Raw genomic sequence first — 57,671 nt, 5'->3', positions numbered from 1 at the left:
GACCGATCGGCTTGCCCCGGCAGAGTGGCAGCACTTGTTCGATCGCTGGCAGGAATGGCTCACCGCGTTAGAGGGCGATCGCTTCTACCCCGGCTGGCGAACCGACGGCTACACGGTGATGGGGTGGGGGATGGTGAAACCGGAAAAGTCGGTTCAAGCCTTACTCAGCCGTTACTATACCGACCAGCTTAACCAGCAAGACTTTGCCCAACTGCGGCATCAAATTAGCCAGCGGTTGAATAACCTGCTGAAAAAGCTGCACACCAAAGCCACCGACTTTCAGAACCGCTTGCAGATGTCTGCGGATGCCGATCAGGATCGCGAGAAGGCCGATTTGTTGATGGCACATTTGCATCACTGGCAGCCAGGGATGAAGTCGATCACGCTGGCTGACTTTACCACAGAGCAACCCGTCGTCATTCCCCTGAATCCAGAGAAAAATGCGGTGCAAAATGCTCAGGCTTTCTATAAACGGCATCAAAAACTGAAGCGATCGCGCAATGCCCTGGAGCCGCTGCTAGCAGACGTACAGGCCGAATTGGTCTATTTAGAACAGGTGGAGGTGGCGATCGCCCATCTGGATCAGTATCGCCATCCAGATGACCTGGAATCTTTAACGGAAATTCGTGACGAGTTAATTCAGCAAGGCTACCTGGACGATCCCGATCAGCGCTACCGGGACACCAATTCCAGCCAAACCGCCAACTTTTTGCGACATCGAACGCCCAACGGCTTTGAAGTCTGGATTGGACGAAACAATCGCCAAAATGACCTATTAACGTTTCGCGTTGCTGGCGATTATGACCTCTGGTTCCATACGCAAGAAATTCCAGGCAGCCATGTATTACTGCGACTCGACCCAGGTGCCGCGCTGGAAGAAGCCGATCTTCAGGCAACGGCTGATCTGGCAGCTTATTACAGCCGCGCCCGTCAGAGCGACCAGGTACCTGTGGTTTACACCGCGCCAAAGCAGGTCTTTAAGCCGAAGGGTGCCAAGCCTGGAGTGGCGATCTATAAACAGGAGCGGATTGTGTGGGGACAACCCCAGCGTGGCAAGCAATACATTGAACAAACGGTTGCCCAATCTTGATGCATTTTGCAGGTTCAAATCGGCTGGTTATCGGCTGGTTTAAACGGTATTTAAACAGCGTTGGTTTAAACAGTAATAGAGGCAATCTATACAGGAAAATCCGTGTAGATGGCTACACCGATTTCAACCCGAATAGATTGCCTCTATTTAGCAATAAAACCCCAAACCGTTATGGGATGGGAGAGAACAGAAAGTCAGGGAAAAAGCGATTGAATTCAATCAAAACCCCTGCCGTAACAAACATCCAGGCTGCTGCTAAAACAGGAGCAGTAGAAAGATATTTCAGCAAATATTGCAGTTGCATGTGAAACGCTCCGAGCGTAAAGAAATCGACCTGTGATGAACCATTGGGGCAGTTTTGACGCGATCGCAGTGACTTACAAGGAGAAGCAACCAGGACTTCAACAAAACGCACCCCGCTGATTGGCATTAAGGCTTGAGATGTTAAAACCTCAAAGCATCGTTAGCGAGGAGAGACTGGAATCTCTTCTTCTTTTGCGGTTAGATCACCACTGGTAAGTTCTCCAAGAGCCGCCAAAGGCCAGAGGAAGCCAGATAGCATTAAGCTAAGCGCCCTGGGAACATCAATGATGATTTCATTCATCTCAGGATTTTTCTCCTTACGAACCGCCCGAATGTAGGAACGGCCCACCCAACCAATCCAACCTGCGATATACAGGAAAAGAAGGCTGGGAACGATGAATTCGCCAGCGTGACCCAACCGACCATCCACAACCAGGTGTGGCAGACCCTCAGGCCCACAAACCAGATTTGAATTTGCGTATTTCTCGAATCGCTGCTTGGCAGCAGCAGTACGGGCATTAGCCGCACGCTGTTGGAAAGCAGGAGATGCATTACAAGGGGTCAAGCCGCCCACCTCTGCCGAAGCAGGTTGAGCAAAACCAAACCAGAGACAAAAAACTAATGCCAAAGCAAACAATCGTCGCATGGAATTGTTTCCCTTTATTACAAAAAACAAAGGATTTTGTACAAAATATTAAGTTGTTTGTACAAGCACTGTTGAACTTCAGAGCAATCATACTCCTAGAGGTATGCCGCGTAAAGTTAAGCTTTTAAAAGAAGTTTATAAACTCCGTTATTTGCCCGATTATTTGCTCGATCGTGTCTTCTTCAATTCGTCGGCAAATTCACTTTATAATTGAAGTTTTGTAACATTTAATTGAATTATTGAGCCATCATTTCTGGCTGTTTTAGCTCACCTTAGTCACTCACTGGCAATCTAATGGCTACGATTTTAGCGATCGAAACAAGTTGTGATGAAACTGCCGTGGCGATTGTGCGCGATCGCCAGATTTTGAGCAGCATTGTCTCTTCGCAGATTGCGGTGCATCAACCCTATGGCGGTGTCGTGCCTGAGGTGGCCTCGCGCCAGCATGTGGAACTGGTTAATGTGGCGATCGCAGAAGCCTTGCAACAGGCCAACCGGACATGGGCTGAGATTGACGGTATAGCTGCCACATCGGCACCGGGGTTAGTAGGAGCGTTGCTGGTAGGGCTGACCGCCGCTAAAACCCTGGCGATGCTCTACAACAAGCCGTTTTTGGGTGTTCACCATCTAGAAGGGCATATCTATGCCTCGTACCTCAGCAGTCCAGACTTGCAGCCACCGTTTCTCTGTTTGCTGGTGTCTGGAGGCCACACCAGCCTGATTTACGTTAAAGCGTGTGGACACTACGAAACCCTGGGGCAAACCCGTGATGATGCAGCAGGAGAAGCGTTTGACAAAGTCGCTCGGCTGCTGAAATTGGGATATCCAGGTGGCCCAGTGATTGACCGTCTGGCCGCAGACGGCAATCCTCGCGCCTTTCCGCTACCCGAAGGGCAAATTTCCCTGCCCGAAGGCGGCTACCATCGGTATGACTCCAGCTTCAGTGGCTTAAAAACAGCAGTGTTGCGGCTCACCCAAACATTACAACAGCAACAGGACTCGCTGCCCGTTAACGACCTGGCCGCGAGTTTTCAGGACACTGTGGCGCGGGCGCTAACGAAGCGATCGATCGCCTGCGCTTTAGATTTTGGACTGGAGACGATCGCCGTTGGCGGTGGCGTTGCCGCCAACAGCGGGTTGAGGCACCATTTGCAGGCGGCAGCAGAACGCCACAACCTGCGAGTATTATTTCCACCGCTCCAGTTCTGTACCGATAATGCCGCAATGATTGCCTGTGCAGCGGCTGAGCATTTGAACCTTGGGCATACGTCGCCGTTGACCCTGGGCGTTCAATCACGAATGTCGCTCGAAGCGGTGATGCAGCTTTATCAGGTGTAACGGCGGATACCTGAAGTTGTCCCTGGCTCCTTAGCTGGTGGGTGACTCGACACCGTGCTTCGCCAAAATCGTTTTTACTTCATCAGCAACGGCATCGGGCTGCTCAACCATCGATAGATGACCGCAGTTCGGAATTTCGACAACATTGTCACCGCAACAGCGAAAGAGCCGATGAAAGCTGGCTAAATGATGCACATACTTCGGTTCCATAATCGTATCGTTTTCTCCAGCAATGAAGTAGACAGGCTGCTTCAGCTTGGACACGATTTGTGGCAGATGATGCACTTCTGCTTCGGTGGTGGAATCCATCAAGGTTCCCAGAGCGGCATCAGGATGGGCAGCAACCCAGTCCAGCACGCGCTGCTTACCCCAGCGACGCGCGATCGGACGAGCCACATTCATGCGGGTCATAGGTAAATCAATCAGGGGAAGCAGACGAAGCCACTGAGGCCGCAATTTAACTAACTGTTGCCCGGCAGCACGAAACCGCTCAAATTCTTCTTTCAGGTAAATTCCGCCGCCAGAGTTGATGCAAACCACACCCTTTACCGACTCTGGAAACTGACTGGCCGCCCACAGCGCAATGCTGCCGCCCAGGGAATGACCCACCAACCAGGCGCTAGAAATATTGAGCTGTTTTAGTAGAATGCCTAGATCTTTAGCGTAAGCCGATGGTGAATAACTGGATACCGGACACTCTGTAACCGTAACCTCCGCAAACTCGACTCGCTCGGTCGCCATTTCCCGGGTGGAATACGAACGGTTGGCAACGGCAAACGTCTTGATGTGGTGTTGCGGCTGTGACCCCCCAAACCCTCGCAGGTCGTAAGATAAGCACTGATATTCGGTTGACAGCCGCTGAATGATAGGCTGCCAGTATTCACGGCTCAAAAGCCAACCGTGAACAAACACCAGAACGATGTCAGAGCGAGTGGGAGCAGTTAGCTCGTAAGCGTGCGGAACTCCCAGAACATCAACGGTCTTGACCATACCTCTATGGTATCCTGAAGTGCCTCAAAAACGATTGAATGTATACGAGTAGCTGATTACGGCAAGGTTTTGGATTGGAGCCGGAGCAGGTGCGAATGCGTTTTTTGGGCGAGTGGGAGCAAGCTATCAGCTTTTTTAGAGTTTGAATATAATCCTGGTGAGCAACGATGAATCCAGAATCCGCCATCCAAAATTCAGTTGTCGCGATCGCCAGAACCAGACGAGGGGTGAGACCCCTCAGGTACAACCCTGATGATTAGTATGGTATGGGTTTCAAAACAAGGAATCAACTTCAGTTTGATCATCATCGGTTGATTTCCGTTGCTTAAGCTCTGCATGGGTCGCCATTTAGAGCTATTCACACATTTGTAAATTCAATAGTGATAGGTATGAAGTGTTGGCATAACCGCCCTGGCAAAGCATCGGTTCTTTGGACTGGCGGCAAAACTCTCGGCAATGCGGTTTTAGGGTGGGTCTTCCTATCCTCAGCCGTTGCTCCAGCCTGGGCAGCTCCACCCCGATCGCCCGATCAAAATGTCACCTGTGAAGTGTTGGTGATTGGGGGTGGTTTGGCCGGAGCAGCGACAGCGTATGAGTCACTGTTGGCAGGGCGAACCGTTTGTTTGACTGAAATTACCGACTGGGTGGGCGGCCAAATTTCTGCCCAGGGAACCTCTGCTCTGGATGAACGGCAAACACAGCGATCGCTGTTGTTTTATTCCAGAGGCTACCTGGAACTGCGGGATCGCATTCGCCGCTTCTACAGACGGCTCAATCCGGGCGACTGTTGGGTAAGCGAATCGTGCTTTCTACCCCGTGATGCAGCAGACATTCTTCAGGAAATGCTGGAAGATGCAGCCGATCGCGGCAATGGGGAACTGCGGTGGTTTCCCTCCACCGTGGTCAAGGAATTAGAGATTCAGGATGCTCAAATTCGCAGCGTCACTGCAATTCAGCACCGTCCAGCAGCGGGTGCGCCGCCGCTCAACACCACACCATTGTCGCAAAACATCGAAGACTGGTACACCTACGACGATTCCAGCAACTTCGAGAAAGACATCATCCGGTTTGTGCCGTTGCCAACCAATGACGACACACCCAGACCAGCCGATTGGTACGTGGTCGAGGCCACCGAGACGGGCGAGATTATTGCCTTAGCCGATGTGCCCTATCGCCTGGGAATTGATCCCGTTTCGTATGTAGAACCGTCTGCCTCCAGCCCCACGAACGATACCTACTGCACCCAGGGCTACACCTACACCTTTGCGATGCAGGCGACCGAGGAATCGCAAGAGCATGTTGCACCTGCTTTTTACGATCGCTACCAGCCCTACTACAGTTTTGAATTACCGCGATTCGACTTCGATAGTGTCTTTACCTATCGCCGAATTTACGCCGAAGATCCGCAGCCCCAGGGAACAGGCAGAAGCTACCCAGACTATGAATGGACTCCCGGCGACATCTCCATGCAAAACTGGACGTGGGGCAACGATTACCGCCCGGGTACCCCGCTCGACAACCTGATTTACAACCGCGAACAGCTTCAGCAAGCCGGACAGCTAGACGCAGGAGGCTGGATGGGCGGTTTGCGAACAGAGAGCTTGGCAAGTGCCGAAGAACTCTCGATCGGCTATTTCCACTGGCTGGTTGCTGGCACCACCGACTCGCAGCTAGGCGATGGCGTTAAAGAACCCAACCCCAACCACCGTTATCTGTCGGGGCTAGACTCGCCAATGGGCACGGTTCACGGCCTGTCAAAGTATCCTTACATGCGCGAAGGGCGACGGTTGATTGGGCGGGAGAGTTATGCCTTCCCGCAGGGGTTCAGCATTTGGGAAATTGATATTTCTCGCCGCGATTATCAGGATGAGTACTATCAAGAAGCGCTGCCGCCTCAGATGTATCGCAGCCTGCGGACAGCACTGGCTGGTTTAGAAACTGCGTCGGCTATTCGCAGCAACCAACCGCCCAACGAAATTGCCCGCCGCACCCGGTCTACCATCTACCCGGATACGGTCGGCATTGGTCACTATGCGATCGACTTCCATCCCTGTATGGTGCTGAGTCCACCAGAACTGGAAGGGAATTATGAACGACCGGGCGAACGGCGAGGTGCCGGACAAGCCTACCCATTCCAAATTCCGCTGCGGTCGATGATTCCGCAACAGGTCGATAACCTGCTGGTGGCTGGGAAGAGTATTGCCACCAGCCATATCGCCGCCGCCGCTTATCGCGTCCATTCCTTTGAGTGGTCATCGGGGGCGGCAGCAGGAACAACGGTTGATTTTGCTTTAGACCAGAACGTTTTGCCCTATCAACTGGTTGACCAACTGCCCCAACGCGAACCCCAACTTGAAGCGCTCCAGCGGCGTTTGGAGCAAAACAACAACCCGATCGCGTTTCCCAATACCTCTATCTTCAACGAAGACTGGCAGGGTTGGCAGTAGGCGGCAATAGCGCGGCAACGTCGGTGGTATAACTTGCGTTCACCCTGCTTTGGGAAAGCGGTTTGGGTTGAATGGTAAGCGGGGTAAACAGTGAAGCGGGAGCAGTGGTGTAACCATAACCATGCTCCCCTCACACACGCAGAAACGTATAACCAACCTGCACAACTGGGTGATCAATCGTTAGACTGATGGAATAGAATAACAAACAATATACTTTTATTAAGTTCTTTTTGTGGTGACGGTGCTTATGACGATGCTTATCTCAGCAGCCCCTTCCGCAACTTCTGCTGCGCCTGCGGTCACGCCGGCGCGTTCCAGCCAAACGGTTCGCAGTCGTTATCCCAACTTTAAGGTGATTGTGTTGAATGACGATTTCAACACCTTTCAACATGTAGCAGAGTGCCTAATGAAGTACGTTCCCATGATGACCAGCGATCTTGCCTGGGAACTCACCCATCAGATTCACAATGAAGGGCAGGCGATCGTCTGGACTGGGCCACAAGAACAGGCTGAGCTATATCATCAGCAGCTCAGCCGTGCCGGTTTAACCATGGCTCCGATCGAAGCCGCTTAGTTGTGAGCTAATTCTATGAGTTCTTCTGCCAATGGCAGGCTGGTGTGGAATCATTCAACCCATCTTCCCGGCTTAATTCCGATTTTAGAGAAGCTTATCCAGCAGGCGGGAATTCAAACGGTGACACCAGCGGTCATTGGTCGAGCTAAGTCGAATGCTCCGACGCTCAAGCTCAAGATCTCCGTTCCGGTTCGCGGTGGGTTTAAGCTCATCGCCCGTAAAGGAAAATCGTTTCAAGAAGTGTTTATCATCACCAGCCTGACACAGCCGGAACTGGAGGGGGCGATCGCTCATCTTCTTCAGTCCTGATTGGCTAGTTCAATTCGGCCAGTTCAATCTTTCACAGCTTTGAAATAGCTGGCAGGACGGTCTGAAGAAGCTGTATCTGTAACCATGTGGGCGATCGCACATTGCCTGGAACCCACCATCCTGATAGACCGTCTCATCGTTGTAAGGCTAGTTGAAAAGTGCCTCATCGTTCTGTAGATTGAAGCGCTATTCTGCCTATTCTCTAATGGTATTGTCAGAGAGATCTAAGGCGCAGTGAATGAACGTCTTGTAATGCCGTAGACCTATGCTGACCAGCTCTAGCCGTGTAGAGATTTCGGTGGTGATTCCTCTACACAACGAGGAACCAAACATTGACTATTTGTTTGAACGGCTTGTTCAGGCTCTCACGTCGCTTGATTTGTCATACGAAATTATTTGCATCAACGATGGTAGCCGCGATCGCACGTTAGATAAGCTCATCGCCCATCATCACCGCAATGCCGCGATCAAAGTCATCAGTCTGTCTCGTAATTTTGGCAAAGAAATTGCCATGACCGCAGGGCTAGATCATGCGATCGGCAACGCGGCAGTGTTGATTGATGCGGATTTGCAAGACCCTCCCGAATTGATTGGCGAACTGGTTGCCAAGTGGCGAGAAGGCTATGACATGGTGTATGCTACGCGGCGATCGCGTCAGGATGAAAGTTGGCTAAAGCGGCTGACAGCAGAAGGGTTTTACAGCGTGATTGGCCGCATCAGCCAGATTCCGATTCCAGCCAATACGGGCGATTTTCGGTTGCTCGATCGGCGGGTGATTGAGGCACTTAAACAACTGCCAGAACGAACCCGGTTCATGAAGGGGCTGTTTTCGTGGGTAGGCTTTAAGCAAACGTCAGTCATGTTCGATCGGCCTCAACGTCACAAGGGTGAAACAAGCTGGAACTATTGGAAACTCTGGAACTTTGCGCTAGATGGCATTACGTCTTTTAGCCTGTTGCCGCTGAAGATCTGGAGCTATGTGGGCGGGGTGCTGTCTTTTTTAGCCTTTCTCTATGCGTCATTTCTGGTGATTCGCACGCTGGTATCAGGAGTAGACGTACCTGGCTATGCCTCGATTATGGTAGCCATCTTGTTTTTAGGCGGCATCCAGTTGGTGACGCTCGGTTTCCTGGGCGAGTATCTTGGCCGAGTTTACGAAGAAGTGAAGGGGCGTCCGCTATATCTGGTGCGAGAAACCTATGGGGTCGCCTCTGATCGGTCTACCCCGGCTGGAACCTCTCACCCCATGTCAGAAACACCCATTCGCTAAGGACACACTATGAAACGGGGCATTCTCTTCCTGACGCTGGCCTGTATTGCAGCCACGATTCCAGCCCTGCATCTTTTAGGAGGAATTGACCCCGAACAGCTACAAATCCTGCTGCGACGTGCGGGTGTTTGGGCACCCATTATTTACGTGGTGGTTTATGTTATTGCCACGGCGTTAGTTTTGCCGTCAACGGTGCTGAACCTAACCGGAGGAGCTATTTTTGGGCCGTGGCTTGGCACCCTGTGGACGAGCGTAGCGGCAGTTGTGGCTGCGATCGTCACGTTTACCTTTACTCGTACCTTTGGGCGGCACTGGGTGTCCCAAAAATTAGCGGGGCGATGGCAAGCAATGGATGCCGAAATTCAGCAGGGTGGAGTATTTTACATCTTTGCGGTGCGGCTGCTGCCGATTATTCCCTATGGCATTGTCAACTTTACAGCAGGGCTAACCTCGGTTCGGCTGCGCGATTACCTGATTGGCACCATTTTGGGAACGGTTCCAGGCGTGTTGCCGTTTGTTTTACTGGGCAGTTCGGGGCTAACGGTGCTGCAAACAGGAGATGTAATCCCGCTAATGGCGGCTCTGGGCTTAATTGGCACCCTAGTTGGGGGCGCAACCTGGTATCGTCGTCGCCGAGCTGACCCACGACGGGCACTACACCAGCAGGAGCAGGCAGCCAACCCCATAGAGCCAGAGCAAAAATAGCTTTGGTTAATTTAGCTGGACTGACGTTGATAAATCCGAAATTGCAGGACGCGATCGCGATCATCCGGGTCGATGGCTGCCCCCTCCGGATAAAAATCACTCAGCGTTGCCGTTTGTTGATAGGTCTGAATCAGATTTTGCAACCCCAAATGGAGGGCTTTAGGGCCAGCTTGATTGAAAGAGCCATAAAAGGTGGGGGAGCCATCAAATTGATCGGCAATGTGAATATCCCCTTTGCCTGTGTCAATAATCCACTGGGGCGGAGTTGCCGTTAGCACCGCCATCACCTGCTGGGCATCTGCCAGGGTTAGCGCATCGGCGTTGGTGATATCCAACCGGGTAGGATTGTTGCACTCCAACAGGGTATAAAGCACGGATGCCGAACCATAGATAAAGCACGAGTCTCCTGGCGCGATCGTTTGCCTTAATACCGACAAACCTATCCTCTTTTCCTGGTTCACTTTAATGCCCTGGGTCATGGGATGAGCCAGTGGGTAGCGATTTAACGCCTGCCCAAACGATTGCTGCACAACCTGGCTGGACAAGACGCTAACCGTGGCGGCTAAGAAGGTGAGGGCGATCGCCCTTTTCCAGCGGCTCGACAGTTTAGTAGACATCAGCATCAGCAGCATGGCTAACGCGACGAGCAGGTCAGTATGCACATAGAATCGCCCCGGCCAGGAAAGCTGCATCGCCCACACCGTTCCCAGAACAGGAGCAATACTTAAGGGCAACGCCGGGTGGGATATTCCTAACAACCGCTCGCTTCGAGCCGGAAACAAACAGCCCAGCAGTAGCAGCAGGCTAAAGAAAGTTCGGGGTAGATCGTAGAGAAATAGATGAAAGCCAGTGTTGGTGAACTGACCACTGACAAACTCATCCGCGATGATGCCGAAGATGAGCAGACCGGGCACCGCGGCAATTCCCAGTTGCTCCAACCGCCTGTTGGGAACGTCATGCTTTTGTGAAACCCTCAGTAGCCCCAGGATGCCTGTAGAGAGAACCAGAGGAATAATGACAAACCTCAGCGTTTCTTGCATCACGCCAGACAGGGTGCTGGAAGGGGTAACAGCAACTCCGCCCGAAAAGGTATCAATTAAGCTGGAAAGCGTACTAACGTTTTTGCGTTCAGAGGCGGCGGTAAATAGCTCGTAAACGGCCATTGGTAGCGCCTGGTTTGCCGCTAATACTGTAACCAAACCGCCGATTCCGACCACAATTCCCAGGGTAAGGGGAAGCAACACCTTCAACCCATCTTTTGGCGACCGAATGAGATGCGCTGCCAAAACGCCTAGAACGACCGCAATGCATAGAATGCCGTTGCTTTGGCGCGATCCCAGAATTAAGGCGAGAGATAAACCAGCGATCGCCAGATACAGAAACGACGCATTGCGACGGGTTGCCGTTGAACCCAGAATCATCAGAGGAATGGAGAGCGCTGCAAGAAACTCGGCCCAATTGGTGTTGCCGCCGCCGCCTAACAACGGAGTATTAATAGCCAGCCCGGCACAAATAACCACAGCAATGAACCGGGTCGTGAACAGCCTGAACGCTCCATAGAACGCCAGCAGCGTTCCTAGTTTGACCAACAGGCGAAGCAGCAGACTCGAGCCATAGGTTTGCCCCAGGAGGTTCTGCACGATCGCCTCAATGCCAATCCCAATAAACCCGGTTTGATAGGAAAAATCGCGATACGGAAATTCTCCGTTTGCCATGCGATTGGCAAAGTGAAAAATCTGGCTGTTATCTGTCCAGTTCATGCCGTATAACGTCCACGGAAAGCTGGAGAAAACAGCTACAACCAGCAACACAATGAAACTATAGAACTCGTTCAGCCGATTGGATACCTTAGCACGATCGCTCATCCCTGCTTTCCTTACTTAACGGGTTCTATGGGGCACGTTGACGTTGAATTCAGTCCTGTTGAGACGGTGGGAGTATCCTAAAAAGTCCCTATGATACTCACTAGCTGAAATAATGATTGATTTTTGAGGGGGGATTGAAGACCATCAATAACGGCTAAAGAAATGCCTTGATTTCTATAGACTTACTGCAACTGCTACCCTAAATCAGAACAGAAAGGAGCGCTATTCATGTCACTGGAGCGATCGACACGTGTGGAATACGACAGTATGGGAGCGGTTGAAGTTCCAGGCGATCGCTACTGGGGCGCACAAACCCAGCGTTCTCTCACTTACTTCGCCATTGGTGATGATGTCATGCCACGCGAACTCATCCGGGCGATCGGCATCCTCAAACAAGCGGCAGCCGTGGTCAATCAAGCCCTGGGCAAACTGGCTTCAGATAAAGCAGCGCTAATTACCCAGGCGGCAGATGATGTAATTGCGGGTACCCTGGATGACCACTTTCCCCTGCGAATTTGGCAAACCGGAAGCGGCACCCAAACTAACATGAACGCCAATGAGGTAATTGCTAATCGGGCGATCGAACTGGCAGGAGGTAGCCTGGGCAGCAAAACCCCAATCCATCCCAACGATCATGTCAACCTGTCGCAGTCCTCTAACGATACATTTCCCACCGCCATGCACATTGCCGCTGTAGAACGGCTGACGCATCACCTGCTGCCAGCGCTACAAACGTTGCGAGAGGCACTGGCCGCTAAAGCCAATGAGTTTCAAGATATTGTCAAAATTGGGCGGACTCATTTGATGGATGCAGTGCCGCTAACCCTGGGGCAAGAGTTTTCTGGCTACGTGGCACAGATCGATCACAATTTGGAGCGCATTCAAGCCAGCCTGCCCCATCTGTATGAACTGGCGATCGGCGGTACAGCCGTTGGAACGGGGCTAAACACCCATCCCGACTTTGCCGAACAGGTCGCCGCTGAAATCGCCAGGGTCACTGGATTGCCGTTCGTTTCTGCCCCCAACAAATTTGCGGCACTGGCCGCCCACGATGCGATCGTCATGACCAGTGGTGCGCTTAAAACCCTGGCTAGTTCGCTCATGAAAATTGCAAACGACTTGCGCTGGTTGGGTTCGGGGCCTCGGTGCGGGTTGGGTGAGTTGGTGTTACCTGCCAATGAACCCGGTTCGTCGATCATGCCGGGGAAGGTGAATCCAACCCAGTGCGAAGCCATGACAATGGTGTGTGTGCAGGTGATGGGTAATGATGCGGCGATCGCCATTGCAGGCAGCCAGGGCAACTTTGAGCTGAATGTGTTCAAACCTGTGATGATCTACAACTTGCTGCACTCCATTCGGTTGCTAGCAGATGCGTGTCAGTCATTTACACAACACCTGGTTGTGGGAATTCAGCCCAATCACAACCAGATCCACCACTTCCTCACCAACTCACTGATGTTGGTAACGGCATTGAACCCTCACATTGGCTACGACCGGGCAGCAGCGGTCGCTAAGAAAGCGTATAAAGAGTGTAAAACGCTGCGCGATGCCTGTGTGGAACTGGGATTTTTGAGCGCAGACGAGTTCGATCGCCTCGTGCGACCAGAAGACATGATTCACCCATGACCAATAGCATCGGCCAGTGGCCTCAAATACTGTTCATGCTGGAAGCTCGTTTTCAAAAGGAGCGATCGTCTTCCTTCTTCCGATAAATCGTGCCGTCGGGCAGGGTCGTATTCTCCAAAATGGCACCGCTGAAGTTTGCCCCTGCAACCTCAGCCCCGCTGAGATTGGCTCCGCTTAAATTTGCACCAATTAAGCTGGAATTCCGTAGATCGGCGCGAATGAGGCTGGCTCCGCTCAGGTTTGCACCTGTCAAGTCGGTATTTTGCAAATTGGCCCGAATCAAGCTGGCTCCGCTAAAGTTAGAACCCACCAGGTCGGCGTTGCTCAGGTCGGCTCCGGTTATCTTTGCTTCGCTGGCATCGGCGTTAATTAAATTGGCATCGCTTAAGTTGGCGTTGCTTAAGTCGGCCTTTTGCGATCGCACCTCGCTTAAGTCGGCGTTGCTCAGGTCGGCTTCGCTGAGATTGGCCTTCAGCAACAGGGCATTACTCAAATCGGAATGGGCGAGGGTTGATTCGCTAAAATCTGAACGAATCAAATCACCGCTATGAAAGTCGGTATGGCTCAGATCCGTGTTGCTAAAATCGTGACCCCGCATATCTAACCCGCCAAAGTCGGCTCCGCTAAAATCGGGTCGAATGTGGGGGTTCTCCGCCCTCCATTGATTCCACAAGTAGAGGTCTTCCCGAAATCGTGCAAGCTGTTGCTCATTCGCCATATCGCTGTCTCCTGCCAGTAAGATCATTCAAACCTTTGTGAACGGGCGATCGCACCAAACGAAGTGCCGTTACCCATGCTCACCAGAAAATGCAAAGGCGTTGGGCTGGTACCTAATTACCTGTTTACCTGATTTACCTACAAGAATTGTAAAGTAACGCAAGCAACGTCCCATGAATCAAACGGTAGATGTATTGGTGGTTGGTGCCGGACACAACGGCTTAGTAGCTGCCATCTTGCTGGCTCGGCAGGGGCTTCGAGTTCTGGTAGTTGAGGCCGATGCAGCCATAGGCGGAGCGGCAAAGACGGAACGACCGTTTGCCAGAGCGCCCGAACTGTCGGTTTCAACGGGGGCCTATCTCCTGGGGCTGATGCCGCCCGAATTGTTGCACACGCTAGAGATCGACTTGCCCCTGATTCGCCGCGATCCCCATTATTTTTTACCCACAACCGATCGCCGCTATTTGCTGTTTGGTTCCGATCGACAGGCAATGCAGCAGCAGTTCACCGAGTTTTTTAGCGAAGCCGATTGGCACGCCGATCAGGCGCTGCAAACGGAACTGGATCACCTGCGAGCCGATATCGCTCCAAGCTGGCTAGAATCACCGCTGTCGATTGAAGACACGGCAGAACGTTACGTCCGTCCTGAGCTGCGATCGACCTTCATTGCCTTGTGTCGCGGTTCCGTTGGCGATTATCTCAACCGCTTTGACTTCCGCAGCGACCTGCTCAAAGCCATGTACGCCGTTACCGATGGTTGCACAGGACTGTATGGCACCTGGAACACACCGGGCAGCGGCATGAATTTCTTGATTCATAACATGTGTCGTTTACCCAACAGCGACGGTACCTGGATGATGGTGCGCGGCGGCATGGGCACCGTGACGCAACAACTGGCGATCGCCGCGCAAAAAGCAGGTGCCGAGATTCTTACCCGGTGCAAGGTGGCGCAGATTCAGGTGCATCAAGCAACGGCCAGGGGAGCTGTGCTAACAGACGGGCGCGAGATCCAAGCTACCGCCGTGGTTGTGAATGCTGACCCCTTTCGGATGCGATCGCTGCTGGATGCAGACGCGCTACCCGCAGACTACACCGATCGCTTGAATCGGTACCAGCGAGACGGCTCTAGCTTCAAAGTCAACTTATGCCTGAACGGATTGCCCCAGTTTCGCTGTTTGCCCGAAGCCAAAGGACAGCACGGTAGCACCATTCACCTCTTGCCCGATGAGGCAGACGTCATCGAACAACTACAAGCCGCATTTAGCGCGGTTGAACAGGGGCATCTGCCCGACTTTCCCATGATTGAGTGGTACATTCACACCACCCTCGATCCCTCATTGCGTGACCCAGCCGGACACCACAGTTCTGCCCTGTTTGTGCAATGGGTGCCCTACGAGATTCACGGCTCAAGCTGGCAGGCCGAGGAGCAAGCCTATGTGGCGCACCTGTTGTCCATTTGCGATCGCTTCGCTCCCGGCACCTCTGACCTGGTTGAAGACGTTTTTGCCCTCCATCCCCAAACGATCGAGCAACACTTTGGCATCACGCGCGGCCACATTCACCACGTCGATAACTCCTTTGGGTTTGGCGATCGCCTCCCCTATGCCACCCCGATCGCCGGACTGTACTCTGCCAGTTCCGCCTGCCACCCCGCAGGCTCCGTCATTGGTGCTGCCGGTCATAACGCGGCTCAGTGCATTCTTAAGGATTTAGCCGCTTCGCTACACTAGAAAGTCTAAAAACGCTTTGAACTCAACTCATTTTTTCTGCCCACAACACACGATAGATTCTATGGCTGACGGGTCGCCTCTTCTCCAGGTTGAAGATGTCTACGCAGGGTATGTGCAAGATTTAGACATTTTGCAGGGAATCCATTTCAAAATTTATCCGGGGGAACTGGTGGCCGTCATTGGGCCAAACGGAGCCGGAAAATCAACCCTGGCAAAGACGATTTTTGGATTACTGACGCCCCATCGCGGCAAAATCGTGTTCAACGACAAGAACATTGTCGGTTTAAAGTCGAACCAAATTGTGAAGCGAGGCATGTGCTACGTGCCGCAAATTGCCAACGTGTTCCCCTCGCTGACCGTAGATGAAAATTTGGAGATGGGAGCCTTTACCCGCAACGACTCGCTGCGATCGCTGAAGCACGAAATCTTTGCCACCTTTCCCATCCTGGCAGAACGGCGACGGCAGCGGGCGGGCACCCTTTCCGGGGGAGAACGGCAACAGTTGGCAATGGGGCGTGCCCTGATGCTTAAACCCAGTTTGCTGCTGCTCGATGAACCGTCTGCTGCTCTTTCGCCATTGTTGGTAAACAGCGTGTTTGAACGGGTTCAGCAAATTAACCAGACCGGAACCGCGATCGTTCTGGTTGAACAAAATGCCCGAAAAGCTCTGGCAATGGCCGATCGCGGCTATGTTCTCGATGCCGGGCGCGATCGCTTCGAGGGGCGCGGTGCCGACTTGCTTAACGATCCCAAAGTTGGTGAACTCTATTTGGGCGCAGGTCGGGTTCGCTAAGCCGCTCAATTCTCAGGAAATCTATCCTCTTCTCGTCTTAAAATAGAATTTCTGTCTCAGCCACTACTGCAATTTTTCTTGAGTCGCGGTGCTTCATCTCAGTTCCCAACACCTACAGGCGATCGCCACCCACGCCGAGCGCACCTACCCTGAAGAGTGCTGCGGGTTGCTGCTGGGTCGGCTAGAACGGCAACGTGAATCTATCCCAGACGATACCAGAACGCTGGTTGAAGTGTGGGCAACCGAAAACGCCTGGACTGCCGAGGTATCAGAAGCGATGAAAGACATTACCGCTCAGACGATAGAGCTAGGTTCTACAAAAATGAGTCGGTTTTGGATTGATCCCAGCGACCTGTTGAGGGGGCAACGGTATGCACGCGATCGCCAACTCGATATCATTGGAATCTATCACTCTCATCCCGACCACCCTGCTGTGCCATCCGAATGCGATCGATCGCTGGCGTGGCCGCAATACTCCTACATCATTGTGTCGGTGCAGCAGGGCAGCGCTCAAGACCTTCGATGCTGGAGTTTAGACGACAGGCATCAGTTCCAGCCTGAGGAGCTTTTAACCGTTACCCCGTCCCCACGATCGCTTTAACACCCTACGTCCCTACTTGCTATTGCCATGCTAAATCCCAATCTGGATGAAATCCAGCTCAGCCGAGAAGAATACGAACGCTATTCCCGTCACCTCATCTTGCCGGAAGTTGGTTTAGAGGGGCAAAAGCGCCTGAAGGCGGCCAGTGTCCTGTGTATCGGCACGGGTGGGTTAGGATCACCTCTGTTGCTGTATCTTGCCGCCGCCGGAGTGGGGCGAATCGGCATCGTTGATTTTGACGTGGTGGATAACTCCAACCTCCAGCGACAGGTCATTCATGGCACCTCCTGGGTAGGCAAACCCAAGATTGCTTCCGCCAAAGACCGCATTTTAGAAATTAATCCCAACTGTCAGGTTGACCTATACGAAACGCGGCTGTCGTCCGAGAACGCGCTGGATATTGTTGCCCCCTATGATGTGGTGGTGGATGGCACCGATAACTTCCCCACTCGCTATCTGGTCAACGATGCCTGTGTGCTGTTGAATAAGCCCAACGTCTACGGCTCTATCTTCCGGTTTGAAGGACAGGCAACTGTCTTTAACTACGAAGGTGGCCCCAATTACCGCGACCTCTATCCCGAACCCCCGCCGCCCGGCCTGGTTCCCTCCTGTGCCGAAGGGGGCGTGCTGGGCATTTTGCCCGGTATTATTGGCGTCATTCAAGCCACTGAAACCGTTAAAATTATTCTCGGTACGGGCAAAACCCTCAACGGTCGTCTATTGCTTTACAATGCCTTAGATATGACGTTCCGGGAGCTAAAGTTGCGTCCCAACCCGGTGCGACCCGTCATCGAAAAGCTGGTAGACTACGAAGAATTTTGTGGTATTCCTCAAGCCAAAGCTCAGGAGGCTAAACAGCAGATGGATATTCCCGAAATGTCTGTTCAAGAACTCAAGCAACTGCTCGATAGCGGTGCAGATGATTTTGTGCTGCTGGATGTGCGTAACCCACACGAATACGACATCGCTAAGATTCCTGGCTCGGTGCTGGTGCCGTTGCCCGACATTGAAAATGGAGATGGCGTGTCTAAGGTGAGGGAACTGATGAACGGTCATCGCCTTATTGCCCACTGCAAAATGGGTGGGCGGTCTGCCAAGGCGCTAGCCATTCTCAAAGAAGCGGGAGTGGAAGGTACCAATGTCAAGGGCGGCATCACGGCCTGGAGTCGTGAAGTCGATGCCTCTGTCCCTGAATATTAAGGTTGATGGTGCGGTTTAGGGAGGCAATGCCTCCCTAATTTTTTGGGCATGTGTTGATATTTCGAGGTTAATGTTGGTCTAATGACTTCTCTGCAAGCCCTGATTTTTGATGTGGATGGAACGCTGGCGGATACCGAGCGAGACGGACATCGGGTCGCGTTCAATCGTGCCTTTGCCGACGCTGGGTTGGATTGGGACTGGTCGCCTGAGGTGTATGGTGAACTGCTCAGCGTTACGGGTGGCAAAGAGCGCATCCGTTATTTCATCACTCAGTACCATCCAGAGGGTGTGCCTTCAGGTGATTTGCAGGACTGGATTGCTGGCCTGCACGCGTCTAAGACGAAATACTATACGCAACTGTTATCCGATGGCCACATTCCCTTACGTCCCGGTGTAAGGCGGTTGATTCAGGAAGCCAGAGAGCAGGGAATGAGGCTGGCGATCGCCACCACTACTACCCCCGACAACGTATTTGCACTATTGGAAGCGGCACTGGCTCCCGGTAGCCCTGATTGGTTTGAGGTCATTGCGGCTGGAGACATCGTTCCTGCCAAGAAACCTGCTCCAGATATCTTTCACTATGCCTTGAAGCGGTTGGAACTGGAACCGCAGGAGTGTCTGGTGTTTGAGGATTCTGGACACGGCGTAGATGCTTCGCATCAAGCGGGTTTGCCTACGGTAGTGACGGTGAACAGCTACACCCACAACCAGGATTTTTCTGGAGCGGCTCTGATTCTTAACCACCTGGGCGAACCCGACCAACCGTTTGAGGTGATGGCCGGAGAGGCTGGACAGGCAACCTACTTTGATCTGGCGCTGGCCAAAGAGCTGCACCAGAGAGCGATCGCCACACCTTAAGGTCGCTGCCTGGAATGAGATCGGGCGGCGGCTAACAGCGGTTTACCATCTGTTGAATTGCGGTTCGGATACCCTGCGCCACGTTGAGAAATGCGTCGTCGCGATCGCCCCATTTCGTAATCGGCAGGGCATTTTTGGGCAACGCTTGCAGCTTCCCAAACGGAGCATCAGCCCAATCGCACGGCTTTAGAATAATGGGGATCACTCGTGCGTCTCTGGCCTCATGGCGTTCCATTGCCCGCAGCATCTCTTTGTCGTAGCAGTAATCAGAGGCTAGAAAGTTAGCGCTGACCAACAGCAAAATGATGTGAGCCGAGTTGAGATTAGCGAAGATTTCTGCGGCCCATTCCTGTCCGGCGCTGATTTCGCGATCGTGCCACGCCGAGATAATGCCCTGCCGCTTCAGCATCGATAGGTGGGTTGCCAGTTCGTCGCGCAACTCTTCATCTTTATGCGAGTACGAAAAAAAGACTTCGATCGCCTGTATGGGTGGTGTCGGTTCAGCAGCGATGGGAATCAGTGGCATCTGGGGGATCGGCTCAACAACCGTGCTGTCCACTGTCATAAACTGCTGCATCAGCAGCATAGCCGCTTGCACCTCCTCCGGGCTGCTGGCTTTCACCTTCATCTTTCTGCCGTTGGCTTCGATCTCCATTTCAAAGGAACTGCGAACGGGGCGATCGCCCAAAAACCCAAACAAGGATCTGGCATTCGCTGGCTTCACCTCAGCCGACACCATCCCTGCCAGAAAGCCACCGAACGCCTTGTTGCCCTCTGGTGGATGGGGATCAAGAACGCGATCGACGGATTCAACGTCCTCCAGTTCACACAACTGGTTGAACAGCCATTGAGCCTCCTCATCCCGTTCCTCAGCATCTATATCAGGATCGGTGAAAGCAACCGTCACTTTAACGTGATTTACGTCCGCCATCCCCATACATTCAACCGCACAAAATCTAGTGAGCTATTGGGCAATGTTCATTTATATCAGGCTTCACCCTTGCCGTTACTGAGCAGCAGCAAATCTTCAGGGTTGCTTTCAAAGCATAGCAGCATGGTCATTTGACGCGATCGACTTTCACTCAAATGGGTTAACTTTATCCGGAACTCAACAGCCGCACTCGTAAGAGTCAATACCCTTCCTTCATGATCCTTCATTGGTAGTTCCTCAGACGCAACGGGCAACCTGAACATGAGTATTCTCTGTAACAGAAGAAAGCAATGGCAGAACTTCTCCTTCCCGCGGCTGCACGGTCGGTTAACCAGCCTTCTGAGGCATTAATGAGGTTAGACGACGGTCAACCGCCTGAGGTTGAGGCGATGCATCAAGCTGTCCTCCAACTGCCAGAGGGCTTTTGGCACACCAAAAGACAGCAAGGATTCGCCTTTCCAACAGCAGACGTGGTTGCAGCCATACAACGACTGGTGGATGTCGTGAACGACCTGCGATCGCCTGACAGCGGCTGGGGAGATGGCGTGCCGCAAACGCCCGAAGCGCTTATTCCTTATGTCACCGAAGAAGCATACGATGCGCTCGAAGCGTTGCAGCGTCAGTTTGACACGCTGACCCCAGAAACCTCCCCCTCGAACGCAGACCAGACGAAGCCAGAGTACATGTTGCTCAGCCAACTATCACCCTGGTTGCTGTGGTGTGTTGCCCGCAGCGCGTTTGAGGTGATGCAACTGCTAGAAGGAGTCGCAGCGAAACGGAGTGAACCAGGCAAAGGCTGGCAAGATGGCATGTTGCGGTTGGTGGCTTACTTCACCCTGGAAGCTCCTGATCGTCCCTATTTGCTCGACCTTACTAACTATCAGGCTCCAGAGAATTTACTACGATCGACCGACCTGATTCAATCGGATGACTGCACGCTGTGTCAGGCAAACGCTACTGTGTCAGCGCTACTACAGCAGTTGCTGCCCCAAATTCAGGCAACCACCCCGGCACTTCAGCCGTTTATGGAGGGCATTGCTGTCAATGTTTTAGCACCTCAGCAAGACTGGCAATCGAGTGTGTTAACGCTGCACCTTGGCTTTGAATTTGTAGTAACGAAGACCGATCGCCCGCTTGTCTTAGAAGAAGGCGACGATCGCCACCCCGCAGATGCGATCGTTGATATTGAAGCAACGGCAGCAACGGTTTCGGAACGCCAGGGAACCACCCTCTTAACCCAGTTCACCAATGCAGATTGGCTCAAGCAATACACCGGACTGGTGATTCAACAGCAGCTAGAAACGGTTATTCCGCAGCTACCTGCCATTGCAGCGATCGCCACAACCCGAGAAAATGCAGCCATTCCCCTGCTAATCGCCCAACTGGTAGAAGATGCCTGTGCCCTGGACGACCATCTACAGAACTCGCTCACTCTAGCCAGCCGAAACTTTCCGAAACGCGAGTCAACGTTGGATGACTTAATGCTGCGGCTGTTGTGGTGTTTTAGCCGCAGCACCTATGAGGTCATGCAATTGATGAGCGGTATCCCTGTTAAACTGTTGCAGGCTGAATCGCACTGGCAAACCGGGCTATTGCGGCTGTCTATCAGCCTTAAGGTGCAAACGCCCGAAGCCGACTGGCATCTAGATTTAGTCACCGGGCAATCTCCAGAACCCAGTCCGTTTCCGTTAAAGCCCAGTGCCATTGTGCAATCAGACGATCATCGCTGGTGTCAGCAACTCATCACCGTTGAGAACCTGCACACCCGGTTACTTCAGCACACCAGCAGCGTTTCCAACGAAATTCAATTGCTACTGGATGGAGCCGAGGTCGATCTCCTGGAAGGCGACCAGCAATGGCAACCTGGTGTAATTCGATTGAAGGCCGATTTTGAATTTGTGCCGATGAATTTCAGTTATTTTTGATACCAAATTAGCTCCATTTCTCATCTTTTTTTGCACAAAGACCTACTGAAAATTGATGCGGCAAATCTCTTTTTAGGTCGCAGCGGTAGTCTTGCAACCACTAGAGCCATAAATAAGTAATAGGATAGATGTCAAACGCTTTTTACTTTTAAGAAAGCGGTAATTTAGTCACTTAATCGGTTAAAACTGACGGTTTTAAGCGGATTTGCCTGGCTCGCCATTGAAGCAGCTAACGATTTGATTACGATTATTTCACCCATTTCCTTTAGAAAAATCTGAAGAATCGACTCATTTAGAAGTAGCGGTCGTTCATACAAACTTTAAAGCAGCTATTCATTGAAAGCAGGCGATCGCCCTTCTACCTTAAGAATGATGATGGTCTACAAACGGCCTCCTACGATGAAATCAACAAACCGTTTGGATGTGGTGAAAGACGTTATGCAATCCATTGGTCGAGCTGTTACTGAATCGAACGATCGCCCCAGTGACCCCAGAAACAGAGAGGTCGTTTATCCTGCTCATGATCCGCAGAATAGCAACCTGGCGACTCCCATCAATTCCTCGAAATTGGTAAAAACCTATCTCAGCAGTCTGTCTGCCTACCGTGAAGGGTTAACTCCCTTGCGTAGAGGGCTAGAAGTAGGGGTGCTTTTGGGTTACATCCTGTTGGGGCCATTTGCGAAGCTCAACCCACTGCGTGATACTGCAAACGCTAACCTAATTGGTCTACTTTCAACCTTCGGCATGATCATCATTGCTACAGGCTCGATTGTGCTATATGCAGCTAGCAATCCACCAAAACCCATCAAAACCATCTCAACACCGCCGCCGCCAGAAGAGCTTAAGTCTCCTGCCGGCTGGAACCAGTATGCCATTGGCTTTTTATTTGGGGGAGCAGCCGGGGCGGTTATCGCATTCGCGCTGATCAATGTGTTGCCTCGATTCCTCTAACATCGACCAGTAACGATCGCCCGCATCGGGTCAGCGTTTGACCCCCTAATTGCTCTGTTTCAAGAACCTCATCCTCCTGCTCTTTTCGAAAACAGCGAGGGGAGGTTCCCTTTTGTTTTTGAAGATTACATAAATCAATGGTGAATTGACCTGAAAGAAAGCTCAAACCTCCGCAAATTGGTCTGGAATCGAAGGCATATTGAGTGTAAGCTCTTATGTGGGTTGGTAAATCTCTCTCAGCGCAGTCTTTATTATCCTTGGGTTCACCCTGTTGTAGGATGACGATCGCTCACTCAAAACGCCAGATTAGAAGAAGGCTGCATACAAGAACAGACTGTTCTTATCCACGAACTGATACGGCGTAAGATTACTGAGTTCGTTCTGAGAGAAAAACTAGTCGCCAACCACTTGGGTAGAAACACCGTGGAGAAGCACTATTGATAGGCATAACCTTGCAGATAGCCAAGTTAAGCAGATAAGCCCAGCAGATAAGCCAAAGACCAGAGAGTAGCTCATTTCACTGCAAACCTGCGGATCTTGAGTTTTTAGCCAGACCAGCCTTAACGCCCAAGCTACTCAGCCCTTTCCTTCCAGAAAACCTTGCTGCAATAACCTCACGATTGAGGAGAATCAAATGAGAGATTTCGTTTTAGACGCACCCAGTTCCAATCGCTACACCTACTTTGTGGCTCATTACGGCAAAGACTTCTACAAGCAAACCGCTGTACTGCACGTTAAGCACGACTTTGGCGACTCGATTCAAACCCTCCACGTTTTAATTCGAGAGCGGATTAACGAAGTGCTAGGCGAACAAACTCCGTCTTGCTATCACATCCTGGCATTGGCAGCACCAGAAGCAATTCCTGTTTAGGTATGACAGCCATTTAGCGTTAACGATCTCTAGCTAACAGCATCCGATCGCTTTCACGCTCCGTAATTAAATCATTCAGTGATGTGTAAAGACAGGCCGTTGGCCTGTCTTTCGCTTTTTCAGACGGAGTTTGCTGGGGCAGGAAGGACAAAAAAGCGCTTTGCAGCGTTGGGATATACGGAAAAGTTGGGGGAAGGGGTGCAAAGTTCCCCTGAACACGACAGAATTGTGTATACCTCTCGCGTTGCCCCAGTCTGAAGATGATAAACAGGTTTAGGATTGGCACCAAAATTGGTGCCAGCTTTGCATTAGGAGTTGCTATCTTTGCCGGAATTGGCTTGCTCTCGTATCAGAGCGCTATCCGCCTGATGGAAGCCTCGCGGCGCGTAACCCATACGTACCTGGTTTTGAGCGACCTCGAAAACCTGTTATCGACCATCAAAGATGCCGAAACTGGACAGCGAGGGTACATCATCACAGGAGAAGAAGAGTATTTAGTGCCATATCGGCAAGCGCAAGAGCAGCTTCAGCAAAAAGTAGCAGACCTGCGGAACCTGACGACTGACAACGATTTTCAACAGCAGCGCCTTGATGAGCTGGAATTATTGATTAACCGCAGAGTCGCTGTGCTAGAAGAAGTGCTGGCGCTCCGCCGTACCCAGGGGTTAGAAACGGCAGCGCAGGCTGTACGAACGGACAGGGGAAGAAGTTTGATGGATCAAATTCGAGCCACGGTGGCTCGAATGGATGAGGAGGAACGCCGACTGTTGCAGTTGCGAGCGCTGGAGTCAAGGCGTGCCACTCGGCAGATGCTCTACAGCATTTTGCTAAGCGCCCCACTCTATTCCATCCTGCTGGCCTTGATTGGGTTTGCGTTGGCGCGACATATTTCTAAACCGCTGAAAAAGATTTCGGATGCCGCAGAGAGGCTAGGGGAAGGCGATTTATCGATTAGTTTACCCAGCAGCGATCGCCGTGACGAAATTGGGGTATTGACCCATACCTTCAACGACATGGTTGCCAGCCTGCGCGACACCAACCAGCACAATGAGGAACAAACCTGGCTCAAGTCTAATTTGGCTGAGTTTACGCAAATGCTCCAGGGACGGCGGGATTTGGTGACAATATCGCGTCTAATTTTGTCGGATCTGGCCTCTTTAATTGGGGCACAGCAGGGCTTGTTTTACTTGCTGGAAGACGACGACGAGCATCAGCCTGTTTTAAAACTCTTAAGCAGCTATGCCCATCAAGAACGAAAACACCTATCGAACCAGTTCCGGTTGGGGGAAGGGTTAGTGGGGCAGTGTGCCCTGGAACAGCAGCGAATTTTGCTCACCGACGTGCCAGGTGACTACATCCGCATTAGTTCTGGTTTGGGGGAGATATCGCCCCTCAATATTATTGTGTTGCCCGTTTCGTTTGAAAACCAGGTAACGGCAGTCATTGAACTGGCATCGTTGCAACGATTTCGTGAGATTCATCTCACCTTTCTGGATGAAGTGAGTGGAGCGATCGGTGTGGTGCTGAATGCGATCGTGGCTAATCGACGCAACGAAGAACTGCTAGAGTACTCGCAAACTCTGACGACAGAACTGCAAGAAAGCAATCGTCTTTTAGAAGAACAGGCGCGATCGTTACAAGAATCAGAAGCGCTGCTCAAGCAACAGCAGGAAGAATTGCAGCAGTCAAACGAGGAGTTGCAGCAACTCAATGAAGAACTAGAAGAGAAAGCAGAATTGCTCTCGGTACAAAATCAAGAAGTCGAGCGCAAAAACAACGAGATTGAACAGGCCAGACGATCGGTTGAGGAAAAAGCAGAGCAGCTTGCCCTCACGTCTAAGTACAAATCGGAGTTCCTGGCGAACATGTCCCACGAGTTGCGGACACCGCTGAACAGTTTGCTGATTTTGGCACGGCTGTTGGGGGATAACCCAGATGGCAACCTCAGCGGTAAGCAGGTGGAATATATTCGCACGATTTATTCGGCTGGAACCGACCTGCTAGAGCTGATCAATGACATTCTAGACCTGGCAAAAATTGAGTCTGGCACAATGTCAGTGGAGATTGAGCCGCTTCAGCTTACCGATCTAAAGAACTATGTTGAAAGCAACTTTGAACAACTGGCTCAAACCCAAAACCTGACCTTTCGGGTAGAGCTAGCCGAGAACCTGCCCGACACCATTTCAACGGATGCCCGACGGCTGCAACAGGTGTTGAAAAACTTGCTGTCCAATGCGTTCAAATTTACTGATGAAGGTAGCATCACGCTCAGGATGGCTCCGGCTAATGGCTCATTTGTCAACGGCACATCCGACAATGGCGCTTCATCAGCGATCGCTTTTTCGGTCATTGACACTGGCATTGGCATTTCACCCGAAAAACAGGCCATTATCTTTGAAGCCTTTCAACAAGCCGACGGCACCACCAGCCGGAAGTATGGTGGAACGGGTCTGGGGCTTTCCATTAGTCGTGAGCTAGCGCAACTGTTGGGTGGATGGATCGAGTTGACGAGCCAGTTGGGGCAGGGCAGCACCTTTACCCTGTATTTGCCGCAACTGCATGAGGCGCAACCACCCGCTCGACCCTATCAGGGAACCGTGCGGTCATCATCTCGATCGGCGAGTGCTGTTAAAGCGGCCATGACGACGGCAACTCCCAGTGTAGGCGCGGCTCCCCCCTCGCCTGGAGATCAGGTTTCCAAAGCCCCTAGACGAGTCGTTGCTGATGATTATGGCTCGATTCAACCGGGCGATCGCACCCTGTTAATTGTTGAAGATGATCTCAATTTTGCCCGAATTTTGCTAGACATGGCACGCGAGCAGGGGTTCAAAGTGCTGGTGGCCTCGCGCAGTGAGGATGGCCTCGCGCTCGCGCGCGAGTATAAACCCAATGCCATTATGCTGGATATCCATTTGCCCGACCTGGATGGGTGGACGGTGCTCGATCGCCTCAAGCACGATCCGGGTACACGCCATATTCCAGTCCATATTTTGTCGGTAGATGATGAGCAGCAACGGGGGTTTCAGTTGGGCGCGATCGCCTATCTGCAAAAGCCCATTTCTCCAGATACATTAACGCAAGCGCTGGTGAGCATCAAAGGATTCATTGATCGTCAGGTGCGGCGGTTGCTAGTGATTGAGGATGACCACATCCAGGCAGAAAGTATTCGAGAGTTAATTGGCAATGGAGATGTGCAAACCACCGTTGTCGGCACTGGTAGTGAAGCGCTAACGGTACTGAAAACCGAAACGTTTGACTGTGTGGTGCTGGACTTAGGCTTGCCCGATATGGACGGCTTTGAGTTAATTGAGCAAATTAAACAAGAAGAGAAGTTGGCCTATCTGCCGATCATTGTTTACACGGGCAAAGAACTCTCTCGTCCAGAAGAAACCCGCTTAAAGCGGTTAGCTGAAACCATCATTGTTAAAGATGTGCGATCGCCAGAACGGCTCCTGGACGAAACGGCATTGTTTTTGCATCGCATTCAAGCCAACTTACCTCAGGCCAAGCGCCAAATGCTGGAACAGCTTCATCAAACCGATTCGGTATTGGTGGGCAAAACAGTGCTGATCATTGATGATGACGTTCGCAACATCTTTGCGTTAACGAGTTTATTAGAACGATATGAAATGAACGTGCTATACGCCGAAAATGGTAAGGATGGCATTGACTGTTTGCGATCGCATCCCGAAGTGGATGTGGTGTTGATGGATGTAATGATGCCTGGAATGGACGGATACGAAACGACGCGCACCATTCGCGTTCAAGAACAGATGAAAACGCTTCCCATCATTGCGCTGACGGCTAAAGCCATGCAGGGCGATCGCGAAAAGTGTATTGAAGCCGGAGCCTCAGATTACATCAGTAAACCCGTTGACACCGAGCAATTACTCTCACTATTACGGGTGTGGCTTTATCGCTAAAGGAGTGATGGTTGGTAAACCGCCTGTGATGCAGATGTCGCCAGCGTGACGCCTTCATGTTGCAACAACCATTGCTTTCGCTCCAACCCACCGGCATAACCCGTTAACTTACCGTTTGCGCCAATGACGCGATGGCAGGGCAGCACGATCGCCACCGGATTCAGGGAATTGGTCATGCCAACCGCACGCACCGCTTTGGGGTGGCCCAGCCGAGTCGCTAGCTGGCCGTACGTCATTACCGTACCGGGGGGAATCGATCGCAACGCCAACCACACCTGCTGTTGAAACGGGGTGCCGCCCGTCCTCACGGGGATATCGTTTAAACTGCTCCAGTCGCCTGCCAGGTAAGCTTGCATCCGTTCGCTAAACCCCTGAGGATTGAGCGTTTCAATCCAGCGGATAGTGCCATACCGTTTTTGCAGCAGTTGGGTCATGCGAGATTCGTAGCCCGCAAAATCCAGAGCGCAGAGTGTCTCGCCATCCGAAACAAGCAAAATTTGCCCGATCGCAGAATCCAGTTTGTCTATCAATAAGTCTGTCATGCTGATAGCACCTCATGCTTCGTTGGTTGTGTAAGGGGTGGGGCTGGGGTTAGCGACCATAAATGCATAGCTGCATACGCCCGCCACGGTCGCCATGCCTGGGAGCGATCGGCCAACTGCGCTTTGGTGACGGGATGCCCCAGAACAGCCATCGATCGCAATAACCCCAGATCGGTTGCCGGAAACGCATCTGGTTCACCCAGTGCCCGCATGGCAATATACTGAGCCGTCCATTCTCCAATTCCCGGCAACTGGCAAAGGGTTTGCACCGCAGACTCCAGGCTGTGGCAGTCGGTCAAAAACCGGGGATGGGCAGCAGTAGTAGCCGCAAAAGCGGCGATCGCCCTGGCTCGCGATTGAGTGATGCCCAATGTAGCCAAATCAGCCGTTGCCAGTACGTCCGGGCGCGGAAATACAGCGCGCAACGCAGGATCGGGGCAGGGCAGCCCTACCACGCTAAGCGGCTCACCGTAGGTTTTGACTAAGCGACCCGCCAGGGTGGTTGCGGTTGCCACACTCACCTGCTGTCCTAAAATGGCTCGCACCCCCAGCTCAAACGAGTCGAATGCTCCTGGAATCCGCAATCCCGGCTGTTTTGCTACCACCGGAGCCAGCAGCGGATCGGACTCAAAATGTGCTGCAATCTCCCTGATGTGGGCACTCAAATCAAACATTCGCCGCAATCGTTCTACGATCTGTGCCAACAGCCGCACGTCTGGAAAGCAGATATGAGCGATCAGGTAAGGCTGACTGGCGACCGGGCGAACTTCAACGATGCCATGATGCTCACCGATGGCGATCGCCCGCCGATAACCCTCCATGCTGGCTTGCTCCAGCCCCGGCGTAGCTCTGGGGATAAGAAACCGCATCAATGCCGCCCAGTCATAGGGAGGGCAAAACGGTAACTTTAGAGCAATGGTTGGCGTGTTGGTCGAGACAGGTTGCGCGGTTTGCCGCCTGAGATCGGTGGGCGATCGCCCATAGTTTTTTTGAATCACATCGTTAAAGCGGCGAATGCTGCTAAATCCGGCAGCCATTGCCACATCGGTCATGGATAGGGTGGTATCGTCGAGCAACTGTTTAGCAAACAACAGCCGTCGGGCATGGGCTACCGCACTGGGAGAAGTGCCAAGGTGTTTGGTAAACAACTGACGCAGGTGGCGATCGCCCACACCCAGCCGGGTTGCCAGTTCGGCCACCGTACCCTCATCTAGCGCCCCCTCCCCAATCAGCCGCAGCGCCCGCGCCACCGTTACTGCCGTGCCCACATAGGCCACCAAGTGGGGCGACAGTTCTGGGCGGCAGCGCAGGCAAGAGCGAAACCCAGCCTGCTGCGCTGCTGCCGCACTCGCAAAGAAGGTGCAGTTCTCGCGCTTTGGCGTGGTCGCCGGACACATCGGACGGCAGTAAATGCCAGTGGTGTACACGGCAACAAAGAATTGCCCGTCGAAGCGAGCATCTTTAGTTTGAATGGCGCGGTAACACAAGTCTGGGTCAAGATGGGGGTGCATTGAAGCTAATTGAACGCGTGTCCACAGCATAGAGTGAGCCAATGGGAACAGCTAGCCATTTTCGGAACTGAACCTGGAGGAGCGAATGGTTTAGAGATCTCATCCCCCCGATCGTTAGTTGGTTAAAAATTGGCGAAGAATTAAGCCGCTGGGCGGTCGATCGCCACGCTCAAAGACTCTATGGTTGAAAGGTAATACCCCACGATCGCGGAGTTGAACTGGCTTAGCAAACCCGCCAGCATTTCGTTCAAACTTATGATGACTACCGACCAAGAAGCGTTAGAAGAAATCGAAATTCAACTGCTCGTAGAAGGCGTCTATCGCCATTATGGGTACGATTTTCGCAACTACGCCCTATCCTCGCTCCGCCGCCGCATCTGGAACGTGGTTCGCCTGGAACAGGTTGACACCATCTCGGCGTTGCAGGAACGCGTGTTGCATAATCCAGCTTGCCTGGAACGCTTTGTGCTGGGGCTGACGGTAAACGTTACTAACATGTTCCGCGACCCGTCTTTTTATTTGGCCTTTAGAAAAAACGTGATTCCTATCTTGCGAACCTACCCATTCATCCGAATTTGGCACGCGGGTTGCTCAACCGGGCAGGAGGTTTATTCGATGGCAATTTTGCTGCAAGAGGAAGGGCTTTACCAGCGGTGCCGCATCTACGCTACCGACATGAACGAACGGGTATTACAAGAAGCCAAAAGCGGTATCTTTTCGCTGAAGCTAATGCAAGAGTATACGCAGCTCTATCTAAAGGCGGGGGGCAAGCGATCGTTCTCTGAGTACTATACAGCAGCATACGACAACGCTATTTTTCGATCCTCGCTCCGGGAAAACGTTGTTTTTTCACAACACAATCTGGCAACCGATGGGTCGTTCAACGAATTCAATGTCATTTTGTGTCGCAATGTACTGATTTATTTCAATCGTTCATTGCAACGACGAGTGCATCAACTGTTTTACGATAGTCTTTGTAAATTTGGAATTTTAGGACTGGGACGACAGGAAACGCTAAAGCTGACGGCTTACGAAAAGCACTACGCGGAGCTAGAACGTGGCGAAAAACTGTATCGGAGGTTGAACTAGTGGCGTTTGACCTGATTGTGATCGGCACGTCATTAGGTGGACTGTCTGCCTTGAGAGTATTGCTGGGTGGCTTACCTCCCGATTTTTGGGTGCCTCTGGCGATCGTACAACATCGTCATAAAGATTCTGACGACATGATGAGCCTGTTTTTACAAGAATATGTCGCCCTACCGCTCAAAGAGGTTGAAGATAAAGACGAGATTCAACCAGGGCAGATTTACATAGCACCGGCTGATTATCATCTGCTGGTTGACCGAGACTGTTTTAGCCTGTCAACCGATCCACCCGTTTCCTATGCTCGTCCTTCGATAGATGTGCTGTTTGAATCGGCTGCTGATGCTTACGCTGAACGGGTCATTGGCGTGGTTTTAACGGGAGCCAATCAAGATGGTGCGAAAGGATTGGCTAAGGTGAAAGCAAGAGGCGGCGTGGCGATCGTCCAAGACCCCAGAACGTCTGAAAGTACCGTGATGCCAGAAGCCGCGATTGCTTGTGTCAACCGTCTGGCCGAAGTGCAATTGGCTCCTCAAAGAATGGGATCGCGCGACAGAAGTGATTCAGTCGGCGTAGACTGGATTTTACCGCTACCTGAAATTGCCCCCCGTCTGGTCAGTTTGTGTCAGCCCGCGCACCTATAAACTCATGCAGTCGAACTCTACCGTTAGTATTCTCCTGGTTGACGACCATCCAGAAAATCTACTGGCACTAGAAGCGGTGTTGGGCGGTCTTGGCGGCAATTTGGTCAAGGCACATTCAGGCGAAGAGGCGTTGAGATGTCTGCTGCATCAAGACTTTGCGGTTATCTTGCTGGACGTGCAGATGCCAGGGATGGACGGCTTTGAGACGGCTACCTTAATCCGCAGTCGGGAGCGATCGCGCTACACTCCCATTATCTTTTTGACCGCCTTTAGCACCAGCGAAAACATGGTGTTTAAGGGATATTCTCTCGGTGCGGTTGATTATCTGCTCAAGCCCATCGAAGCCGAAATTTTGCTCTCCAAAGTGTCTGTATTTGTCGAGCTATTCGAGAAGGCACAGGAAATTAAACGACAGGCCGCTCAACTGGAAGCGATGAACACCGAACTGCGAACCAGCGAAGAGCGGTTTCGCCTGTTGAGCGCCTGTTCTCCGGTGGGAATTTTTCTAACGAACGTTGAGGGGTACTGTACCTACACCAACCCTCGTTGTCAGGCAATTTGCGGGTTTACCTTACCCGAAAGCCTGGGAGACGGCTGGCTGGGCTTCATGCATCCAGAGGATTTAGAGCGGGTACGAGACACCTGGTTTGCTTGCGCCCAAAATGTTCGAGAATATTCGGGCGAGGTGCGGTTTCAACAAACACCCGAAACGGTGCGCTGGACCCATGTGCGATCGTCCCCCATGTTTTCGAACGAAGGAAAACTGATTGGGCATGTGGGCACAATTGAAGACATCACCGAACGGAAGCAATCAGAAGAGGTTCGGGCACAAATCATTCAAGAGCAGGCCGCGCGGCAGCAGGCAGAAACGGCCAACCAGATGAAAGACGAGTTTTTAGCTGTGCTGTCGCATGAATTGCGAACGCCGCTCAATGCCATGCTGGGATGGGCACAGTTATTACGGACGCGCAAGTTTGATGATGCAACGATGCAACGAGCGTTAGAGGCGATCGAACGCAATGCCCGCGCCCAGGCGCAACTGGTAGAAGACATTCTGGATGTCTCGCTGATTATGCAGGGCAAACTGCGGTTGAACCGCTATGCGGTGGGGCTAAAGACCATCATTGAAGCCGCCGTAGATTCGGTGCGCCCCCAGGCAGAAGATAAATCGATCGGGCTGACCGTAGAGTATGACGAATCGGCTAACCGGGTGTGCGGCGATCCCGATCGGTTACAGCAGGTGGTGTGGAACCTGTTGTCTAACGCGGTTAAATTTACGCCAGAACATGGTGAGATTGCGGTTCGCCTGAAACGAGACGATGGACAGGCGGTGATCGAAATTGCTGATACCGGGATGGGAATTCATCCCGACTTTTTGCCACACGTGTTTGAACGGTTTCGCCAGGCCGACAGCACCACGACGCGAGCCTATGGTGGTCTAGGGCTGGGGCTGGCGATCGTTCGCCATTTGACAGAGTTGAACAACGGTACGGTTACGGCCCATAGCAAAGGCGAAGGAACAGGCGCAACCTTTACCGTCAAACTGCCCCTGTGGGATAGTCAAGCTGACCAGAATGGCAGTTGCCCCACATCTGAGCAAACGATGTCGTCAACCGATTTGAGCGGCATTCAGGTGCTGATTGTAGATGATGAAGTGGATACCCGCGAATTCCTGATTTTGATGATAGAGCAGCACGGAGCCAGCGTGCGGGCGGTGGCCTCAGCGGATGAGGTGCTGGAGCTGTTGCATGGGTTAATGCCTGATGTGCTGGTGAGCGATATTGCCATGCCCGAGAAAGACGGATACGAGCTGATTCAAGCGATTCGTAAGCGGCCTGCCGATCGCGGCGGCAACCTGCCTGCGATCGCCCTGACGGCCTACGCGACGGAAGGAGACTGCGAGAAGGCGATCGCGGCTGGATTTCAGCAACATATTGCCAAGCCAGTAGATCCTGAGGAATTGATCGCAGCGATCGCACGTCTGGCGAAAAGCCCCATCGCTCAACCCTTAGCAACCGAATAATCTCTGTTGGTTTGGCGGCAAACAGCCTGATAGATCTCCAGATGTTGACGGGCGATCGTCTCCCACTGAAAGCGCTGAGCCAGGGAAGCGGCGCGTTGGGACAGGCGATCGCGTAGAGCAGCATCCTGCAACACCGTGAGCAGTGCTTGAGTGAGAGCCGCTGGGTCACGGGGCGGCACCAGATGAATCACGTGGCGATCGTCCAGTTCGGCATCGAGCTGTTCTTTACGAGTGGCGATCGTGGGCAAGCGGTGAGCAAACAGGGTTAACAACGAGCCGCTTTTAAGGGTAATGCCGTGGTTGAAGGGCAACACGCCAATGTCTGCTCCGGATAAATAATGAGAGGCGGTTGCAGCATCAACATAACCTGTTAGCTTCACGGAATGAGTCAGGCCAAGGTCAGCCACCTGCTGATGGAGTTGCTGCCAATAGCGTTGAGCGTCCTCACCGCGCAAGGCGAGGCTTTCCACACCACCAATTAGCAACAGTCGCGCCTGCGGTGCTTGCTGCACCACTTGCTGAAACGCAGGCAGCAATGTTTCTAACCCCTTAACGGGATGAAGGAAGCCGAAGAAGGCAATCACCTGGGTTGCGGTTGACCAACCATACTGTTGCCGCAGTTGAGCCTGAGCCAGCGATCGCTCGATCGGTACGACTTCAACGTTTGCACCAATTGGGATGAAATGGAGGCGATCGCCAAGCTGGGGAAGACGGCTACGAATAATGGTTTTAGCGTTGGCATTGGTGGTGATAATCGCGTTGCTCCCGGTCAGCAGGAATCCATCTTCTTGATCCCACCAGCCGCGCTGCTGTCCCCATTGTTTTAGCCACTCCAGTAACCGGGGTGGAATCCGATTGGGGTGCCATTCCCACCAGCCATACTCATGAGCCGTGGTGACAATCGGTTGGCGATATCCCACCCGCCGCAACAGCCAGGGCAGCAAAAAAATGGCACGTTGGAAGCCATAACTGCCAGCAGCATGTTGGATGTGCAAGACATCGGCTGGAGTCGAGCGAATGGCTTGAAGCAGCGGCAGCAGATCCGTTAGTTGCCAGGCGTGACCAGCCCCTACCACCGTTGGGTTGCTGGCAACTGCGGCAGCGGCATGGGTGGTGAGTACCGTTGAGGTAACTCCACGCTCTGCTAAAACGGTGCGAAGACGGGCAGTGTAATGGGCAACACCGCAGCGATCGGGTTGATAGCTACCGGGAATCAGAACAATATGCATGGCTCAGTGAAAGGTGCAATATCATTAGGTGGGAGCAGCATGACTCTCCCGGCTGGTTTTGGATGCTTCTTAAGAGGATGTCTTAAAAGTGCTAAGCTCCAACTCGAACCGCCCCCTAATCCCCCAATTTTGGCTTCGACGTGAGCGCTCAGCCGAACGGGGACTTCCGAATCAATTCTGTTTCAAAGTCTCCCAAAATTGGGGGATTTAGGGGGCTAATTTAGAATGTTGAGCCATTCTCAGACACCCTCTAAGCAGCTTTTTCTGGCCTGAGGCGATCGGGCTGGAACGATTGCAGCGATCGCAACAGGAGAGAGAGCCGCATTTGCACAGCGTCGTCAAATTTGCGTGGATCTAGCCCGGTCAATGAAGCAATTTTGTCGAGCCGATAGCCTAGCGTGTTGCGATGGATAGAAAGCCGTCGCGCAGCAGACGAGGGACAGCAATTTTCGCTAAAAAAGACATCAAGTGTGGCAATTAACTCGGCTTCGTGATCCAACGGACTGAGCAAATACTTAGCCAGATCCACTTTGGTACTCTCGTCTGCAACACCCACAAACGCAGCAATTCCGAGTTCTCCCAAACAGTGAATCCGGTTGTGCCCTTGAAACCGACTTCCCAAAGAGAGCGCGGCTTTTGCATCTTCGTAAGAGCGAGGTAACCCAAAGAGTCCAGGATGATAGCGACCAATGCCAATATCAATTGATGCGCCTGTATCACCACGCAAGCGTAGCAACAACGCGTCTGCTGCCCGTTTAAGTGCGGCTAAGTTAGCCCATGATGAGCTAGCACCGTCTACAACGTCATCCCTGTTCGCCCACAGGTCAAGATTTTTAGTATCACTGGCTTTGAGAACCGCAATTTCACCCTGACCTAAATTCGCGCAAATCGTGTCATTGGGGAGATGGAAGAAACTAACAATGCTGCCAATCACGAGTTGAGCGCGACGGCCTTGTTCTAACGTTGAAAGCATTGGCTCGGAACCACCTGGTTTACCAATGATGTAGTCTGTGGCATCAATCAGAATCACCGCTCTGGGAGGAGACAAATCAATGCCCAACCGCTTAGCCTGACTGAGCATCAACGCTTCATCTTCAATTTGGTCGTGCAGCAGGTCAGAAATCAGTTGATTTTTCAAGTCGGGCTGGCTTGGCAGGCGATCGACCGTTGCAGCTTGATTAATGACCAGTTCTATCAGTACTTGAGCTAATTGGAGTGAAATCCGCTCCTGCCTGGGCGGTTTACCAATAATCACTTCCCCGGTTTTGGTTTCATGGCATAGCGGCACGCGCAGGTACTGCGTTAACCCTGCTTCTCTCTGCTCTAAGCCAAACGGCAAACCAATTTGGTGAGGTTCACTGCTTGTAATCACTACCCCTTTCTCATCGGTCACAAAAACAGGGGCGTACAACAATTCTGCAACTCTATCTGTAATGGTGCTGGCAATCTGAGTGAATCGTGCAGATGCGCTTAACATGAATTTCCTTTTGTCAGCCTTAATACAAGATTGAAAGCACAAGTAGACCAATGGAGTATCAATGATGTTGAAGTTGATTACTCGCCGAAAAGAGCAGTATCGTCAGAGTATCCATTGGTGTCATCTTTCCAAAGGGACAGACTAAATCGAAGGGGCGGCTGAAACGGTAAGATTGTGCCAGTTAAATTGCGTCACCTTTGGCTAGAAACCAATTATGATACGGAGCTACAGGCTGAAAGGCGGTTGATTGCAGGGGATAAATGTTTAGAAACGGCTATATGGAGTGAGTTGAAGCCAACCACTGCTCACCCTGTCTTTAAAAGCAGCAATTGTTTTTCCGGATACCGTTTGCCGTTTAATCGTTGATAAAACAATTTTGCAAGGCATGGGTAGCTCTTTAACAAACCCATGCGGAGTGGGGCGATCGCTGCGTCCCTGCGGCATGGCAGAATGAACGGATGAGGTGACGATGATGGCTTTGCTTGCCTCCTAAACCCTCCAACTTTGGGAACTTTGCAGGTTCGGACGTTCCTTAGGGGGTAAGGGGTAAGTTCATACCGCAATTCAGCAATGCCTTTTCTTCTTGGCCGTCTTCCATTCTGAACTGTTGTGCAGTTGCCCAACGAAGCAATGAAACTTCCCGTTATTCTTTGTGCAAATGCCTGATGAATTTAAAGGAACAGACTCACTACGATGACTTATACAACTGACTCGCAAGCGCATCACTGTAGTGCATGTTTGGGTCTACCGTCTATAGCTGAATGGCTCTGAACCAAGGCTAATGGGCATCGTTCATCCCCGGATACATCAAGGCTTTCGGCCATTTATCTATAGTTCATTTTCCCATATTCCAGGGTATCGCCTGGAATGAAGCAGCAGATCCGCTAACGGTGTGGTGCCGCATCTCAATCAATCTCAATCCATTTCAATCGATAGTATTTACATTCATAGGGAGTGAGAGGTGAGACAACATCTCAACTCAACCGATCCATTGGGGAATCTACCCCACAGAGTCGTTATTGTGCGATCGCTCCCAGGGCTAGGGGATTTGCTTTGCCTGGTTCCTGCATTGAGAGCGCTACGAGTTGCCTTTCCCCATGCCCGAATAACGCTCATGGGTCTCCCGTGGGCCGTTCAGTTTGTGCAACGATTTTGTCATTATGTCGATGACTGGCTGGAGTTTCCCGGCTATCCGGGAATTCCAGAGGTGCCGCTTTGCCCGCAGCAAACTGTGTCGTTTCTATCACACATGCAGCAGCAGCCGTTTGATCTGGCTTTGCAAATGCATGGTAATGGTTCCTACATCAACGCCTTTGCTGTGTTGTTGGGCGCACACCAAACGGCTGGGTTTTATCCTGCGGGTCACTATTGCCCGGATGCCGAGCGTTTCCTGCCTTATCCTGAGCATGAGCCGGAGGTATGGCGGCATCTACGGTTACTGGAGCTTTTGGACATCCCTCTACAGGGAGAGCAGCTAGAGTTTCCATTGTTGGAATCAGACTGGCAGGCATTGGCTGGTATTTCCTCAGTTCAATCATTACAGCCCGGTGGTTATGTCTGTATTCATCCGGGGGCAAGCGTGAGCGATCGCCGCTGGTCGTTACACCATTTTGCGGCGGTTGCCGATGCGATCGCGGCAGATGGGTTTCCAGTGGTACTAACCGGAACAGCAGCAGAAGCAGAACTCACTACAGCCGTTGCTAACCAGATGCGCTATCCGGTCATTGATCTGGCTGGACAAACGAGCCTGGGGGCGATCGCCGCTTTGTTGAAACAGGCTCGGCTTTTAATCTGCAACGACACGGGTGTTTCTCATTTGGCCGATGCGCTACAGGTCAACAGCGTGGTCATTTTCTCCAATTCCGACCCGCACCGTTGGGCACCGCTCGATCGGCAGCGGCACCGTGTTGTCGTGGGTCAGCCTACTCCGGCCAGTGTGCTGGTGGAAGCCAGGGATCTGTTGCGGGAGGTGGTTTATGCCTGATCGGTGGCAAACGGTTGATCGGCTTTTGTTGCTCTGTTTCGAGAACTGGGAGGCGGTGTTAGAACTTCAAACGGCAGTGCGATCGCTCCGTCAGGGGTTCCCTGCAACCCCCATGATATTGCTCACCACGCACGAGAGCCATGTGATTCAAAATCACTTGCCCTGGCTTGAGGTTAACTCATTGCAGCAGTGGGGCATTGCTCACGAACCAGATCGGTTGAGCAGTAGCGAGAATACGAATCAGTCCTGTGCGTTTGCGCCACACAGTGAAGCGCTGATTACCGCCATGAGGGTACGTCAGTTCAGTGCTGCCATCATTTTTACAACCCAGGGGCAATCTCCCTTTGCTCTGGCGTATCTCTGCTATTTAGCAGGAATTCCGCTCCGTCTTGGCCAATCGCAAGAGTTTGGCGGCGGCGTATTGTCTCACACGGCTCAACCGTCCATTGATTCGATTTCTACGGCCAATTACTACGTGCAGTTAGTAAAGGCGATCGGCATTCAACCTGTGGTTCAGGCTGATGGTTCATCCCATCTCATCTTGCAGCCTGAGCCAAGCCCATCTCTTTGATGTCCCCAACGCAACGACTCTTCTAGACCTGCCATTCTCTTATGCCCTTACGTATCCTTACCTGGCATGTTCACGGTAGTTATCTCTACTACCTGACCCAGTCTCCCCACGAGTTTTACTTGCCTGTCAAGCCAGACCACCCAGAAGGCTACGGGGGGCGCTTGGGCGGGTTTCCCTGGGGAAACAATGTACATGACATTGCAGCCGATGATGTGAAACATCAATCCTTTGACTGCATCCTGTTTCAGTCTCGCCGCAACTACTTACACGATCAATACGAAATCTTGTCGGCAGAACAGCAACAACTGCCCAGACTCTACCTAGAGCATGATCCGCCCCGTGAGCATCCCACCGATACTCAACATGTGGTGAACGATCCAGACATCCTGCTGGTACATGTGACCCACTTCAATCGGCTGATGTGGGACAGTGGCAACACTCCAACCTGTGTCATTGAACATGGGGTCATGGTGCCAGATGATGTTCACTACACGGGCGACCTCCCCAAAGGAATTGTGGTTGCCAATGGGCTGCGCCATCGCGGAAGACGGCTAGGATCGGACATATTTCAGCAGGTTCAAAAGACCATTCCGTTAGACCTGGTGGGAATGGATGCCGAGTCGCTTGGCGGTATCGGAGAAGTTGCTCATCATAGGCTCCCCAGTTTTCAATCCCGCTATCGTTTCTTCTTTCACCCGGTGCGCTACACCAGTTTAGGTTTAGCGGTGTGCGAAGCAATGATGATTGGTTTGCCCATTGTTGGCCTTGCCACGACTGAACTGGGGACAGTGATTGAAAATGGCGTTTCTGGCTACATCGATACCGATGTCGATCGCCTGATTGAACGAATGCAAGACCTGATCGCCCATCCCAAAAAAGCGCGGCTGTTAGGGGAAGGCGCTAGAGAGCAGGCGCGATCGCGCTTTAACATTCATCGATTTATTCAAGACTGGACAACCACATTTGAACAAGCCGTTAGCCGACAGCCGCAAGGGCTGGAAGTTAGCCGCAAAGGATAACACAATGACAAAACGCATTGCTTTAATTAGTGAACATGCTACACCTCTGGGAATTTTTGGTGGCGTAGACAGTGGTGGGCAAAATGTCTATGTGGGGCAACTGGCAAAGCATCTTGCCGCGATCGGCTATGAGGTAGATGTTTTCACCCGTCGTGATGGTGATCATTTACCGGAGCAGGTGGAATGGCAGCATGGCGTTCGCGTCATTCATGTATCGGCGGGGCCTGCCAGAAGCCTACCCAAGGAAGACTTACTGCCTTACATGGCCGAGTTCACCGCCTTTGTGTTGGACTGGTGCCGTTCTCATTCATCCTATGATCTAATTCATGCCAATTTTTGGATGTCGGCATTGGTTGCGGCAGACATTAAGCGGGCGATCGGCATTCCGTTTGTGGTCACATTCCACGCCTTAGGCCGGGTGCGCCGCTTGCATCAGGGGAATGCCGATCGGTTTCCAGATGAGCGGTTCAGCATTGAAGATCGGATTGTGCGTGAAGCCGATCAGATTATTGCCGAATGTCCTCAAGATCGAGAAGATTTGCTGAACCTCTACCAGGCCGATCCGAGCCGCATCAGCATCATTCCCTGTGGGTTTGATACAACTGAATTTTGGCCGATCAACAAGATTCGAGCGCGGCTGACGCTAGGATTACCGCCGGATGAGAAACTGATTTTGCAACTGGGTCGTATGGTGCCCCGTAAGGGGGTTGATACGGTGCTGTATGGCTTTTCGCAGTTGCTCAAGCAGCATAGCGTCTCTGCTCGACTCATTATTGTGGGAGGAGATGCTGAAGTTCCCGATCCGCAACTGACCCCAGAATTAGGACGGCTCAGCGCCATCGCCCGTGAGTTAGGGATAGAATCCCGCGTCACCTTTGTGGGTCGCAAAGGGAGAGAGGTGCTGAAATACTATTACAGTGCGGCAGATGTGTTTGTCACAACTCCCTGGTACGAACCGTTTGGGATCACACCAATTGAGGCGATGGCCTGTGGAACGCCCGTGATTGGCTCTGATGTAGGCGGTGTCAAATTTACGGTGAAGGATGGAGAAACGGGGTATTTGATACCGCCTAACCAGCCTGAACTGCTTGCCGCTCGTCTGGCTCACTTATTTGACCATCCATCGTTGGTTAGCTTGTTTGGGCAGCAGGCCATTCGGCGATCGCAAGATCATTTCACCTGGCCGAAGGTCACTAGCGCTGTTGCAGCAGTGTATGAAGAGGTGCTGGGTGGCATGACGACTACGCTGAGAGAAGAAGCGAATCAGTTAGCCATTCTCGATCGCGGTTTTGAAACGGTCGTTAGTGCGATTCAGCGATCGCAACGGCTGTTACGGCCTACCATCCAGGCGGCCTCGCAAGCGATGAGTACGTGCTTCTCTCGCGGCGGCAAACTGCTGATCTGCGGCAACGGTGGCAGTGCGGCAGATGCCCAACACTTTGCAGCAGAACTGGTCGGGCGCTTTTGTTGTCCGCATCGAGCGGGATTGCCTGCGATCGCACTCAATGCCGACGCCGCGTTTCTAACGGCATGGGCGAATGATGTCAGTTATGAAGATGTGTTTGCACGGCAGGTTGAAACCTTTGCTCAGCCGAATGATGTGTTAATTGGCATTAGCACCAGCGGTCGTTCTAAAAACGTGATTGCGGCGTTTGAAGCGGCACGACGGCTAAACCTGACCTCGATTGCGCTACTGGGTCGAGATGGAGGAGAGTTGCGCTCCAGAGCGGATATTGCCATTGTGGTTCCGGCCATTGAAACCCAGCGGATTCAAGAAGTGCAGCTTTTGGTGATTCATTTGCTCTGCGAATTGATCGAAGAACAGTTGCTTACAACCGACTCCAGGCTATCCGAACGGCTAAACGGGTGGGAGTTGGGAACGCCGGAGATCGACTCTACCTCGGTTCCACCGTCTCGCGAGTTTACGTCTCTGTCCTCACCGTCAGGAGTTTAGAGGCAGCAGCATGACCATTGACCATTGATCACTGATTATTGACCATTACCTGTATCAGGAGTTTTTCATTAATGGATAATTTGAGCGGAAAAGTGGCTCTTGTAACCGGGGGCGGACGAGGTTTAGGAGCCGCTATTTGTCAAACGGTAGCGGAAGCGGGCGCGATCGCCATTGCCGCCGATATTCAGATCGATTTAGCCGAAGCCGTGGCGCACGACCTTCGCCAAAACGGAATGGAGGCGATCGCCCTGCCGCTAGACGTGACAGACGAACAGCAGGTTGAAACCGTGATTCAAAAAATCATGGATCAATACGGCAAAATCGACATCTTAATCAACAATGCCGGAACCGATGTCACCTTACCCATTGAAGAACTGTCCATTGAGGATTGGGATAAGGTGATGAGCGTGAACCTGCGTGCCCCGTTTGTCTTATCCAAAGCGATTTTGCCGTTGATGAAACAGCAGGGCAGCGGCCACATTGTTAACATTGCCTCTACAGCAGCAAAACGGGTGTGGTCAAATGCCTCGGTGTATCATGCTAGCAAGTGGGGGTTGATGGGCTTGAGCCATTCTCTGCATGTGGAAGCACGTCCGCACGGTGTCAAAGTTACGGCCATTGTTGCCGGAGGAATGCGGACTCCTTTCTTGCTCGATCGCTTCCCTGATATCGATCCAGGCATTTTACAAGATCCAAAAAATGTAGCCGATACGGTTCGGTATGTGTTGATGCAACCGGCTGAAACCGTGATTCCAGAAGTGATGGTTCTACCCATGAGAGAGGGATCGTGGCCGTAATCAATGACCGTTTAGCAGTATCCATGATGCCGGAAAGAGCCATCTTTTTGGACAAAGACGGGACGTTAATTGAAAACGTGCCCTACAACGTTGACCCCAGCAAGATCCAGTTCTGTGAAGGAGCGATCGAAGCGGTGCGATCGCTCTTCAATGCCAGCTACCGCATCTTTATTATCACCAATCAATCCGGAGTGGCTCACGGTTACTTTCCCGAACAGAAGTTGGCAGGTGTTGAAATGGCATTGCGCGATCGCCTTGCTGCGGTGGGGGTAACGCTGGCCGGATTCTATTATTGCCCGCACCATGCGGCGGGTACCGTTGCGGCCTATGCGCTGGATTGCGAGTGCCGCAAGCCAAAACCGGGGATGCTGTTGCAAGCGGCTCAGGAACACGCCATTGATCTGACTCGCGCCTGGTTTATCGGAGACATTCTCAATGATGTGGAAGCAGGGCGATCGGCAGGTTGTCGCACCATTTTAATTGACAACGGCAATGAAACCGAATGGCACCTCTGCCGATCACGCTTACCCCATCATGTCGTTCTTAATTTGATGGATGCAGCCAATGTCATTTTAGCGATCGATCGCCAGCCCTCATTACCTGCTGCACCCCCTTATCCAGCTTTATCGGTTTAGTTCTGATGTGTTCATTGAATGACGTTTCAAAGGCGTTGCATGACTCCAACCTGGTCTACTTTAGTTGATACCTGGAAGTCGCTCACGGTTTTAGTGATCGGGGAAGCCATGCTCGACTGTTATTTAAATGGCACCGCCGATCGCCTCTGCCAGGAAGCCCCGGTTCCAGTGGTTGCCCTGCGCGATCGCCAGGACTATCCGGGAGGAGCCGCTAACACCGCAGCCAATCTTCACAGCCTGGGAGGTTGCGTTCACTTGCTCTCGGTGATTGGAGCCGATGCGGAGGGCGATCGCTTGCACTCCCTTTTGCAGCAACGGGGACTGTCTACGGCGTCATTGATTGCCGCTCCTCAACGAACGACCCTGGCAAAACAAAGAGTGCTGGCTAACGCTCAACTGCTGCTGCGCTTTGACCAGGGCAGTACCGAGGCGATCGCGCCTGAACTTGAAGCACAAATCATTGAGCGGTTAACCCAACTGATGCCTGACTGCGATGCGGTGGTCATTTCTGACTACAATTACGGAATATTGACACCGCGAGTGATTCAAGCCATATCCGATCTATATGCCCAATATCCCCAGACATTGACGATTGATTCCCGTCAACTCAATCGCTTTCGTGAGGTTAGAGCTACAGCAGTTAAACCCAATTATGATGAAGCGACGCGGTTATTAGGTCTACCAAAACAGGAAGCCGACCGGGCAACCCAACTGAGTCCCTATGGCGATCGCCTCCATTCATTGACGGGTGCTGCCATCGTTGCGGTGACGCTCGATCGAGAGGGAGCCATTGTCTTTGAACAAGGACAGCCTCCCTACCGTACCGAAACGCAGCCGGTACCAGATGCCCAAACCGCAGGGGCAGGTGATACCTTCATTAGCGCTCTAACATTGGCTCTGGCTGGAGGTGCGTCTACCCCAACCGCGGCAGCGATCGCCGCACACGCCACCCGGCTTGTTATTGCCCAACCGGGTACAACAACCTGTGATGTCAATACCCTCGCGCCAGCGGCGATCGCTGACCGCAAACTGGGTACCTATGCTGATGTCATGACCTGCGTTCAACATCACCGTCGCCAGGGACATCGCATCGTCTTAACTAACGGTTGTTTCGACATCCTGCATCCGGGACATATCACTTATTTGGCTCAGGCGAAAGCGTTAGGCGATATTCTCATGGTTGGCGTTAATACCGATGAACGTGTTCGTGCTTTAAAGGGAGCCGATCGCCCCATTAATTCATTGAGCGATCGCCTGACGCTGCTGGCCGCACTCGACTGTGTAGATTACGTCATTCCCTTTGCCGAAGCTACTCCCTGTGAACTGATTCGGGTAGTGCGTCCTCACCTGTTTGTTAAAGGGGGTGACTACACGCGAGACACCCTGCCAGAAGCCTCAGTCGTAGAAGCGCTAGGGGGTGAAGTGAGAATTCTGCCGTATGTTGGCGATCGCTCCACAACAAAGCTCATTCAACAGATCCGAGCCGTTCCCGCCTCGGAAATTGGAATACAACATTGATCATTTCTGTTATCACTGGCTCTCTACTCTGTTCATTACCTCCCGCTTCCTATGGCTGACTGGACAACCGCTACAAACATCCTTTGTGTGAGGCTTGATACCATTGGCGATGTGATCATGACCACACCAGCCATGCGGGCGTTGAAAGCCTCGGTACCCGGTCGGCGCATTACCCTGTTGACCTCTTCTGCCGGAGCCGCGATCGCCCCACTCGTTCCTGTGGATGATCTAATTGTTTATGATTCGCCCTGGTTGAAGGCAACCGCACCACGGATCAACAGCGCCCCCGAATTGGCCATGATTGAACAGTTGCGGCAGGCCAGGTTTGATGCCGCCGTTATCTTCACGGTGTACAGCCAAAACCCGCTGCCATCCGCTTTTTTGTGCTACATGGCCGATATTCCGCTGCGGCTGGCTCATTGTCATGAGAACCCCTATCAATTACTAACGGATTGGATCAAAGATCCTGAACCAGAGACAGAGATTCGGCATGAAGTTCGACGGCAATTGGATTTAGTGGCGCATGTGGGTTCCACACTCGAAGATGAATCCATGTCATTGACGGTGATTCCTGCCGCACGGCAGCGGGTTCAGTCTCTGCTGACTGAAGTTGGCATTCAGCTCGATCGCCCCTGGGTGGTGATTCATCCCGGTGCCACGGCTCCCTCGCGCCGCTACCCGCCAGAGAAGTTTGCGATCGCCGCTCGTCACCTATCTGAGCTAAGAATCCAGGTGGTGTTTACAGGCACACAGCCAGAGCAAGGGCTGGTTGAGTCGATTCGCCGTGATATGGACATGCCTTCCGTGTCATTGGTCGATCGCCTCACCTTAGCGGAGTTAACTGCATTGTTGGCGATCGCTCCATTATTGATTTCCAACAACACTGGCCCGGTTCATATGGCGGCTGCCGTGGGAACGTCGGTTGTTGACCTGTATGCCCTCACCAATCCCCAACATACGCCGTGGGGCGTGCCCAATCGCGTTTTATTTCACGATGTACCGTGCCGCATTTGCTACAAGAGCATTTGTCCTGAAGTTCACCATCATTGCTTGCGCTTAGTTGAACCAGAATCGGTTGTGCAAGCTGCGCTAGAGCTATTACAGGACAGTCAGCCAGAGAGGGCCTCAGCGCTCGGCAATGATCCATTGTCACTGATCCGGCCTCACGTTTCCAACCCATTAACGGACATGCCGCTGCCTATGTCTGCTGTACCTTCATCGTTATCCTAAGTTTTATCATGGCTGCCACTGTTGATGTTCTTATTCCCACCTATTGCCGTCCAGCGGCGATCGCTGTCACCCTGACCAGCCTGTGTGCCCAAACCTATCGTGATTTTCGTATCATTATTTCCGATCAAACTGAAGACAGTAACCCATTGCAAACAGGCGAAGTACAGGCAGCACTGCGGGTTTTGCAGCTTCATGGTCATACCGTTGTCACGCACAAACACTTGCCGCGCCACGGCATTGCCGAACAGCGGCAGTTTCTATTGCACCAGGCCACGGCTCCCTATGTCTTGTGCCTGGACGATGATTTGATTTTGGAACCGTGGGTAATCGATCGCCTCATAACCACAATTGAAGCCGAAGGGTGCGGTTTTGTTGGGTCTGCCATGATTGGGCTAAGCTTCTGTGATGATGTTCGTCCCCATCAACAAACGGTCGAATTTTGGGACGGTGCAGTTCAGCCAGAACTCGTCACGTCGGGAACACCTGCCTGGGAGCGATACCAACTGCACAATGCCGCTAATTTATATCACGTGCAACAGCAGATGAACCTCGCGCCCAATGAGGTGCGAACGTATCGTGTGGCCTGGATTGCGGGATGTGTCCTGTACGATACGGCAAAACTGCGATCGCTCGGTGGGTTTAGCTTCTGGAAAGACCTGCCACCTAACCACTGCGGCGAGGATGTCCTGGTGCAATTGCGGCTAATGGCACGGTATGGCGGCTGTGGAATGATGCCGTCTGGTGTGTATCATCAAGAGCTGCCTACTACCATTCACGATCGCCAACACGACGCTCCCCATCTATTGCCCGTTGAGGAGTATCAATTGCAAACATGAGTAGAATTGAACGCATTCTCTTCATTGAACTATTAGGCGGCATTGGCGATTTAGTCATGGCTCTACCTGCCATTCATGCACTGGGGCGATCGCATCCCAGCGCAACGCTCACCGTCCTCACCTTTGCCCCCGGCCATGAGCTACTGCAATTTGATCCGCTGGTGCATCGGGTCATTTGTGCCCAACGCGATCGCGCCAGAGCCTCGGTCGATGCTTTGCTGGCGAGTGCATCATTTGATCTGATTGTGTCTGATACCAACTACGATGGCATTGCCGAGGCGATTCGTAGCAGTGGCGCAACGCAGGTGGTTGATAACCTGTGGCGCTCGCCTCCGCCCAACCAGTTGGTTAGCGATCGGTTTGTACAATTGCTGCAAGCAGATGGGGTGATTGCTGCCGATGCCATCGAGCCTGATGCTGTACAAATTCACCTCAGGGCAACCGAACGGGCGATCGCCCATCAAGCTCTGGGTGCGGCATATCGTCCACTGGTGTTCCTGTGTGCCGATGCCGGGATGCCCATTAAGCGGTGGTCGGTCAGTCGCTTTATTGAGTTAGGGCAAGCCTTGCAGCGGCGCTATCAGGCCACAATCGTGGTAACGGCTGGAGCCGAGGCGCAATCGGCGGCAGACATGGTGAAGGCGATCGGCGGCTCGGCGCGGCTATGGCCGCGCGGCTCGCTGCGTCTATTGACAGCAGCATTGGCTGAAGCCGATCTGGTGGTTGCCGCCGATACTGGAATTGCGCGAATTGCGGCCGCGCTGACCGTCCCCACCATTACCCTGTTTGGCCCCGCATGGCATGGCCGCTATGGGCAACCTGCCCCTCACATCAACCTGCAAGGCTTTCCAGAATGTCCAGAGCGGAACATCAGCAACTTCACCGATCAGCCGTGCTGGTATAGCGGTCACTGTCCCTTTGAGTGGGATACCTGTTTAGAAGCCATTTCCCCCAATGATGTGTTGGGTGCGGCGGCTCACCTCTTAGCCACCCCTCACCCATCATCACCGCCACCCCAACAGGTTAGCTTCGCCCCATGCCATACTGCACCAGGTCTGCCAGCCTGGGATGCCGTTCGTAATCTGCTCGTCCTCCGTCTTGATAACATTGGCGACGTGCTAATGACCAGCCCAACGCTGCGATCGCTCAAGGCCAATTTACCCAGTGCCAAACTGACGCTGATGGCCAGCCCATCCGGGTCGCTCGCAGCACCGTTGTTGCCGTGGGTGGATGATGTGTTGATATGGCGTACCCTATGGCAAGATTTGGGACGGTTGAGCTTTGACCCCGATCGCGAATGGAACCTGATCGAGACGTTGAGACAGCGTCAGTTTGATGCTGCTGTGATTCTCACCAGCTTTAGCCAGAGTCCCCATCCGCCAGCTCTGGCCTGTGCCCTGGCAGGAATCCCGCTGCGGTTAGGTGAATCGAAGGAAAGAGACAGCGGCACGCTCACCCATGCGGTGTCTCCGGCTCCAGATGACATTCACCAGGTCGATCGCAACTTACGGTTAATTGAAGCGGTTGGCTTTCCGGTGAGCGATCGCCGTCTCTGCCTCCACATCCCGCCTCTGCGTCTGCCTATCCCCAAACCCTATCTGCTGCTGAATCCCTGGACGAGCTGTCAATCGCGCAACTACGAACCCGATCGCTTTGCCGTGGCGGCTCGGCAGTTAAGCCAACTCACCGGATGGGCGGTTGTGGTGACGGGAGTTGAAACCGATCGCGATCGCGCTCAATCGCTGCTGACTATTTTAGGAGAAGGGGCGATCGACCTGATTGGTAAAACGAGCCTGTCTGAGCTGGTTGCTCTGATTGCCTCCGCCAGTCTAGTCCTCAGCAACAACACCTCCACCATGCACATTGCCGATGCCACCCAAACGCCCAACGTCATTCTGTTTGCAGGTACCGAACAGGAATGTCAGTGGCAACCCCGCCATAGCCCCTCGCGCCTGTTGCGTCGTTCCACTGTTTGCAGTCCGTGTTACGCCTTTAACTGTCCCTACGAGCAGCAATGCTTGGATATTTCGCCAGAAGCCGTTGTTGCTGCCGCACTCGATTTGCTGACCGCTGATGCATCTCAGTCTGTTGCCCAAACGGCATGACACCGACTCTAATTCATCAGACCCTAATCCATCACACTCCAATCCATCAGACAGCGTGCCGATTAATTCTTTTCGCGAACGGCGCGCGACAGATTCCAGGCCGAGCTAATTAACGCCAGGTGCGTAAAGGCTTGCGGATAGTTGCCCAACGCCTCACCGCTGTGCCCTGTTTCTTCGGCATAAAGCCCCAGATGGTTGGCATAGCTCAGCATTTCTTCAAACATTAACCTTGCTTCGCTTAACCTCTCTGGATAAATCCGTCCAGCGCGGGTAACGGCTTCCACCAGCCAAAAGGTGCATAAGTTAAACGTCCCTTCGCCACCGTCCAGGCCATCGGAAGCGTCCTCCAGGTTGTATCGGTAAACCAGACTGTTCGACACCAACCCTCCCTGCGAGGGCGATCGCAACGTTGCCTTGAGCGTGTCCAACATGCGCGGATCGGAGGGAGAGAGAAAGAACACCAGCGGCATAATTAACGCGCTGGCATCCAGCGAATCGCTGCCATAGTGCTGTACAAAGGCTTCTCGTTTGGGACTCCAGCCATTGCGTATGATCTCCTCATAGATCTCATCTCGCGTCTTGAGCCAGCGATCGCGATCGGCAGGAAACGATCGCTTGTCGGCTAACCGTAAACCGCGATCGATCGCCACCCAACACATCAGTTTGGAATAGACAAAGTGCTGTCGCCCGTCCCGCACTTCCCAGATGCCCTCGTCTGGTTGCTGCCAGTTATCGCACACCCAGTTAACCAGCCGCCGCAGGTACGTCCACAAATCGTAGGAAATGGGCGCACCGTGCTTGTTGTACAGGTAAGCTGCATCCAGCAACTCGCCGTAGATATCGAGCTGAAGTTGCTTGTATGCGTTGTTTCCAACCCGAACAGGAGCAGACCCCCTGTACCCCTCCAGATGATCCAGTACCTCTTCCTCTAAATTGTGCCGTCCGTCGATGCCATAAACCGCTTGTAAGGAACCGTCTGGCTCCAACTCATGACACCGTTGCTCGATCCACTGCATGAACTGTGCCGCTTCTTCTTTGAAGCCAATTCGCAGTAGTGCGTATAGGGTAAAGGCCGCATCTCGAATCCAGGTGTAGCGATAATCCCAGTTGCGGCTACCGCCAATCTCTTCGGGCAGGCCGCAGGTAGGAGCAGCCACGATCGCCCCCGTCGGTTCGTAAGTCAACAGTTTCAGCGCCAGTGCCGATCGCTCCACAATCTCGCGCCATCGCCCGGTATAGGTACACTGGCTCACCCACTTGCGCCAATACTCAACTGTATGTTCAAACAGCCCTTCGGCTTCCAGTTCATCCAGTGGCATACCGCAGCCTTCCTTGGGGCTTAACTCCCGCAACACAAATACGGCTGTTTCACCCGCCTCCAGTGTAAATTCGGTTGCAATGCCTCCCTCTATGGGCGTTAGCGGTCGATCGGTGACTAGTCCCAGGCTTAAGTTCGGTGACTTAAACTGCGCTCCGTTTTCGGTGATGTGCGTTTCGTGTGGGTCACGGGCATAGTTGAACGCTGGACGACATTCCATGCGAAAGGTCATGGTGCAGCGAATCACCCGCACTCGCCGCACTAACCAGTGATACCCGCGCTCGTCTGGCTGAAGCCCAACGGGCATAAAGTCAACAATTTCGCCCACTCCGCATGACGACAGAAACCGAGTCATCAATACGTTCGTTTCCGGCCAGTAAAACTGCTTATGAGTCAAACCGTTTGTGGTCGGAAAGATTTTGAATGAACCGCCTTTATGTTCATCCAACAGCGCTGCAAACACACTGGGCGAGTCGTGGCGGGGAAAACAAAACCAGTCGATCGCGCCATCTAACCCCACCAGTGCCGTAGTGTGCATATTACCGATGATGCCGTAATTTTCAATCGGTTGATATGCCATGTTGCAACTCCTGCGATACTTGAACGTGGGCTGGTGTAGAACCTTCAAAAAGGGAACAAACCGTTCGATGGTTCAACCCCAACTCTGAATCCGATATTCCAAATCCGATGGTTTAAAATCGGCACTGCATCTGGTATGGTGACCGACTCACCGTTGAAAAGCATCTCACTTTGGCAGGATGCGGATGGAGAGCAAATACCAGGTAAGCAGAAGGGCGATCGCTCGTCAAAATGGCATCCCCCCTGGGTGTTTACAATTAAAGTCATGCGATAGAGGTGTGATCACACAAAACTCAATACCTTAGAGGACAGTAATTGACGCATGACAACACGGTATGACTGAAGCATTTAAGAAGGGCGATCGCGTTGAATGGAACACGCCCCAGGGTAAGACGGAAGGAACCATCGTCAAAAAATTGACCGAGCCGATTGACATCAAAAGCAACCACGTCGCTGCGTCTGAAGACAATCCGCAATATCTGGTCAAGAGCGAGAAAACGGGTAAGGAAGCCGCTCACAAACCCGATGCGCTGAAAAAGCTAGAGAGTTAAGCCCCCTGATTGCCTGCCAACTCAGGGCACAAACCAAGCAAATTAAAATGAAACCACTACCAGAACTAGGGCTGGTTTGTATCTCTGCCTCCAACCAGGTGCGGTATAAAACCACAACCCGTAAGCGATTGCTGTCGCTTGAACCCGCCGAACAACAGCGAGTTTTGCGCCATCTTTATGCAGAGAACCTGCGCCGCTTGAGGATTGCGATCGACTTCTGTCAGGCTCACCAGATTCGGCTATACCGAATGCCGTCTAACTTGTTTCCCTTTGCCGATGATGCCCTGGGGGAAGATGTGCTGACGGAGTTTGCGGATGACATGCGGCAAGTGGGCGATCGCGCCCTTGCCCTGGGAATGCGGTTAGTGCTGCATCCCGATCAGTTTGTGGTACTCAACTCCGACCGTCCGGACGTGGTGACCAACAGCATCAAGATTTTGGCAACCCATGCTCGTGTGATGGACTTGCTTGGTCTGCCGCGATCGCCCTGGGCGTTGATGAATATCCACGGCGGTAAAGGAGGGCGATCGGAGCGGTTAATTAGCGTCATTCGTGACTTACCCGACCCGATTCGGCTACGCCTGACGTTAGAAAACGACGAGTATACCTATGGGGCAGAGTCCATTCTGGAAATCTGCCGCGCCGCTGGAGTGCCAATGGTGTTTGATGCTCACCACCATGTGATTCATGCCCAGGTAGACAGTTACGAGCATCCCAGCGTAGCCACCTACCTGGCTGCCGCCCGCACTACCTGGGAAAATTCTGAATGGCAGTTAGTTCACATTTCCAACGGCGAGAGCGCCTTCCACGATCAGAAACATAGCGGTTTAATTTTTGCCATGCCCAGCGCCTATCGGGATGTTGCCTGGATTGAAATTGAAGCCAAGTTGAAAGAAGAGGCGATCGCTAAATTGCAACAGGAATGGCTGCCAACCTTGCTGCGATCGGGGGAACAGCCCCAGATGCAAGCCGTTCAGCCAGCGATCTGAGTCAACATCTACCCCTGTTACAACGCTGATCCACTCCCTGATCTTTAGAGTTCTGCTTGCAGCACAAAAGCCTGAAACTCTTCCACGAGCCGCAGGCTTTTACAATGTGCGCTATTAATGTTGGTTTAGAGATCTAACGCGGCTGTGCTAATCGCGTTTTGTGCAGCCTTATTCAGCGGAAACGGCTTCAACGTCAACGGCTGAAGCCTGTTTGGTAGACCCGGACGACGCATCATCAGCCGAGCCAGTTGAGCGTGTGCCCCGCTGGTCTTTGATTCTGCCAATTAGCATTTGCGACACTTCCGCAAACAGCAGTGATGCGATAAAGACATCATCGAGTTGACCTGCGATCGGCAAAAAGTCGGGAATGAGGTCAATCGGGCTGACCAAGTATGCTAGGGTTGCCAGAACAATCCACCAACGGTACTTTGGATCACGAATCAGCTTGCCGTACCACTCATAAATCGATTGCACTGAAATTTTCATTAGGATTGACCTCAAATCACTCTTTAATTCTGACAAGCTTAGCGATTTAGTTCGGGTGTAGATATCCGTCCCATGTAAGATCAGTCATTGCACTCATCAGCAGAACATTTCTTCCGAAATTGGGTCAATCCGATTTAGATTGAAGTTTGGTGATTGGGGCAGTTCAGTTTCTAAAATTGAGATGCTTTAGCGCGACTCAGTGCTAACCAAAGCTGAGCTTAGCCTAGGGAGTCTACGGAGGTAAAACAAAACGTGAACATTTCTGAGGTATTCGCCAGAGGCGGCATCGCCATGTGGCCGCTGCTGTTTCTCTCTTTTTTGGCGCTTAGCACCATTATTGAGCGGCTCTGGTTTTGGTCAAGAATTTTGACCCACGAGCGAGAGATTGCAGGCCGAGTGATTGAAGCGGCGCGGCGCGATTGGGGAGCGGCAACCGAAATTGCCCGTCGTTCGAATAACCAGCCGATCGGTCGTGTTCTCTATTCGGCGTTAGATTTACTGGACTCCGATCCAGAAGTGTTTCAACTGGCGCTGGAGGCATCTGCCGATGAAGAACTGGTGGCGATGCGGCGTGGCGACAAAATTCTGGAAGCAACGATCGCCCTTGCGCCATTATTGGGGCTGTTGGGTACCGTGTTGGGCTTAATTACTTCACTCAGCACCGTCCGCCTGGGAGATTTGGGAACCGACTCGACGGCAGGCGTAACCCTGGGAATTTCAGAGGCGCTGATTAGTACTGCTACAGGGTTGATTGTGGCTATTATTAGCCTGTCGTTTTACCGCTTGTTTCAGGGCTTTTTGTTTGGGCAAGCCAAAATCTTTCGCCAGTCTGGTAACGAGCTAGAACTGATGTACCGCCGAGCCTGGTCTGCCCGTGGCGATCGCCCCCTTGTGAAACCCGAGGCGGTGGTTCCGCCCGATTCTAGAATTGAGGGAGCAGAAACCACTGGCTAATCAACGGGCGATGGTCTCTATTTTCATTCCCTTTTTATTTATTTCTACATCCGTGGCGTGTAATGAAAATTGACTTAGAAACGGCTGAACCAGATGTACGGATTGAACTTGTTCCGCTGATTGATGTGGTCTTTTGTATCCTTACTTTCTTTATCCTGGGAGCGCTAACCCTGACTCGCCAACCTGGAATTAATGTGGACTTGCCCCAGGCACAGACGGGTACCACCCAGATGCGCGAAACCTTGATGGTTGCCGTTGACTCTATTGGTCAAGCCTACGTTGAACAAGAGCCTGTTACCCGCGACCAGCTTTATCAAACGCTGTTAGATTACCAGCAGGTTAATCCAGAAGGGTTGGTGGTACTGTATGCCGATCGCCTCGCCAGCTACAACGAAGTGGTGAGCGTGTTAGACCTGTTGCGCTCGGTTGGGGGCGATCGCGTCGCTTTAGCCACGTTGCCCGAAGGAGTTGCTCCAACACAGCCGCAAACCCCTGGTTCTGCGCCAGGTACCCCGACGCTTCCCGCCGATCCGTTCAACCCCAACGCAACCGACCCGTTTAATACCCCTACCCAACCCAATCCGTTTAATCCAAACCAGGATTTATTTCCTGGCCTGGATACAATACCCGCTCCATCGAACGGCGTTCCGGGTAGTGTTGCACCTTCACCAGCACAACCGGGGGTCAATCCTTCTCCTCAACCAACGAACTAAATGCTTTGGATTGCTGATAGGGTTCCACTAACGTTCTCTGAAGTACTGTAAAAGTAGATACTGCGTTGACCTGCCGCGATCGAAGCAGTTATCACGAAACCTATCTAGCATCTACTTCAAAACAGGGGGGATATTTGTGGCTCAACGCAAGCAATCCAAAGGAACCTGTGCTTACTGCGGCAAAGAAATGGCCAAGGGAGGGATGACGAAACACCTCACGACCTGCACACAGCGTCAGGAGGCGATGACGGCTGCACAGACGAACACCAAAGCCAGGGCTAAAAAGACAGAAACCAGTGAAACGCTCTATCATCTTCGGGTGCAGGATGCCTATCGGAAGGACTACTGGCTGGATCTAGAGATGCGCGGTTCCAAAACGTTGAAGGATCTAGACAATTACCTGCGAGCCATTTGGCTGGAGTGTTGTGGACACATGAGCCAGTTTTCGTTGGGCGGTGCGTTTGCCAACGAGGTTGGAATGCGGCGGAAGATTGGCGACGTGTTTCAAGCGGGCGGAGAACTCACCCACATCTACGATTTCGGCACCTCGTCGGAAACCCTAGTCAAGCTGGTCGAGACGCGAGAAGGAATCCCGACTACGTCACGGGCGATCGCCCTGATGGCACGCAACAATATGCCCGAAGAACAGTGTATTGAGTGTGGTAAGCCAGCGACCCATCTCTGCATAGAATGCATGTATGAAGACGAGACGTGGGGTGTTTTGTGTGATGAACATGCCGAAACCCACCCCCACGATAGCTATGGTGAGCCGATTCCTCTGATTAATTCGCCACGTTTAGGCATGTGTGGCTATGAAGGCCCCGCAGAACCGCCGTATTGATGCATCGGGTTGCGTAGATACGCGATCACGCACCGTGGATAGTTTCTGATACCGCTTCTGCAAAGGTGCCGATTAATTTCTCGGAGAAATAGAAACAAGTCATTCTGATTGAGCTATAACCAGAAAAATGTCACATCTGAACTGATAAGCCGCCTACATGCCCAACGTCACAGTCCTTATCTCTTATGCTCGTGCTGATGGGAAAGCAGCAGCGGATCGACTGCGAGAAGAGTTGCAACGGGCGGGTTTTGGTGTTTGGCGAGATATCGAAGAGATGCGATCAGGCCAAGCTTGGAAAGAGCAAGTTCGTGAAGCACTACGAACGGTAGATGGAGTGATCGTGTTACTTACTCCGGGTTCGTTTGCTTCTAAACATGTGAGATGGGAGATAGAAGCTGCTCTGACGCTTCAAAAGCCAGTGAAATCGCTGCTGATAGTGTCTTGGGACAAACTTGATGGGCTGAAAGGATTGCCTGATGAGGTTATCAACTTTCACCACCACAATCTCAGTACAGAACAAGTCTACTCCTCGGGGTTTGCAGCCCTGATTCGAGATTTGAACGAGTTATCTACTGGCGATCGCAACAACACACCCACCAATCAACTTTCTCAACCTGATGGTGGGAATAGCCGCAACATATCGCCAGAGAGCAATCCTGATGAAAGAGAGCCTTTACACATCTTAGAATTAGATTCTGGGATGGTAGAAAAAACTAACTCAAGCTTAGAATCTATCGAAAGAATCAGTAAAGAAAATCAACTTTCCCCGGAGCAAGAACAAACGTTTAACGACTTGAAGGCTCGAATCAAATTATTTAATCGAGATCTTGAAGAGATAGCTCAAAAGGCCGAGACGTTGATTGCAGATGTAGAAAAGTCTCTAGCAAATAAATTAGAAAATCTAAGCACATCTGCTCAAAGTATATTAGGTCACTATCCACCCGAAAGAGATAGTAACAACGAAAAGATTCTACTTGAAAAGCAACTTGAAATTATTCGGAACCTGAGAATCAACCTTAGTGATGGAAAAGACGTGGTTGATTGGTTGAATCAAACGCGATCGCAAACTGCAAAAAACATAACTGAATATGCATTGAGCGCACATCCAAATTTGCAGAATCGCACTTCCTTAGAGAAAGAAAATTTCCATCTCTTAATTGAAAAGTTGCTAGAACGAATCAGTCATTGCTTAACCTGGGGAAGAACTACAATTTTAGATTCGCTAGAACTCCCTTTAGTTTTCAATGATGACATTGATGTTTACGAGACGGCCTTAAATTGCATCATACCAGAATCGCCTCGCCGCTTATCCAATGAGGGCATCAAACAACTAGAAGAAGTTATTACCTACCTTATTCGGAAATTGCCTCACTATTAGCGTTATCTCTCTTTCAACTCTAAATCTGTCTGCCTTCGATTCTACAGATGAAGTAAATCAGCCCTTATTGAGAATTGTTGATGTGTGAGGAGTTTATATAAGCGGGTGAGGGGAATCGAACCCCTATCATTAGCTTGGAAGGCTAAGGTTTTACCACTAAACTACACCCGCAAACTAGAGGCGATCGCGTCATTAGAACATTTCGCTCAAGCCTTTCCTAGGATATCACGTTTTTGTGGCGGTCAAGCCAGAAATTTAGAAAATAGCTGCCAAAGGGTCACTCTTCGTCAATTTGCAGCACAACAATGAGATTGCTAAAAACTGGCTGTTCGTCTGTAACGGCAGGATAAAACTGCCACTGCTCTACCAAACAGGCTCCCAACTGATCGTAAGCGTCACTCTGGCTGGATTGGCTAACCTCGGTATAGATAACCTGGCCTTGATCGTCAACGGCAATCCGAAATTCGATCGGTTGACCTAAATATTGCACAATCTCTGGCTCCAGTGCCGGACAGGTAGAGCCAATAGCCCCAGCCGAAATAGGTTCGCTTTCCTGGCGCGGTGCAGCTAGCTCATCGGGAATATCAGTTGGGTTAGCAGAGGCTGGAAGTGAAGACACTCTCAAGGTTGCCATTAGACTGGCCGGAACAGGCTCCGCCTCTGCTTCGACCTCCGGTAATTCCTGCTCATCCACCGGAGCTGTAGCGGGTGGACGAGAGCCAATTTCGGGAACGGGCGGCAGGTCGGGTAGCGATGGTGCTGGCGGCTCAGGATCATCGACTGTGGCAGAACCCGACCCTTGCCCCGGTTCCTCTGGTTGGGACGATCCGGGCGTATTTGAACCGGAACCGGGTTGGGATGGCGCTCCGGTAGCTGGTTCGGGAACGCTGGCATCCGGCGTTGGGGACGGCTCAGGCGATGGTTGCGCCGGGACAGGAGTGGGTGAAGGCAGGGGGCGAGGCGGCACCGTCGCTTCTGGCGATGGTGTTGGTGATACTGGAGTGGGCGGTGCTGGGGTGGCGGGTGGAGTCAACCTGTCAT

51 protein-coding genes, 1 tRNA gene and 1 pseudogene (1 of these 53 running past the window's edge) are annotated in these 57,671 nt (G+C 52.3%); 37 read left to right on the top strand and 16 right to left on the bottom strand.

All coding sequences use genetic code 11. The annotated features are described in order from the left end of the window. Positions 1-1,090 carry the 3' portion of an NFACT family protein gene (locus IQ268_RS18105; RefSeq protein ID WP_193882033.1) on the top strand. It extends 662 nt beyond the left edge of the window, so the window shows 1,090 of its 1,752 coding nt (coding positions 663-1,752); its start codon lies off the left edge, out of view; it ends in the stop codon at positions 1,088-1,090. 169 nt (positions 1,091-1,259) lie between these two features. On the opposite strand, the gene psaJ is transcribed toward IQ268_RS18105, so the two are convergent. Both psaJ and IQ268_RS18095 read right to left on the bottom strand, forming a co-directional pair. Further along, the gene (gene psaJ / locus IQ268_RS18100; RefSeq protein WP_193882130.1) at positions 1,260-1,394 is read right to left on the bottom strand and encodes a photosystem I reaction center subunit IX; all 135 of its coding nucleotides are present in this window, start codon (positions 1,392-1,394) and stop codon (positions 1,260-1,262) included. A 159-nt stretch (positions 1,395-1,553) separates the two neighbouring features. Continuing rightward, entirely contained in the window at positions 1,554-2,039 is a 486-nt protein-coding gene (locus IQ268_RS18095) for a Photosystem I reaction center subunit III (RefSeq protein WP_193882030.1), read from the bottom strand. A 294-nt stretch (positions 2,040-2,333) separates the two neighbouring features. On the opposite strand from IQ268_RS18095, the gene tsaD reads away from it, so the two are divergent. Continuing rightward, positions 2,334-3,377 (top strand): tRNA (adenosine(37)-N6)-threonylcarbamoyltransferase complex transferase subunit TsaD, encoded by a 1,044-nt coding sequence (tsaD, locus tag IQ268_RS18090; RefSeq protein WP_193882027.1) that lies wholly within the window; start codon positions 2,334-2,336, stop codon positions 3,375-3,377. Between the two features lie 30 nt (positions 3,378-3,407). Here the strand turns inward: tsaD and IQ268_RS18085 are convergent, their stop codons facing one another. Continuing rightward, positions 3,408-4,367 carry an alpha/beta fold hydrolase gene (locus tag IQ268_RS18085; protein ID WP_193882024.1) on the bottom strand — a complete coding sequence of 320 codons (960 nt, stop codon included), beginning with the start codon at positions 4,365-4,367 and terminating at the stop codon, positions 3,408-3,410. 389 nt (positions 4,368-4,756) lie between these two features. Here IQ268_RS18085 and IQ268_RS18080 point away from each other — a divergent pair, with 389 nt between their 5' ends. From IQ268_RS18080 to IQ268_RS18060, 5 genes are all read left to right on the top strand, one after another. Then, on the top strand, positions 4,757-6,814 hold the full coding sequence (locus IQ268_RS18080) for an FAD-dependent oxidoreductase (protein ID WP_193882021.1): 2,058 nt from the start codon (positions 4,757-4,759) through the stop codon (positions 6,812-6,814). Between the two features lie 247 nt (positions 6,815-7,061). Next, a complete protein-coding gene (gene clpS, locus IQ268_RS18075) occupies positions 7,062-7,388 on the top strand; it encodes an ATP-dependent Clp protease adapter ClpS (RefSeq protein WP_193882018.1) in 327 nt (108 codons plus the stop codon). 15 nt (positions 7,389-7,403) lie between these two features. Next, positions 7,404-7,697 (top strand): DUF2103 domain-containing protein, encoded by a 294-nt coding sequence (locus IQ268_RS18070; RefSeq protein ID WP_193882015.1) that lies wholly within the window; start codon positions 7,404-7,406, stop codon positions 7,695-7,697. A gap of 265 nt (positions 7,698-7,962) precedes the next feature. Beyond that, positions 7,963-8,967, top strand: a complete 1,005-nt coding sequence (locus IQ268_RS18065; protein WP_193882012.1) for a glycosyltransferase family 2 protein — start codon at positions 7,963-7,965, stop codon at positions 8,965-8,967. Between the two features lie 9 nt (positions 8,968-8,976). Continuing rightward, positions 8,977-9,672 (top strand): TVP38/TMEM64 family protein, encoded by a 696-nt coding sequence (locus IQ268_RS18060; protein ID WP_193882009.1) that lies wholly within the window; start codon positions 8,977-8,979, stop codon positions 9,670-9,672. Positions 9,673-9,683: 11 nt separating this feature from the next. Here IQ268_RS18060 and IQ268_RS18055 read toward each other — a convergent pair whose 3' ends face one another. Then, positions 9,684-11,537: a hypothetical protein gene (locus IQ268_RS18055; protein WP_193882007.1), complete on the bottom strand. Its 1,854-nt coding sequence runs from the start codon at positions 11,535-11,537 to the stop codon at positions 9,684-9,686. A 228-nt stretch (positions 11,538-11,765) separates the two neighbouring features. Between IQ268_RS18055 and fumC the strand changes: the two genes are divergently transcribed. Beyond that, a complete protein-coding gene (gene fumC, locus IQ268_RS18050; RefSeq protein ID WP_193882005.1) occupies positions 11,766-13,163 on the top strand; it encodes a class II fumarate hydratase in 1,398 nt (465 codons plus the stop codon). Positions 13,164-13,215: 52 nt separating this feature from the next. On the opposite strand, the gene IQ268_RS18045 is transcribed toward fumC, so the two are convergent. After that, positions 13,216-13,881, bottom strand: a complete 666-nt coding sequence (locus IQ268_RS18045; RefSeq protein WP_193882002.1) for a pentapeptide repeat-containing protein — start codon at positions 13,879-13,881, stop codon at positions 13,216-13,218. Positions 13,882-14,053: 172 nt separating this feature from the next. Between IQ268_RS18045 and IQ268_RS18040 the strand changes: the two genes are divergently transcribed. From IQ268_RS18040 to IQ268_RS18020, 5 genes are all read left to right on the top strand, one after another. Then, positions 14,054-15,610, top strand: coding sequence for an NAD(P)/FAD-dependent oxidoreductase (locus tag IQ268_RS18040; RefSeq protein WP_193882000.1), 1,557 nt, complete (start codon positions 14,054-14,056; stop codon positions 15,608-15,610). Between the two features lie 61 nt (positions 15,611-15,671). Next, positions 15,672-16,403 (top strand): ABC transporter ATP-binding protein, encoded by a 732-nt coding sequence (locus IQ268_RS18035; RefSeq protein WP_193881998.1) that lies wholly within the window; start codon positions 15,672-15,674, stop codon positions 16,401-16,403. 88 nt (positions 16,404-16,491) lie between these two features. Beyond that, complete coding sequence (locus tag IQ268_RS18030) at positions 16,492-17,004, top strand: M67 family metallopeptidase (RefSeq protein ID WP_193881996.1); 513 nt, start codon at positions 16,492-16,494, stop codon at positions 17,002-17,004. Between the two features lie 27 nt (positions 17,005-17,031). Continuing rightward, positions 17,032-18,204, top strand: a complete 1,173-nt coding sequence (moeB, locus tag IQ268_RS18025; protein ID WP_193881993.1) for a molybdopterin-synthase adenylyltransferase MoeB — start codon at positions 17,032-17,034, stop codon at positions 18,202-18,204. Positions 18,205-18,285: 81 nt separating this feature from the next. After that, positions 18,286-19,062 carry an HAD family hydrolase gene (locus tag IQ268_RS18020; RefSeq protein WP_193881991.1) on the top strand — a complete coding sequence of 259 codons (777 nt, stop codon included), beginning with the start codon at positions 18,286-18,288 and terminating at the stop codon, positions 19,060-19,062. 31 nt (positions 19,063-19,093) lie between these two features. Here IQ268_RS18020 and IQ268_RS32365 read toward each other — a convergent pair whose 3' ends face one another. Both IQ268_RS32365 and IQ268_RS18010 read right to left on the bottom strand, forming a co-directional pair. Continuing rightward, positions 19,094-19,993, bottom strand: a complete 900-nt coding sequence (locus tag IQ268_RS32365) for a toll/interleukin-1 receptor domain-containing protein (protein ID WP_228035482.1) — start codon at positions 19,991-19,993, stop codon at positions 19,094-19,096. A gap of 56 nt (positions 19,994-20,049) precedes the next feature. Continuing rightward, positions 20,050-20,196: a hypothetical protein gene (locus tag IQ268_RS18010; RefSeq protein ID WP_193881988.1), complete on the bottom strand. Its 147-nt coding sequence runs from the start codon at positions 20,194-20,196 to the stop codon at positions 20,050-20,052. An 87-nt stretch (positions 20,197-20,283) separates the two neighbouring features. On the opposite strand from IQ268_RS18010, the gene IQ268_RS18005 reads away from it, so the two are divergent. The 4 genes from IQ268_RS18005 (at position 20,284) to IQ268_RS17990 (ending at position 27,663) form a co-directional block, all read left to right on the top strand. Beyond that, complete coding sequence (locus tag IQ268_RS18005; RefSeq protein ID WP_193881985.1) at positions 20,284-21,918, top strand: hypothetical protein; 1,635 nt, start codon at positions 20,284-20,286, stop codon at positions 21,916-21,918. A gap of 399 nt (positions 21,919-22,317) precedes the next feature. Next, positions 22,318-22,869, top strand: coding sequence for a photosystem I reaction center subunit XI (locus IQ268_RS18000; protein WP_228035481.1), 552 nt, complete (start codon positions 22,318-22,320; stop codon positions 22,867-22,869). A gap of 634 nt (positions 22,870-23,503) precedes the next feature. Continuing rightward, entirely contained in the window at positions 23,504-23,740 is a 237-nt protein-coding gene (locus tag IQ268_RS17995; RefSeq protein WP_193881982.1) for a hypothetical protein, read from the top strand. 260 nt (positions 23,741-24,000) lie between these two features. Further along, positions 24,001-27,663: a response regulator gene (locus IQ268_RS17990; RefSeq protein WP_193881979.1), complete on the top strand. Its 3,663-nt coding sequence runs from the start codon at positions 24,001-24,003 to the stop codon at positions 27,661-27,663. Here the strand turns inward: IQ268_RS17990 and IQ268_RS17985 are convergent. Continuing rightward, positions 27,660-28,205 (bottom strand): methylated-DNA--[protein]-cysteine S-methyltransferase, encoded by a 546-nt coding sequence (locus IQ268_RS17985; RefSeq protein ID WP_193881975.1) that lies wholly within the window; start codon positions 28,203-28,205, stop codon positions 27,660-27,662. The genes IQ268_RS17990 and IQ268_RS17985 overlap by 4 nt on opposite strands. Continuing rightward, positions 28,202-29,746 carry an AlkA N-terminal domain-containing protein gene (locus tag IQ268_RS17980; protein WP_228035480.1) on the bottom strand — a complete coding sequence of 515 codons (1,545 nt, stop codon included), beginning with the start codon at positions 29,744-29,746 and terminating at the stop codon, positions 28,202-28,204. Before IQ268_RS17980 ends, IQ268_RS17985 begins: the two co-directional genes overlap by 4 nt. 228 nt (positions 29,747-29,974) lie before the next feature. Here IQ268_RS17980 and IQ268_RS17975 point away from each other — a divergent pair, with 228 nt between their 5' ends. From IQ268_RS17975 to IQ268_RS17965, 3 genes are read left to right on the top strand one after another with little or no spacing between them, the layout of a single operon-like run. Further along, on the top strand, positions 29,975-30,805 hold the full coding sequence (locus tag IQ268_RS17975) for a protein-glutamate O-methyltransferase CheR (RefSeq protein WP_370584678.1): 831 nt from the start codon (positions 29,975-29,977) through the stop codon (positions 30,803-30,805). Beyond that, the gene (locus tag IQ268_RS17970) at positions 30,805-31,443 is read left to right on the top strand and encodes a chemotaxis protein CheB (protein ID WP_193881968.1); all 639 of its coding nucleotides are present in this window, start codon (positions 30,805-30,807) and stop codon (positions 31,441-31,443) included. Before IQ268_RS17975 ends, IQ268_RS17970 begins: the two co-directional genes overlap by 1 nt. Positions 31,444-31,447: 4 nt before the next feature. Beyond that, positions 31,448-33,466: a response regulator gene (locus IQ268_RS17965; protein ID WP_193881965.1), complete on the top strand. Its 2,019-nt coding sequence runs from the start codon at positions 31,448-31,450 to the stop codon at positions 33,464-33,466. On the opposite strand, the gene IQ268_RS17960 is transcribed toward IQ268_RS17965, so the two are convergent. The 3 genes from IQ268_RS17960 to IQ268_RS17950 form a co-directional block, all read right to left on the bottom strand. Further along, entirely contained in the window at positions 33,445-34,695 is a 1,251-nt protein-coding gene (locus IQ268_RS17960; protein ID WP_193881962.1) for a glycosyltransferase, read from the bottom strand. The two genes, IQ268_RS17965 and IQ268_RS17960, sit on opposite strands and share 22 nt — an antisense overlap. A gap of 250 nt (positions 34,696-34,945) precedes the next feature. After that, positions 34,946-36,172, bottom strand: coding sequence for a CdaR family transcriptional regulator (locus IQ268_RS17955; RefSeq protein ID WP_193881958.1), 1,227 nt, complete (start codon positions 36,170-36,172; stop codon positions 34,946-34,948). Between the two features lie 264 nt (positions 36,173-36,436). Then, positions 36,437-36,616 (bottom strand): hypothetical protein, encoded by a 180-nt coding sequence (locus tag IQ268_RS17950; RefSeq protein WP_193881955.1) that lies wholly within the window; start codon positions 36,614-36,616, stop codon positions 36,437-36,439. A gap of 517 nt (positions 36,617-37,133) precedes the next feature. Between IQ268_RS17950 and IQ268_RS17945 the strand changes: the two genes are divergently transcribed. From IQ268_RS17945 to IQ268_RS17900, 10 genes are all read left to right on the top strand, one after another. Beyond that, positions 37,134-38,156 (top strand): glycosyltransferase family 9 protein, encoded by a 1,023-nt coding sequence (locus IQ268_RS17945; protein WP_193881952.1) that lies wholly within the window; start codon positions 37,134-37,136, stop codon positions 38,154-38,156. Beyond that, positions 38,149-38,727, top strand: coding sequence for a hypothetical protein (locus IQ268_RS17940; protein WP_193881949.1), 579 nt, complete (start codon positions 38,149-38,151; stop codon positions 38,725-38,727). Before IQ268_RS17945 ends, IQ268_RS17940 begins: the two co-directional genes overlap by 8 nt. Before the next feature lie 41 nt (positions 38,728-38,768). Beyond that, positions 38,769-39,746: a glycosyltransferase gene (locus IQ268_RS17935; RefSeq protein WP_193881946.1), complete on the top strand. Its 978-nt coding sequence runs from the start codon at positions 38,769-38,771 to the stop codon at positions 39,744-39,746. Positions 39,747-39,750: 4 nt separating this feature from the next. Then, positions 39,751-41,700: a glycosyltransferase gene (locus IQ268_RS17930; RefSeq protein ID WP_193881943.1), complete on the top strand. Its 1,950-nt coding sequence runs from the start codon at positions 39,751-39,753 to the stop codon at positions 41,698-41,700. A 71-nt stretch (positions 41,701-41,771) separates the two neighbouring features. Then, positions 41,772-42,497 (top strand): SDR family oxidoreductase, encoded by a 726-nt coding sequence (locus IQ268_RS17925; RefSeq protein ID WP_193881940.1) that lies wholly within the window; start codon positions 41,772-41,774, stop codon positions 42,495-42,497. Positions 42,498-42,523: 26 nt separating this feature from the next. Further along, the gene (locus tag IQ268_RS17920) at positions 42,524-43,132 is read left to right on the top strand and encodes an HAD family hydrolase (protein ID WP_193882119.1); all 609 of its coding nucleotides are present in this window, start codon (positions 42,524-42,526) and stop codon (positions 43,130-43,132) included. A 39-nt stretch (positions 43,133-43,171) separates the two neighbouring features. Next, positions 43,172-44,650 carry a D-glycero-beta-D-manno-heptose 1-phosphate adenylyltransferase gene (rfaE2, locus tag IQ268_RS17915; protein ID WP_193881937.1) on the top strand — a complete coding sequence of 493 codons (1,479 nt, stop codon included), beginning with the start codon at positions 43,172-43,174 and terminating at the stop codon, positions 44,648-44,650. A gap of 51 nt (positions 44,651-44,701) precedes the next feature. Further along, positions 44,702-45,880, top strand: coding sequence for a glycosyltransferase family 9 protein (locus IQ268_RS17910; RefSeq protein ID WP_193881935.1), 1,179 nt, complete (start codon positions 44,702-44,704; stop codon positions 45,878-45,880). Positions 45,881-45,888: 8 nt separating this feature from the next. After that, a complete protein-coding gene (locus tag IQ268_RS17905) occupies positions 45,889-46,716 on the top strand; it encodes a glycosyltransferase family 2 protein (RefSeq protein ID WP_193881933.1) in 828 nt (275 codons plus the stop codon). After that, entirely contained in the window at positions 46,713-48,821 is a 2,109-nt protein-coding gene (locus IQ268_RS17900) for a glycosyltransferase family 9 protein (protein WP_193881931.1), read from the top strand. The genes IQ268_RS17905 and IQ268_RS17900 overlap by 4 nt, the downstream gene beginning before the upstream one ends. A 62-nt stretch (positions 48,822-48,883) precedes the next feature. On the opposite strand, the gene IQ268_RS17895 is transcribed toward IQ268_RS17900, so the two are convergent. Continuing rightward, positions 48,884-50,719, bottom strand: coding sequence for a glycoside hydrolase family 15 protein (locus IQ268_RS17895; protein ID WP_193881929.1), 1,836 nt, complete (start codon positions 50,717-50,719; stop codon positions 48,884-48,886). Between the two features lie 135 nt (positions 50,720-50,854). On the opposite strand from IQ268_RS17895, the gene IQ268_RS17890 reads away from it, so the two are divergent. The 3 genes from IQ268_RS17890 (at position 50,855) to uvsE (ending at position 52,258) form a co-directional block, all read left to right on the top strand. Continuing rightward, positions 50,855-50,992 (top strand): hypothetical protein, encoded by a 138-nt coding sequence (locus tag IQ268_RS17890; protein WP_193881927.1) that lies wholly within the window; start codon positions 50,855-50,857, stop codon positions 50,990-50,992. A 61-nt stretch (positions 50,993-51,053) separates the two neighbouring features. Then, the gene (locus tag IQ268_RS17885) at positions 51,054-51,269 is read left to right on the top strand and encodes a DUF2945 domain-containing protein (protein ID WP_193881924.1); all 216 of its coding nucleotides are present in this window, start codon (positions 51,054-51,056) and stop codon (positions 51,267-51,269) included. A gap of 47 nt (positions 51,270-51,316) precedes the next feature. Then, the gene (gene uvsE / locus IQ268_RS17880; protein ID WP_193881921.1) at positions 51,317-52,258 is read left to right on the top strand and encodes a UV DNA damage repair endonuclease UvsE; all 942 of its coding nucleotides are present in this window, start codon (positions 51,317-51,319) and stop codon (positions 52,256-52,258) included. A gap of 168 nt (positions 52,259-52,426) precedes the next feature. On the opposite strand, the gene IQ268_RS17875 is transcribed toward uvsE, so the two are convergent. Then, positions 52,427-52,744 (bottom strand): YkvA family protein, encoded by a 318-nt coding sequence (locus tag IQ268_RS17875; RefSeq protein WP_193881918.1) that lies wholly within the window; start codon positions 52,742-52,744, stop codon positions 52,427-52,429. A gap of 252 nt (positions 52,745-52,996) precedes the next feature. On the opposite strand from IQ268_RS17875, the gene IQ268_RS17870 reads away from it, so the two are divergent. From IQ268_RS17870 to IQ268_RS17855, 4 genes are all read left to right on the top strand, one after another. Continuing rightward, positions 52,997-53,698 carry a MotA/TolQ/ExbB proton channel family protein gene (locus IQ268_RS17870; RefSeq protein WP_193881915.1) on the top strand — a complete coding sequence of 234 codons (702 nt, stop codon included), beginning with the start codon at positions 52,997-52,999 and terminating at the stop codon, positions 53,696-53,698. Positions 53,699-53,760: 62 nt separating this feature from the next. Continuing rightward, positions 53,761-54,411 carry a biopolymer transporter ExbD gene (locus IQ268_RS17865; protein ID WP_193881912.1) on the top strand — a complete coding sequence of 217 codons (651 nt, stop codon included), beginning with the start codon at positions 53,761-53,763 and terminating at the stop codon, positions 54,409-54,411. A 136-nt stretch (positions 54,412-54,547) separates the two neighbouring features. After that, entirely contained in the window at positions 54,548-55,252 is a 705-nt protein-coding gene (locus IQ268_RS17860) for a hypothetical protein (protein WP_193881909.1), read from the top strand. Positions 55,253-55,409: 157 nt separating this feature from the next. Continuing rightward, on the top strand, positions 55,410-56,630 hold the full coding sequence (locus IQ268_RS17855; protein WP_193881906.1) for a toll/interleukin-1 receptor domain-containing protein: 1,221 nt from the start codon (positions 55,410-55,412) through the stop codon (positions 56,628-56,630). Between the two features lie 100 nt (positions 56,631-56,730). Here the strand turns inward: IQ268_RS17855 and IQ268_RS17850 are convergent. Further along, positions 56,731-56,801: transfer RNA gene (locus IQ268_RS17850), tRNA-Gly, on the bottom strand. Between the two features lie 106 nt (positions 56,802-56,907). After that, positions 56,908-57,671 (bottom strand): annotated as a pseudogene (locus IQ268_RS17845) (hypothetical protein); the annotation flags it as partial.

The sequence above is a fragment of the Oculatella sp. LEGE 06141 genome, assembly GCF_015207605.1.
GTDB lineage: Bacteria > Cyanobacteriota > Cyanobacteriia > Elainellales > Elainellaceae > Oculatella.
Note: the sequence above shows the minus strand (reverse complement) of the source record. Positions and strands in the feature narration are given on the sequence as shown.

Excerpts from the sequence above, each read along its gene's own strand:
- psaJ (WP_193882130.1), bottom strand. The coding sequence starts at position 1,394 with ATGCAACTGCAATATTTGCTGAAATATCTTTCTACTGCTCCTGTTTTA.
- IQ268_RS18095 (WP_193882030.1), bottom strand. The coding sequence starts at position 2,039 with ATGCGACGATTGTTTGCTTTGGCATTAGTTTTTTGTCTCTGGTTTGGT.
- tsaD (WP_193882027.1), top strand. The coding sequence starts at position 2,334 with ATGGCTACGATTTTAGCGATCGAAACAAGTTGTGATGAAACTGCCGTG.
- IQ268_RS18085 (WP_193882024.1), bottom strand. The coding sequence starts at position 4,367 with ATGGTCAAGACCGTTGATGTTCTGGGAGTTCCGCACGCTTACGAGCTA.
- IQ268_RS18080 (WP_193882021.1), top strand. The coding sequence starts at position 4,757 with ATGAAGTGTTGGCATAACCGCCCTGGCAAAGCATCGGTTCTTTGGACT.
- clpS (WP_193882018.1), top strand. The coding sequence starts at position 7,062 with ATGACGATGCTTATCTCAGCAGCCCCTTCCGCAACTTCTGCTGCGCCT.
- IQ268_RS18070 (WP_193882015.1), top strand. The coding sequence starts at position 7,404 with ATGAGTTCTTCTGCCAATGGCAGGCTGGTGTGGAATCATTCAACCCAT.
- IQ268_RS18065 (WP_193882012.1), top strand. The coding sequence starts at position 7,963 with ATGCTGACCAGCTCTAGCCGTGTAGAGATTTCGGTGGTGATTCCTCTA.
- IQ268_RS18060 (WP_193882009.1), top strand. The coding sequence starts at position 8,977 with ATGAAACGGGGCATTCTCTTCCTGACGCTGGCCTGTATTGCAGCCACG.
- IQ268_RS18055 (WP_193882007.1), bottom strand. The coding sequence starts at position 11,537 with ATGAGCGATCGTGCTAAGGTATCCAATCGGCTGAACGAGTTCTATAGT.
- fumC (WP_193882005.1), top strand. The coding sequence starts at position 11,766 with ATGTCACTGGAGCGATCGACACGTGTGGAATACGACAGTATGGGAGCG.
- IQ268_RS18045 (WP_193882002.1), bottom strand. The coding sequence starts at position 13,881 with ATGGCGAATGAGCAACAGCTTGCACGATTTCGGGAAGACCTCTACTTG.
- IQ268_RS18040 (WP_193882000.1), top strand. The coding sequence starts at position 14,054 with ATGAATCAAACGGTAGATGTATTGGTGGTTGGTGCCGGACACAACGGC.
- IQ268_RS18035 (WP_193881998.1), top strand. The coding sequence starts at position 15,672 with ATGGCTGACGGGTCGCCTCTTCTCCAGGTTGAAGATGTCTACGCAGGG.
- moeB (WP_193881993.1), top strand. The coding sequence starts at position 17,032 with ATGCTAAATCCCAATCTGGATGAAATCCAGCTCAGCCGAGAAGAATAC.
- IQ268_RS18020 (WP_193881991.1), top strand. The coding sequence starts at position 18,286 with ATGACTTCTCTGCAAGCCCTGATTTTTGATGTGGATGGAACGCTGGCG.
- IQ268_RS32365 (WP_228035482.1), bottom strand. The coding sequence starts at position 19,993 with ATGGCGGACGTAAATCACGTTAAAGTGACGGTTGCTTTCACCGATCCT.
- IQ268_RS18005 (WP_193881985.1), top strand. The coding sequence starts at position 20,284 with ATGGCAGAACTTCTCCTTCCCGCGGCTGCACGGTCGGTTAACCAGCCT.
- IQ268_RS18000 (WP_228035481.1), top strand. The coding sequence starts at position 22,318 with ATGAAATCAACAAACCGTTTGGATGTGGTGAAAGACGTTATGCAATCC.
- IQ268_RS17995 (WP_193881982.1), top strand. The coding sequence starts at position 23,504 with ATGAGAGATTTCGTTTTAGACGCACCCAGTTCCAATCGCTACACCTAC.
- IQ268_RS17990 (WP_193881979.1), top strand. The coding sequence starts at position 24,001 with ATGATAAACAGGTTTAGGATTGGCACCAAAATTGGTGCCAGCTTTGCA.
- IQ268_RS17985 (WP_193881975.1), bottom strand. The coding sequence starts at position 28,205 with ATGACAGACTTATTGATAGACAAACTGGATTCTGCGATCGGGCAAATT.
- IQ268_RS17980 (WP_228035480.1), bottom strand. The coding sequence starts at position 29,746 with ATGCTGTGGACACGCGTTCAATTAGCTTCAATGCACCCCCATCTTGAC.
- IQ268_RS17975 (WP_370584678.1), top strand. The coding sequence starts at position 29,975 with ATGACTACCGACCAAGAAGCGTTAGAAGAAATCGAAATTCAACTGCTC.
- IQ268_RS17965 (WP_193881965.1), top strand. The coding sequence starts at position 31,448 with ATGCAGTCGAACTCTACCGTTAGTATTCTCCTGGTTGACGACCATCCA.
- IQ268_RS17960 (WP_193881962.1), bottom strand. The coding sequence starts at position 34,695 with ATGCATATTGTTCTGATTCCCGGTAGCTATCAACCCGATCGCTGCGGT.
- IQ268_RS17955 (WP_193881958.1), bottom strand. The coding sequence starts at position 36,172 with ATGTTAAGCGCATCTGCACGATTCACTCAGATTGCCAGCACCATTACA.
- IQ268_RS17950 (WP_193881955.1), bottom strand. The coding sequence starts at position 36,616 with ATGCCGCAGGGACGCAGCGATCGCCCCACTCCGCATGGGTTTGTTAAA.
- IQ268_RS17940 (WP_193881949.1), top strand. The coding sequence starts at position 38,149 with ATGCCTGATCGGTGGCAAACGGTTGATCGGCTTTTGTTGCTCTGTTTC.
- IQ268_RS17935 (WP_193881946.1), top strand. The coding sequence starts at position 38,769 with ATGCCCTTACGTATCCTTACCTGGCATGTTCACGGTAGTTATCTCTAC.
- IQ268_RS17930 (WP_193881943.1), top strand. The coding sequence starts at position 39,751 with ATGACAAAACGCATTGCTTTAATTAGTGAACATGCTACACCTCTGGGA.
- IQ268_RS17925 (WP_193881940.1), top strand. The coding sequence starts at position 41,772 with ATGGATAATTTGAGCGGAAAAGTGGCTCTTGTAACCGGGGGCGGACGA.
- IQ268_RS17920 (WP_193882119.1), top strand. The coding sequence starts at position 42,524 with ATGCCGGAAAGAGCCATCTTTTTGGACAAAGACGGGACGTTAATTGAA.
- rfaE2 (WP_193881937.1), top strand. The coding sequence starts at position 43,172 with ATGACTCCAACCTGGTCTACTTTAGTTGATACCTGGAAGTCGCTCACG.
- IQ268_RS17910 (WP_193881935.1), top strand. The coding sequence starts at position 44,702 with ATGGCTGACTGGACAACCGCTACAAACATCCTTTGTGTGAGGCTTGAT.
- IQ268_RS17905 (WP_193881933.1), top strand. The coding sequence starts at position 45,889 with ATGGCTGCCACTGTTGATGTTCTTATTCCCACCTATTGCCGTCCAGCG.
- IQ268_RS17900 (WP_193881931.1), top strand. The coding sequence starts at position 46,713 with ATGAGTAGAATTGAACGCATTCTCTTCATTGAACTATTAGGCGGCATT.
- IQ268_RS17895 (WP_193881929.1), bottom strand. The coding sequence starts at position 50,719 with ATGGCATATCAACCGATTGAAAATTACGGCATCATCGGTAATATGCAC.
- IQ268_RS17890 (WP_193881927.1), top strand. The coding sequence starts at position 50,855 with ATGGTGACCGACTCACCGTTGAAAAGCATCTCACTTTGGCAGGATGCG.
- IQ268_RS17885 (WP_193881924.1), top strand. The coding sequence starts at position 51,054 with ATGACTGAAGCATTTAAGAAGGGCGATCGCGTTGAATGGAACACGCCC.
- uvsE (WP_193881921.1), top strand. The coding sequence starts at position 51,317 with ATGAAACCACTACCAGAACTAGGGCTGGTTTGTATCTCTGCCTCCAAC.
- IQ268_RS17875 (WP_193881918.1), bottom strand. The coding sequence starts at position 52,744 with ATGAAAATTTCAGTGCAATCGATTTATGAGTGGTACGGCAAGCTGATT.
- IQ268_RS17865 (WP_193881912.1), top strand. The coding sequence starts at position 53,761 with ATGAAAATTGACTTAGAAACGGCTGAACCAGATGTACGGATTGAACTT.
- IQ268_RS17855 (WP_193881906.1), top strand. The coding sequence starts at position 55,410 with ATGCCCAACGTCACAGTCCTTATCTCTTATGCTCGTGCTGATGGGAAA.